This is a genomic window from Methylorubrum podarium, from assembly GCF_040270385.1.
Taxonomy (GTDB): Bacteria; Pseudomonadota; Alphaproteobacteria; order Rhizobiales; family Beijerinckiaceae; genus Methylobacterium; species Methylobacterium podarium.
The window spans coordinates 1-41,196 of the sequence record NZ_JBELQE010000025.1 but is presented as its reverse complement, the minus strand read 5'-3'; the positions used below and the strand labels follow the sequence as shown (position 1 = coordinate 41,196).

Genomic DNA, 41,196 nt, shown 5'->3' with positions numbered 1-41,196 from the left:
CCTCTCCTCCCCCTTGTGGGGAGGAGGCAGGAGGTGGGGGTGGTTCAGGATGAGGCGGTGCGGTGCCTTCTGCACCACCCCCACCCCGAGCCCCTCCCCACAAGGGGGAGGGGACAGGCCAAGCTCTGACCAAAGTGATCGACCAGCCCGGTCAGACGCCGGCCGCCTCGAGAAACCCCTCGACCATGCCGCGGTAGCCGGCGCCGAACAGGCGCCAATGCACCAGCGCCGGCCAGAGCTTGTAGATCGGCGCACGCTCCGCCGCGCCGGGCTCGGGCGCTCCGTAGGCCGCGTGGAAGGCGGGGCCGGGACGGCCGAACAGCGCCAGCATCGCCAGATCGACCTCGGCATGGCCGTAGTAGCAGGCCGGATCGATCAGCCCCGAGACCCGGTCGCCGGCGTAAAGGACGTTGCCGCCCCACAGGTCGCCGTGGAGCAGGGCGGCGCGGGGCCGCTCCGGCAGGCGGTTCCCCAAATCGTCCGCCAGCCGCTCGATCCGCCGGACCAGCGGGGCGGGGAGGTGGCCGGCATGGCAGAGCAGGCGATGTTTCGCCCAGAAGGCGGGCCAGTCGTCGCCCCACGCGTTCGCGATGACCACGGAACCGAAGGCGTAATCGGCGTGCCAGCCGTAGCGCTCGCCCTCGGCGGCGTGCAGGCGGGCGACGACCCGGCCGAGATCGGCCTCGGCGCCCGGCCCGGCGCCTGTATCGGGCAGGGATTCGAGCACGAGCACAGCCTCGTCCGCGGCGAGAACGGCGGGCGCCGGCGCGCCGGCCGCGGCGATGGCCGCGAGCATCCGGGCCTCCTCCCGCGGCGCCGGCCCGGACTTGGCCACGGCCTCGCGCCCATCCTCCAGCCGCAGACGGACGCATTGGGACAGGTCGCCGCCCGCCATCGGCCGGGCCTCGGCGAGGGGGACGCCGAGCAGGTCCGCCGCGCGCCCGGCGAGGTCGCTCATTCCGGCGCCGCGATCCGGCGGACGAGGGCGCGGGCGCCCGCGCTCACGTCGGCCCAAGTGGTGTCGAAGCCCGCCTCCGCCCCGTAATAGGGATCGGCCACGGGCTCGCCCGCACGGCCCGGCACGTGATCGAGGAGCAGGCTCAGCTCGGCCCGCGACCCGGCGGGCCGCAGGGCGCGCAGCTTGGCGAGATTGGCGAGATCCAGGGCGACGACGTGGTCGAAGCGCTCGAAATCGGCCGGCGTGACCTGACGCCCGCGATAGCCCGCGATGTCGACGCCGTTCGCCCGCGCCACCGCGATCGCGCGGGGATCGGGCGGCTCGCCCACGTGCCAGTCGCCGGTGCCGGCGGAGTCGACCATGACGGCGAGGCCGGCCCGCTCCGCCTCGCGCCGGAAGGCCGCCTCGGCCAGGGGCGAACGGCAGATGTTGCCCAGGCACACGAACAAGATGGCGGGAGGCCGGGCCACGGCGGATATCGTCCCTCAGGCCGCCGTCAGGGCAGCAGGGTCGGTCCCGCTCGCCAGATGCTCGGTCGCGTCCAGGATTTCGAGGGCGACGATCCGGCCCTCGGCAGCGAAATCGAGCACGATTCCGGGCCGCACCTCCTCGCTCTCGACGATCGTCGTCTCGGTGAAGCGGAGGTAGAGCGCGTCGGTCTCGGCATCGTAGCGGCTCTTCACGGCTTCCTCCTCCTGCCGCGATTAAGGAACATCGTCACGACGCGGGCGCCACCGGGGATCGGAACGCATACCACACGCAGCACGCGCCCGTCGCGCTCGGGCAATGCCCGGCGCCTATCCGGCGCCAAGGGGCCGCGTCGCCATCTCCAGCCACTCCCGCGTCGGTCCGTCGAGGTCGGGAGCGAGCGCCGCGCGCACCCGCGCGTGGTAGGCGTCGAGCCAAGCGGTGTCGGCCGCGCCGAGCAGGGCGGGATCGATCAGCCGCCGGTCGATGGGGGCCAGCGTCAGGGTCTCGAAGCCGAGCATCGGGCGGTCGGCACCGGGAATCGTCCGCGCCTCGACCAGGATCAGGTTCTCGATGCGGATGCCGTAGGCGCGGCTGCGGTAATAGCCCGGCTCGTTCGAGAGGATCATGCCGGGCTTGAGGGCGACCGTACCGGTCTTGGCGATGCGCTGCGGCCCCTCGTGGACCGAGAGGAATGCGCCGACGCCGTGGCCGGTGCCGTGGTCGTAATCGAGCCCCGCCTCCCACAGGCTCATCCGGGCGAAGGCGTCGATCTGCGCCCCCGTGGTCCCGTCGGGGAAGACGGCGCGGGCGATGGCGATGTGGCCCTTTAGCACGCGGGTGAAGCGGTCGCGCATCTCGTCGGTCGGCGTGCCGATTGCGACGGTGCGGGTGATGTCGGTGGTGCCGTCGGCGTATTGCGCGCCGGAATCGATCAGGAAGAGTTCGCCGGGCCGCGCGGTGCGGTCGGTGGCGCGGGTGACGCGATAGTGCACGATGGCGCCGTTCGGGCCGGAGCCGGAGATGGTCGGGAAGGAGACGTCGCGCAGCAGGCCGCCCTCGCTGCGAAAATCCTCCAGCGCCTCGACGGCGGCGATCTCGCTCACGCCCTCGGCGGCGGCGCGGTCGAGCCAGGCGAGGAAGCGCGTCACGGCCAGCCCATCGCGGTGGTGGGCGGCGCGGGTTCCGGCGATCTCGGCGGCGTTCTTGACCGCCTTCATCGCGGTGACCGGGTCGGCGCCGACATCGGCGACGCCCCCGGCCGCCTCGACGCGGTCCTTGAGCGCCGCCGCCCCCGTCGCCGCATCGAGCCGCACCCGCGCGGCCTTCGTGCACAGGCCGGCCAGATCCTCGGCGAAGGCGGCCCGCGGTCGGAGGTCGGCCAGCGGCTCCAGGGCGGCGCGCAGGTCGAAATCGACCGCCTGCGAGGTGAGGTAGAGGGCGGCCCGCCCCTCGCGGGGGACGAGCGCGTAGCCGAGCGCCAGCGGCGTGTGCGGGATGTCGGCCCCGCGCAGGTTGAACGCCCAGGCGAGGTTGTGCGGATCGGAGACGACGAGGAGGTCGATCCCGCCCTCGGCCAGGGCGGCGCGGATCCGGGCGAGCTTCTCGGGCACCGTCTCGCCGGCCAGAGCGTCGGGATGGGCCGCGACGCGGCCCGCCGGCGGCCGGGGCCGGCCGGCCCAGACCGCGTCCACGAGGTTGTCCGGCACGGCGCGGAGCGACGCCCCCGCCTTCAGGGCGGCGCGTTCCAGGCGGGCGACGCCGTCGGGCGTGTGGAGCCAGGGATCGTAGGCGAGGACCTGGCCCGGCTTCAGATGGGCGCCGAGCCACGCCTCCGGCGTCGACTCGGCGAGCGGCACCACGGTGATCGTCCCGGTCTCGACCTGCTCCGGCGCCTGGAGGGTGTAGCGGCCATCGACGAACAGGGCGGCCTCGTCGGCGAGCACGATCGCCAAGCCGGCCGAGCCGGTGAAGCCGGTGAGCCAAGCGAGCCGCTCGGCATTGGCGGGCACGTACTCGGATTGGTGCTCGTCGGCCCGCGGCACGACGAAGCCGTCGGCGCGGATCTCCCGCAGGGCGGCGCGCAGGGCCTCGATCCGCTCGGGCCCCTTGGCGTGGCTCGGATCGTCGAAGGTCTGGAAGCGGGGAGGGGAGGTCGTCATGGCGGAAACCTACCGCGTCGAACGCCCCCGCGACACCCGTCTCAGCGCGGACGCGCCGCCGCCCCGCCCCGGCGCAGCACCAGCGTCGCCCATCCCTCGATCACGCCGGAGCGGGCGAGGTGGAAGCCGCGGTGGCGGTAGGTCGAGAGCACGCCCGGCACGTCGCGCTCGATCAGGCCGGAGAGGATCAGCACGCCGTCATCGGCCACCACGGCGGTCAGCGACGGCGCGAGCCGCTTGAGCGGGCGGGCCAGGATGTTGGCGAACACCACGTCGAAACCGCGGGGACGGTTCGCCAGCGCGTGGCGCACGCCCGGCGCGTGGTAGAGGCGCAGATACGGTCCGAGCCCGTTGAGGCGGGCATTGCCGCGGGCGGTCGTCACCGCCTCCGGGTCGAGGTCGCCGGCGATCACGGGCGTATGCAGCGCCTTGGCGGCGGCGAAGCCCAAAATGCCGGTGCCGGTGCCGACATCGAGGACGCGGGCCGGGCGCCGCCGCTTCAGTTCGTCCACCAGCGCCCGCAGGCAGCCCAGCGTGGTGCCGTGGTGGCCGGTGCCGAAGGCGAGCGCCGCCTCGATCTCGATGGCGAGGTCGTTGGCCCGCACATGATGCCGGTCGTGGCCGCCATGGACGAGGAAACGGCCGGCGCGGACGGGCTTCAGCCCCTCCAGCGAGGCGCGCACCCAATCCTGCTGATCGATGGTCTCGAAGGCGGCCTCGTCGGCCTGCGCGCCGACGACCGGCCGGATCAGGTCGCGGATCATCTCCGCGTCGGGCTCCTCCGAGAAGTAGGCTTCGAGCCGCCACGCGCCGGTCTCCTCCACCTCGAAGGCGGCGACCGCCGTCTCCATCGGGTCGAACATCTCGCCCAGGAGCTCGGTCATGGTGCGAGCGGAGGGCTCGTCCGTGATCAGGCGCAGGACGTGCGTGGGTCGGTGCGGCGGCAGACCTTCGAGCATGGAGCGCCCTCTACCACCCGCGCGCCGGGAGAGCCACGGGCTTCACACGCGCCTCATCCGCAATCGCACGATGGGGACGTCGCGTTTGTTATGTCACACGCAAGGTGGAATGTGCCTAATCCACAAGCATATTGTCGAATTTGTAGACGAGACGGGCGGAACCGGATCCGAAAGGTCGCGTTCTCACGGTCCGAAGCGTTTCGTGCAGACCCCTCGCCGGGTCTCAAAACCGGCGGGGCCGCAGCCGATGGCGGCTGTGCCCGGGCGCTTCCCGGTCTCGTTCATCGTGGGCTGTTGAGTTCCCGTCGCGTCATGACACCCAGATCTGTCCGCCGTCGGTCCCCCGTCATCGTGAAGCGCGAGCCGCGGTCCGACCGCCGTCGCGCCGCGAGCGTGGATATCCTCGCCCCGGACACCCTGGAGGCGCCGCTGCCCGGCCCGCTGCTCGTGCTGTTGAGCCGGCTCCACCGCGCTGAGGTGACGCCCGCGCCGGAACCCGATACCGCCGCCTGACACCGCCGCGGCGCGGGCGGGAACTCCGACCGCTCCGGATCACTTCTGTTCCCGCCCTGTCCGGCCCGGCGGCGATCCGGGCCCGCATCGAGAAAGGATCGGTCGATGGCCGTGGTATCGAGCAAGATCTTCGAAGAGGGCAGGGCCGCGAAGGCCAAGGGTCAGCCCGACTCCACCAATCCCTACGAGGCGGGTTCGCAGGAGAGCCTCGACTGGCTCGAAGGCTACACCGCCGACGAGCCCGAGCCCTCGGCCGCCGGACCGTCCGACGACTGACGGGCGCACGCCGCCCTCGGCCGCCCCCGCCGCGTGGCCGCGGCGGTACCTTCTGCACCACCCCCGCCCCGAACCCCTCCCACAAGGGGGAGGGGACAGACCATGCTCCGACCGAAACGATCGGCCGGAAGCCGTGTCGGACCGGTCGTCAGGGCGGATGCCTCCGTCCTCGCCGGTCCGCACTTCTCAGGCGGAGAGGGCGCGCTCCAGTTCGCCCTTGGTCATCTTCGAGCGGCCGGGGATGTCCTGCTTGCGGGCCTTCTGCATCAGCTCCGCCTTGGTGGCGCCGCTCCCGCCCTTATTCGAAGTCTTGCCGGTCTTGCGGGCGGAGGCCGCCTTCTTCGCCACGTCGGCGGGCTGCTTCGAGTGCTGCCGGCCCTTGGCGGAATCGGCGCGTTTCTTGGCGGTGGAGCGGCTATACTCGGAATCGGACAGCTTCTCGCGCGCCTTCTTGGGCAGGTAGCGCTCGCCGGTCGTGCCGCTCTCCTTGCCCGACTTCGTGTCCCACTCCTCGTCGGTCCATTGCTTGAGGTGGTTGTCGTCGGACTTCTTGCCGGCGTAGCCGCCGCCTTCCTTCTTGTACTCGCTGGTGGCCATCTGCGCCTTGCGGGCGGACCACTGGCCGGGCTTGCCGCCCTTGGACGATTGCGTGACCTCCTTCTTCACCTTGTCCCACAGCTTCGGATCGGTCTTCTTCGCGGTTCCTGACATCGGTTTCGCCTCCTCAGCGACATTCGGCTGTCAACAGAAGGCGTCATCCTGAGTTCCGGCCGCGCCGAACCTGTCCACCGACCGGCGACGTCCGCGAGCGGCCTGCCGCGCAATCGCCGGAGACGTTGACAGGGGAGGACGAAGCTTCCACCTCCCCCGCCACCGGCGAATCGTGTTGCAGGACGCGCCCGGTGCGGGCGCGCGTCCGCGCCCTGTGTCAGAGCGGCCCGGATCGGGGCCGAGCGAGGATTTTGCGATGTCCGACGGCGTCAGCGCCCCGAAGGTGTTCATCGATGGCGAGGCCGGCACCACCGGCCTCGGCATCCGCGAGCGCCTGGAACGCGACGGCAGGGTGCGCCTCGTCAGCATTCCGCACGAGAGCCGGAAGGACGCGGGCGTGAAGCGGGCGATCCTGGAAGAGGTCGACCTCGTCGTCCTCTGCCTGCCCGACGACGCCTCCCGCGAGACCGCCGCCCTGGCCGACGGCCTGTCCGGGGGCGGCCCGAAGCTGCTCGATGCCAGCACCGCCCACCGCATCGCGCCGGGCTGGGTCTACGGTTTCGCCGAGATGGCGCCGGAGCAGGCCGACGCGATCCGCGGCGCGCGCCGGGTCGCCAATCCCGGCTGCTACCCGACCGGGGCGATCGCGCTGCTGCGTCCCTTGGTCGAGCGCGGCCTGATCCCGTCGGATCATCCGGTCAGCATCAACGCGGTGAGCGGCTATAGCGGCGGCGGCCGCAGCATGATCGAGAGCTACGAGCGCGGGGAGGGCGCCCCGTTCCAGCTCTACGGTCTCGGCTTCGGCCACAAGCACCTGCCGGAGATCGAAGCCTATAGCCGTCTGACCCGGCGGCCGATCTTCATCCCCTCCGTCGGCAACTTCCGGCAAGGCATGCTGGTCAGCATCCCGCTGCATCTCGGCGCCCTGCCCGGCCATCCGACGCCGGGCGACCTGGAGGAGGCGCTGGCCGATTGGTACGCGGACACCCCGCTGGTGAAGGTCGTGCGCGGCGCGGAGGAAGGCGCCCACCGCGAGCGCATCGAGCCGGAAGCCCTCAACGACACCGACCAGCTCGAATTGCGGGTCTTCGGCTCCGACAGCCACGGTCAGGCCGTTCTGGTCGGGCGCCTCGACAATCTCGGCAAGGGCGCCTCGGGGGCGGCGGTGCAGAATCTCGGCCTGATGCTAGGCCTCGACTGATCTCCGGATCAGTCCGGCCCGAGGATCGACGCGATCATCCGTTCCAGCGAAGGAGACCCGGCACGGCGCGGCTCGCGCGGTGTCGGGGCCGCATCATCATTGTGCGTTGGCAAAGCGAGGCGGGACGAGGCGACGCAAAGACCTGCGCGCTGAGCCGAGCCCGCTCAGCAACACTCCTGGGAATCTTTGCAAGACCCGGTCGTCCGTCGGCGGTACCGGTCCGAGCTATCGACGCAGGAATACTGTCTCGGGGAGATCGGAGTTCGCCGTCTCTGAACCAGAGCTCCCTGTACCAGCAAACAGATAGCGCCTTCGACGGTCGGCTCCCAATTATAGACAACCGCCCCTCGTACTTCCGGTTGATCGGAGCGCATCTTCACCGGTTCAGAAACGAAACGGCACGTTTTGATCCGGAGAAATCGTCCCGCTGATCCGATTCCGGTGGCGGCAATCCACAGAAAATACGTAGGCCTGCGGCGGGATGTCGCAATCAAACCGCGTCGTTCGCGGTGATGCCGACGCGACGAGCGGAGGCTCGGCAGGTCTCCGCCGCCGACGCTTGAAACACCGGGCGAAGCAAAATCTCAACCCGTTGGCACAGCATCATTTTCCAAAAGCCGACAGGTACGATCTTAACATTTGAAATAGTTCACGCCGCTCTTCCGGCTCAGCCGCAAGGTGGGCTCAATCGTTTTTTTCCGCAGTGTCGCATCGGCGATTTTTCCACTCGACCTGCACAGAAACGCGCGCGTCGCTCCATTTTCTTCGACCTGACTGCGCGCGAATTCAGTGGCGATGTCTTGCTCCTCCGCGGCTCTGAGCTTACCGTCTTCCAGGTAATCCTCCTGCACAGAAGATCGCGCCATGGAAACCAGTGAACAGGATGCGGAATCGGCCCGCCTCGTTACCCTCACGGCCGATGTCGTTTCTGCCTATGTCAGCAACAATCACGTCCAGAGTGCCGAGCTTCCGAAGCTTCTCGGGGAGGTGCACGAGGCAATCCGCTCCGTCACCATGAGCGGGCGCCCGTCCGCCGAGACCGGCCCGCCCAAGGCGACGCCGCAGGAGATCCGCAAGTCGATCAGCCACGACTTCCTGGTCAGCTTCGAGGACGGCAAGCCCTACAAGACGCTGCGCCGTCACCTCACCCTGCGCGGTCTCTCGCCGGAGCAGTATCGGGCGAAGTGGGGCCTGCCCAACGACTACCCCATGACCTCGGCGAGCTATTCGGAGCAGCGCTCCGAGCTGGCGCGGGCCCTCGGGCTCGGTCAGCAGCGCCGTCGGGCCGCCGAGCCGGAGGCCGCGCCCGAGCCGGTGGCCGCCGAGCCGGAGGCCGCCCCGGAGAAGAAGCGCCGCGCCCCGCGCCGCAAGAAGGAAGCGCAGGCCTGAGGCCGGGTCGGCGTCGATGATGGGGGCTCGGCAGTGCCGGGCCCACCGGACGTTTCATACCGTGTGCGGCTGATCACCCTGGGTTTGGCCCTACTCCGTCATCGCGAGGCGGAGCCGCGGCGATGACAAACAAACGACCGAAGCGATCAACCGGATGGCGTGTCACACCGTCCGCCGCGACGGGGTGAGCCGTACGCCGGGCGCCGGGCGCTCCAGGAGAACCTCCCGGCGGAAGCGCACCAGCCGGGCCGGGCGTCCGGCGTTGCCGCTGGTGAGCGCCTCGGTCTCCTCGACCAGCCCCTGCTGCGCCACGAGGCGGCGGAAGTTCTGCTTGTGCAGCCGCGTGCCCGAGAGCGCCTCGACCGTGCGCTGAAGCTGCAGCAGGGTGAAGGCCGGCGGCATCAGCTCGAATACGACCGGGCGATACTTGATCTTGCCGCGCAGGCGGCCGATCGCGGTGGCGAGCACCCGGCGGTGGTCGTGGGCCATCGGCTGGCCGGTGATCGCGAGGTCGTCGGGCACGGCGGCGCCGTGCTGTCCCTTGGCCTCCGGGATCAGGCCGGCCTCGAACAGCAACTCGTAGCGCTCCAGCACCCGCTCCTCGTTCCAGGCGCCGCCGATGCCGAAGCTGAGGCCGACCCGGTCCTCGCGCAGGCGCCGGAGCTTCGGGTCGGAGGCGGCGGCGACCCAGGTCATCAGCCGCGGCTCGATCGCGGCGAGCGCCGGGGGCCGCCCCTCGCGAAAATCTTCCCAGGGCAGGTAGCGGTACCAGTTGCGCCACGCGGCCTCGGCGAGACCCGCCGGGCGCAGCTCGCGCACCAGGGCGAGATAGGCGACCGAGAGCAGGTGCACGCCGTGCTGCCCGCCCTCCCGGTCGCGGTCGCCGAAGGTGTAGAGCTGCTCGACATAGCCGAGGCGCTGGTGGGTCTGCTGCTCCACCCAGGCGCGAAGGCCCCGCTCCAGGGTGGCGTGCTCCGGCACCAGCGGGCCGGCGGGCAGGGCGCTCTCGCGGCCCTTGGCTTGGCCGGCGACCTGCACGGTGAGCGCGCGCGGCTCCCCGTCCGTCGCCGCGACGATCACGGCGACGAGTCCCACCGAGGAAGCGCTGGCGGCGCGCCTCTCCTTGTCCGCCGCGGCGGCGGTCACACCCGGTTCGGCCGTGCTCATGTGTTCGTCGGCCTTCAGCCCCTCTCCTCGGGCATCCCCTCGGCGGCGGAAGCGGTTCCGGCCCGTACCCCTTCGCTCTTGCCGGATCGGCCCCGGCACCGTCAACGGAGGCCACGGCCTCATCCGCAAGAGGTTTCGATTGCAAGCGGTTTCCAGGGCGCGTGCCGGCACGGTCGCCGCGGCGGGCCGATCCTGCTAGACGGGCGGAGGGTTTCAGCGCGGGGAGCGGCCATGGCGCTCGGACGGGACAGGGGGTCGGCATGAGCATCGGGGCAGGGCTCGGCACAGGGCTCGGTTCGTCCCGGCCGTCGGCGGGGCGCGCGGTGGACCTGCGCCTCTACGGCATCCTCGATGTCGGCGTGCTGGGTGAGGACGCGGCGGCGCTCGCCGCGCTCGCGGCCGAGGCCGTGGCCGGAGGCGCCACCCTGCTCCAGTACCGCGACAAGGATCTCACCAGCGCCCGCGCGGCGCTGGCGCGGATCCGGGCGATCCATGCGGCGGTCGCGGGCCGGGCCCCGCTCCTCGTCAACGATCGGGTCGATCTCGCGCTCGCCGCGGGCGTCGAGGGCGTGCATCTCGGCCAATCCGATCTCCACCCGGAGGAGGCGCGCCGCCTGCTCGGGTCCCGCGCCGTCATCGGACTCACCGTGAAGACCGGTGCCCAGGCCGACGAGCTCTACCGGCTCCCGATCGACTACGCCTGCATCGGCGGCGTCTTCGCCACCACCAGCAAGGACAACCCGGACCCGCCGGTCGGCCTCGACGGGCTGCAGCGGATCGTGTTCCGCGCCCGGCTCGCCCGGGGCCAGGCCCTTCCGCTCGGCGCGATCGCCGGGATCGACGCCAGCAACGCGGCCTCCGTGATCCGGGCGGGCGCCGACGGGGTGGCGCTGATCGGCGCGCTGTTCAAGGGCGGCGCCACGGAGGCCAAGGCACGGGACCTGCTGGCGCGGGTCGATGAGGCGCTCGGGCAGCGCGGGGCTGCGGGAACAGGTTAGAAGAGGTCGATACCAGAAGAACAGACGACGGGAGACGCCCATGACTGCCATCGCCCTGACCATCGCCGGCTCGGATTCGAGCGGGGGCGCCGGCATCCAAGCCGACCTCAAGACCTTCGCGGCCCTGCACGTCTACGGCGCCAGCGTCGTCACCGCGCTCACCGCGCAGAACACCCGCGGCGTGCAGGCGATCCACGACGTGCCGGCGGACTTCGTCGCCGCGCAGATCGACTCGGTGTTCTCCGACCTCGCGGTCGGCGCGGTGAAGATCGGCATGCTCTCGCATCCCGCGACGATCCGGGCGGTGGCTGAGGGACTGCGGCGGCACGCCGCCGGCATCCCCGTGGTGCTCGATCCCGTCATGGTGGCCACCAGCGGCGACCGGCTGATCTCGCAGGAGGCCGTCGAGATCCTCCGCAGCGAGCTGATGCCGCTCGCCGTCGTCGTCACCCCCAACCTGCCGGAGGCCGCGACCCTGCTCGACGAAGGGCAGGCGGAGCACGATAACGAGGCGGTGGCGCAGGGGCGGCGGCTGCTGGCGCGCGGGGCGCGGGCGGTGCTGATCAAGGGCGGCCACGGCGAGGGCCGGGAGAGCGTCGATCACCTGATCGCCGCGGACGGGACCTTGCGCCGGTTCGCGGCGCCCCGCATCGAGACCCGCAACAGCCACGGCACGGGCTGCACCCTCTCGGCCGCCGTGGCGGCCGGGCTCGCCCGCGGCCAGGGGCTGACCGAGGCGGTGGGAACCGCGAAGACCTACGTCACGGCGGCGATCCGCGCCGCGGATTCGGTGCCCGTCGGCCACGGCCACGGCCCGCTCCACCACTTCTACGCGCTCTGGCGATAGCTCCGCGCCGGGTCGAAACCGGGCCTGCGGCCTCGTTTTGCGTTTGACAGATCAAACGCTCGTTCGGATAACGGAACGCCTTTCGGTGCCCCGCCCACGACTTCGTGACCCGATCCGCCCGCGAGGGTGTGGTCGGCGCGCGGATGGCGCGGCGGGCACTCTCACCGGACCGACGTGATGCAGGACATAGCGGCAAGCCTCGAGCGCGGACGGCCGAAGGATCTCGCCAGCGGTGCGCAGGTGCTCTCGGGCCAACTCGGCAAGACGATCCAGCGCCTGCGCAAGGCCTACAACCTCTCCCTCTCCGAACTCGCCGAGCAGTCCGGCGTGGCGAAGTCGATCATCAGCCAGATCGAGCGCAACGAGACCAACCCGACGCTGGCCACGATCTGGCGGCTGAGCCAGGCGCTCGACGTCTCGATCGAGCGGGTTCTCGCCACCTCCGACGAGGAGCCGTTCATCGAGCGCTTCTCCCGCGCCGACACGCCGCGGCTCGTCTCCGACGACGGCAAGGTGCGGCTCGCCATCATCGGCTGGATCAAGACCGTCGAGTGGCTGCAATGGTACGACGTCACCGCCGATGCCGGCGGGGTGCTCGAATCCGACGCGCATCAGCGCGGCTCGGTCGAGTCGCTGTCGGTGCTGGAGGGCAGCTTCGAGGTCGAGGTCGGCGGCGAGGTGCAGCGGGCCAATGCCGGCGAGACCCTGCGCTACCGCTGCGACCGTCCCCACAGCATCCGCTGCCTCGGCGACGAACCCGGCCGGGCGACGATGGTGGTCATCATGAAGGCCGCCGTGATGGAGTGAGGCGGCACCCTCGCCACGACGGCACCGAATAGAAAAGGCCCCCGTCGCGCGCGCGACGGGGGCCTTTTTCGTCGGAGCCCCGGTCGAGGGTTACGGCCTCACGCCTCGTCGAACCGGCCGCTGGCATGGGCGAGCATGGTGTAGACCTTACCCGTCTCCGAGGTGAGGTAGGCGTCCGCGCGCTTGGTGTCGCGGTCGTTCTTCGTCACCTCGCCGAGCAGCCGCTCGAACTCGCCGACGTATCGATCGACCGTGCGGCGGAACTCGGCATCCGCCCGGTAACGGCGCTGGATCTGCTCGAAGGTCTGGCGGCCCTGTGCCGTGTAGAGGCGGCCGTCGAACAGGTTCGCGTCGCCCCGGCGGTAGCGCTGCCAGAACTCGGCCGAGGCCTGGTGGTCCACCATCCGGGCGATGTCGGTCGAGATCGCGTCGAGCGAGATCCGCTCCACCGGCCCCTTCGCCTCGGGTGCCGGAGCCGGAGCGGGGGCCGCCTCGGCGCCGTCGTCGTCGATCGAGGCGCGGGTCAGGAGATCGGACAGCCAGCCGCGGTTGTCGCGGGTGCCGGGCCGCCCCTGGACCGCTCCTTGGGCCGTTCCTTGGACCGCTCCTTGGACCGCCCCCTGACCACCGCCCTGAGCGGCGGCCGGGCTCGTCGGACGCGCGGGGGCGGCGGACGGAGCCGACGCCTGGGGCCGCGATGCCGTCGGTGCCGCGCTACGGGCCGGCGCAGGAGCCGGCTGCGGCGCCGGGATCGAGGCCGGGATCGGAGCCGAGGCGGCGCGGCCGGCCTCGGCCGTCCGGCGCTGCTCGACCGCGCGGGCCTGCGCCGCCGGCTGGGCGACATCGACCGAGCGGTTGGAGCGGGCGACGAGTGCCGCCAGCTCGTTCAGCGCGTCGATCTGCTCGGCCACGACGCGACGCATCTCGCTCGTCGCGTCCTGCGTCTCGCGGGGCAGGTCGAGGACGCCGCGCTGCAGGTCGGCGCGGGTCGCGTCGAGCTCGCGGCGGATCTCGGTGGCCATCGCGTTCATCCGCGCGACCGAGTCGCCGAACTGGCCGGAGGCGGCCGTGAAGCTCTCCATCATCTTGGCCGACGCCGCCTCGATGGCGCTGCGGACCGCCGCCGCCGTGCGGGCGCTCTCCTCGTCGGCGCCGCTGCGCAGGCGCTCGAAATCGCCCGCCACCGCCGTGCCGGCCTCGCGGGCCGCGCGGGCCACGCTCTCGCTGAGTTCGCGGGCGCGGGCCTCGGCCGCGCGCAGCGTCTCCTCGATCACGCTGCCGAAGCGGCCGGTCTGGGCCTCGATGGCCTGGCTGCGCTCCTCGAGGCGGGACAGCACCGCCTCGACCACCGCCTGCCGGCTCGACAGGCTCTCGGCGAGGCGGCCCTCCACCGCCTCCAGGGTGCCGGCGGCCTCGGTGAGGGCGCCGACATTGGTGCCGGTGCGCTCCACCAGCGCCTTGCCGCGGGCGTCCAGGGTCTCGGCGAGATCGGAGGCCTGGGCGAGCGCCCCCTGCGAGGCTTCGCGCAGGGCCACGACCTGCGTCGAGACCCGGTCGGAGGCCTGCGCCGTGTCGGCGGCGACCCGGTCCAGGGACGCCTGGATCTGCTCGACGCGGGCCGCGAGCCCGTGCTCGACGGCGGCCAGGTTGTCGGAGGCGCCGCCGACGAGGGCCTTGAGCGCGTCGTTGGCGCTCTCGATCCGGGTCAGGAAGCCCGCGACGTCGTGGCGGACCCGCTCATTCGCCTGGGCGACGGTGCCGGCGGAGGCTTCCGCCCCTTCGTCCAGGGCCGCGCGCAGGGCCTTGGCCGACTCGACGGTGCGGACCACGATGGCGTCGGTCCGCTCGCGCAGGGCCTCGACCAGCGGCGCGCCCTTGTCGGCGATGAGCCGGTCGAGCGCCTGCTCGCGCTCGGCGAGGGCCTCGGCCAGCGCCGCGGCCGGCCCGTCGATCAGGCGGGCCAGCGCCCCGTTGCGCTGATCCATCGTCTCGGCCAGCGCCTCGGCACGGGCCTGGACCTCGGAGGCGTGACGGTGGGCGCGCTCCTCCAGCATCCGGCCCATCCGGGCGATGCCCTCTTCTACCAGCGCCGCGTAGGCGGTCTGGCGCTCGTCGAGGGTCTCGGTGAGGGCCGTCTGCCGCGCGGCCCGCTCGTCGAGCGCCGCGACCAGCCGGGCGGTGCCGCCGTCGATGAGCGCCGCGTAGGCCTCCTTCTGGCGGTCGAACGCCTCGGCCAGCACCGCGTGGCGACGCGCCCGCTCTTCCAGCGCGGAGACCATGCGGGCGGTGCCCTGCTCGATCAGCGTGGCGTAGGCGTCCCGCTGCCCGTCGAACGCCTCGGTGAGGGCGGCCTGCCGCTGGGCGCGCTCGTCCAGCGCCGCCGCGATGCGGGCGGTGCCGGCCTCGATCAGGTCGGCGATGGCCTTCTGGCGCTCCTCGACCGTCTCGAACTGGGCCCCGTGCTGGCGGGCGCGCTCGTCGAGCGCAGCGACCATGCGGGCCGTGCCCTCGTCGATCTGGGCGGCGTAGGCGTCCTGGCGCTCGTCGAAGGCGTCGGCCAGGGCGTTGGCGCGGCTCGCCACCACGGTGGCGAAGGCGCGCAGGCGCGCGTCGATGCGGGCGGTGAACGCCTCGCTGCGGCTGTCGACGGCCTGCGTCAGGGCGGCGGACTGGTTCTCCACGACCTGCGCGAAGGCGCTGCCGCGGCTCTCGACCAGCCCGTCGAGCCCGCGCATGCGCTCGTCGAACAGGGTGGCCAGCGCCTTGATCTGGGCGTCGAGGCGACCGGTCAGCGCCGCCGAGCTCTCGTCCACCAGGGAGCCGAGGGTGGCGTGGATCTCGTCGAACAGGCGGCGCAGCTCCTGCGCCCGCGTCTCGACGCTCTGGGCGACCTGCTGGCCGCGTCCGTCCACGAGCTCGCCGAGGACGCCGAGGCGCTCGTCGAACAGGGTGGCGAGGCCGCGCGTGCGGGCATCGACCTCGCCGGTCGCGCGGCCGATGCCGCCCTCCAGCGTCTCGACGAACAGGCGCGCGCCTTCGGTCAGCGCCGCCTGGAGCGGCAGGATACGGCCCTGGAAGCCCTCGTCGAGGTGGCCGGCATGGCCGTCGAGCAGCCCGCGGATCTCGGCCGTACGGTGATCGAGGATCTCCTGAACCGTGCGAGCCCGCTCCTCGAGGGTCGCGCGCAGGGTATCGTTGCGGGCGTCGAGCATGGCGCGGATCTCGCCCGCCCGGCTGTCGAGCAGGTCCTGGACCGTGCGGGCCGGTTCCTCCAGGGCGGAGCGCAGGGCGTCGAGGCCGGCATCGAACTCGCCGCGGACATGGCCGGCACTGCCGTCCACGAGCGCGCGCAGGTCGTCCGTGCGGTGGTCGAGCAGGGTGCGGAGCTCGTCCGCCCGGGTTTCGAGGGCTTGGCCGAGGCGGCCCGCACCCTCGCCCAGGAGGCCGTCGACCTGCCCCATGAGATCGCGCAGGGCGGTGAGCAGCGCGGTGCCGCGGCGGTCGAGCAGGGCGCCCAGCGACGCGCCGCCCTGTTCCAGGGCCTGGGTGATGTCGGCGAGGCGGCCGTCGAGCCCTTCCACCGCCGAGCGGTTGCGCTGGTCGAGGTCGGCGGCGAGCGCGCCGCCGCGCTCGTCGAACAGGTGGTTGAGGCTCTCGGCCCGCTCGTCGAACAGCCGGGCGATGGCCTCGACATGGCCGCCGAGCGCCTCGACCGCGAGGCCGCTGCGGCGCTCCAGCAGGGCGACGAGGTCGCGGATCCGGCCGGTCAGCTCGCCGTCGATGGTGCGGGTGCGGCTCTCGATCAGGCGCACCGCCTCGAGCGCCTGGATGCCGAAGGAATCGTCGAGGTGGCGCGTGCGCTCCTCCAGCGTGCCGTTGAGGGCATCGAGGCGCGCGACCACGCCGGAATCGAAGCGCTCGGCGCCCTCGTCGAGGCGGCGGGCGAGGTCCTGCGTCGTGTGTTCGAGCCGCTCGGCGATCTCGGCGGCGCGGGCGGCGAGCACGTCGCCGACGGAGCGGCCGCGGTCGGCGATGTCCTGCGCACTGCCTTCGATGCGCCGGTCGAGGGCATCGACGAGGATGCGGTTGCCCTCGTCCAGGGTGCGGGCGATCTCGGAGGCGCGCAGCACCAGGGTCTCGTTGAGGGCGTTGGCGCGGGCGCCGAGCCGCGTGTCGACATGGCCGACGAGGGCCGCGAAGCTCTCGCCGATCTCGGCGGCGCGCCGGGCCGAGACGGATTCCATCTCGGCGAGCCGCGCCTCGACGGTGTCGCCGGCGAGGCGGGCGCGCTCGGCCAGGGAGTCGGCCAGCGCGCTGCCCTGCACGGCGATGATCCGGTCGATCTCGGTGAGGCGGGAATCCAGGGTGTCGCCGAGCGTCCGCGCGTTCCCGGCGATCCGGTCGGCGAGGATGTCGCCGCGGGCGATGGTTTCCTGCAGGGCGGCGAGCCGGCTGCCCAGCGCCTCCTCGACCGCGCGGGCGCGGCTGTCGGCGGTTTCGACGAAGGCGGCGTGGCTGCGGTGGAGCGCGTCGCCGACCTGCGACACGTGGCCGGCGATGGCAAGCGCCACCTCGCGGCCGGCGCCTTCGAGCCGGGTCTGGGCCTCGTCGGACTGGCTGGCGATCAGGGCGGCGGCGCCGCGGCCGTGATGGCCGAAACGCTCCTCCAGGGTCGCCAGGCGGGCGTCGAGATCGGAGCCGACGCCCTCGGCGGTGCGCGACAGGATCTGCGCCGCGGACTCGCCGCGGGCGGACAGCTCCTCGCCGATCCGGGCCAGCGCGTCGCGCAGGCTCCGCAGCGATTCCTCGGTGCGCGTGCCGACCTCGCCGCCGACGCGCTCGGCGGTCCGGGTCAGCGCCTCCGTGATCTCGGCGCTGCGGCCGTCGATCTCCGCGCGGATCTGGCCGAGCAGGTCGCGCAGGCCCTGCGCCGAAAGGTCGGCACGGCTGCCGATCTCGCCGCCGGCCTGCGTCGCCGCCAGCGACAGCGCCACGCTCGCCTCGGAGCCGCGCAGGGCGATCTCGTCGGCGACCTGCCGCAGGAGATCCTGGAGCGCGTGCATCGACTGGTCGGTGCGGTCGCCGATCTCGCCGCCGGCATGGGCCGCGGCGAGCGCCAGGGCACCGGTCGCCTCGGCGCTGCGGGCGGTGAGTTCGTCGGCCATCCGCTGGATCGCGGCGTGGAGCGTCTGCGAGGCGCTCTCGCTGCGGCTGCCCAACTCCCCGCCGACGCGCTCGGCGGCGGCCTGGAACCGGCCGACCACGTCGTCCGAGCGGGTCTCGACGGCGGCGGCGGCCTCGTCGGCTGCCCGGCGCAGGGTCTCGGCGGCCTCGGCGAAGCGCGCGGCGACCAGGGCGGCCTGCGCCTGCGCGGCGCCCGACGTCTCCTCGGCGGTGTGCAGCATCCGCGCGGTCGATTCCGCGGTGCGCTCGGCGAGCAGGCCGCTCACGGTCTCGGCGGCCTCGCGCAGGCGGCGCTCCAGCGCCTCGACGCTCGCGCCGACGGAGGCGGTCGCGGCCTCGGTGTTGCGGCGGATGCCGTCCTGGGCGGCCCCGGTGCGGGCGTCGAGATCCTCGGAGAGCCGCGCCACGGAGTCGCGCAGGCTCTCGGCGGTGCCGGTCACGTTCGCGGCGAAGGCGGAGCCGAGCCCGGCCAGCGCCTGCTCGACGGTGGCGGCCGCCTGGGCCGCGCGCTCGTTCATCAGGCCGGCGACCCGCTCGCCCGCCGCGTCGAGGTTCGAGGCGAGCGCGCCGCCCTGGACGGCGATGACGTCGTCGACGCGGGTCGCCGCCGCCTCGATGCGGCCGGCGAGTTCGAGGCCGCGTCCGTCCACGGTCTCGGCCGCGCGGGTGGCGGCCGCCAGGAACACTTCGCGCACGCCGTCGATGCGGGCCGAGAAGTTGTCGGCGACGCTGCCGGCGGTGAGCGCCAGGGCGGCCTGGGCGTCGCGCCCGCGTCCCTCGATCAGTTCGGAGACGCCGGCGCCGGCGGCCTCGATCTCGGTGCGCAGCGAGGCGCCGCGGGCGGCGATGTCCTCGGCGATCGCCGCGCCGGTGGCGGCGAAGTGGCGGCTCAGGCCCTCGCCGGTCTCGGCGAAGCGGGCGGTGATCGTGCCGCCGGTCTGCGCGAAGCGCTCGGTCAGCTCGGTCCCGCGCGAGAGGAAAGCCTCCTCCAGGCCCTTGGTCGAGCGCTCGAAGGTCTCGCGCACGGCGCCGCCCTGGCGGTCGAGCGCCTCGATCAGGCCGGTGCCGGTCTCGGACAGGGACTGGGCGACGGCGCCCGCGTTGTCGGCGAGCGTGCGGGTGAGCGCCCCGCCGGTGCGCTCGAAGGCCTGCGTCACCTCGTCGGCGCGCTGCTGCAGCGCGGTGGTGAGGTTGGTGCCGATCTCCTCGAGGCCGCCGCGGACGCCCTCGCTGGTGGCGGTGAGCTGGCGGATCAGGTCGTCGCCGCGGGTCGAGACGTTGCCGACCACCCGCTCGCCGACCTCGCCGAGCGCCTCGGTGATCGCGGTGCCGCGGGCGTCGAGCGCCCCGGTCACGCGCTCGCCCGCGTCGTTGATCGCCGCGACGATGCGCTCGGCCGCGCCCTCCAGCTCGCTCGACAGGTTCTCGTGCGAGCCGGTGATCGCCCCGCGCACCCGGTCGGCGCTGCCGACGATGGACTCGCGCTGGGCGATCAGCTCGTCGACGAGGCTGCGGATGCGGATCTCGTTGTCGGAATAGGCCCGTTCCAGGGTCGAGATCTCGCCGCGCACCAGGGTCTCGAGCTCGCCCGCGCGGGCGAGCGCCCGCTCCACGCCGTCGCCGACGGCGGCGACCTCGCGGCGCACGGTCTGCGACATGGTCAGCACCGCGTCGGTCGAGAAGCTCTCGGGCTCGGCCAGCCGGATCGCCACCTCGCCGACGGCGCGGGCGACGAGGCGCATCTCGTGCGCGCGCACCGCCAGCATCGCCGTGATCAGGAACAGCACGATCGGCCCGGCGATGGCGGTGGCCACCACCGCCGCCTGGAGCGCGGTGAGCCCGGTGACGAAGGTCTTCAGGTCGCCGCCGGACTGGTTCCAGGCGAGCGCGACCAGGCCGTTGAGCCAGAGGAAGGAGGCGATGGCGGCGACGAGGTAGGGCTTGCGCGAGGGCCGCACCCGCAGCGTCTGCTGCAGGATGCCGATGTTCTGGCGGTCGTCGTTGGCCACCAGCGAGCGGTCGGGGGGCAGGAGGCCGCCCTCGCGGCGCGAGCGCCCGCGCTCCGGCAGGGGAATGTCCGAGGCGGACGGGTCGATGTCGAGGTTCGGGGTGCGGCGTCCCCCGGCCTCGGAGAAGGGATCGGCCAGCGGGTCGCCGTCGCCGACATCGGGGAGGCGGGGCTCGACGCGGGCGGTCTCGCCCGGCGCCGGAATGTCCAGATTCAAAGCCTGCTCGATCGCGGAGAGGGCCGCCTCCGCCGGATCCTTCAGCTTCTTCTCGGTGGCCATGCAACCCTCGTACGCATCGCCGTCCATGGCGGAGCTCGCGCTCTCCGCAATGGAGACGGATTTACCCGACGTCCCACGGGACCTTAGTCTCTTGGAACATGCACCCGATACCCGATCGGCCCGGCGCACCCAAGAAACCTTAACGGAATGGTTACCAAGCCGGGTCCCGTGATCCGGCATCCGCCTCAAGTTCTGACGCCTGCAGGCAGAAACGGGTACGCCCCGGCCGGCCCTGCGCTGTGGATAGCCGGCGCCACCCACAGGCGGGTCGGCGTGCCGAGCCTAATCCACAGGTCGGGGCCGGTCGAACGACCATTCGGTGCCGAAAGCCGTTTATAACGCAGTCGATGAGGACGGACGTGGACGTCGAGAACAAGCTCGCCCCTCTGCTCGATCGCGCCCATCTCGACGCGCAGACCTTCGGCGATGCCGATCTCGCCCGCGAGGTTCTGACGCTGTTCGAGGAGCAGTGCCGCCGGCTGCTGCCGGCCTTGGCGGAGGAGGGGCGCCCGGCGGGGGAGCGGGCCGACCTCGCCCACACCCTCAAGGGCGCGGCCCTGGGCGTCGGGGCGATGCGGGTCGCCGAGGCGAGCGCGGCCGTCGAGACCGGGCTTCGCGGTGACGGCACGGCCGATCTGGACGCGTTGCGGAGCGCCGCGGCGCGGACGCTGGAGACGCTCGGCGCCTTCGGCCTGGAGGCGTGAGCGGGCGGGATTTCGGCGTGCGATGCCGGTCGCACGAGACTGCCGTCGGCGGGCGACGGCGGTCCGGGCGCTCGGGCCGGCGATCGGGGATGCGCGCGCCTTCACCGCCGTCGCCGTCGGCGCGACGGAAAAGCGCCCGCTTGCCGCTTGCATTCTTGCGCCGCCGCCCGCAAGCAGGCGCCACACCGCCCCTCGAAGGATCGCAGGCGGACGCCGACACGTCCCGGAGCAAGGTATGCCCAAGATCACCTACGTCGATCACGCCGGCACGGCCCGCACGATCGATGGTGAGGTCGGCTCGACCGTCATGGAGACGGCGATCCGCAACAACGTTCCGGGGATCGATGCCGAGTGCGGCGGCGCCTGCGCCTGCGCCACCTGCCACGTCTACGTGGACGAGGCCTGGGCCGACAAGGTCGGGCCCGCCGAGCCGATGGAGCAGGACATGCTCGACTTCGCCTCGGACGTGCGCGCGACCTCGCGCCTGTGCTGCCAGATCCGCGTGACACCCGAACTCGACGGCCTCGTCGTGACGACCCCGGCCCGCCAGGGCTGAGGCGTCGGATCGGGGCGCTCTGCCGGTCGGCCTATCGCAGCAGCGCCCGCATCGCCCCGTCCAGCCCTTCGAGCGTCAGCGGAAACATCCGGTCGGAGACGATCCGGCGGACCATGCCGATCGATTGGGTGTAGGCCCAGTGCTCGGCCGGGACGGGATTGAGCCAGACCGCCTTGGGAAAGTGATCGAGCACGCGGCCGAGCCAGACCTCGCCCGCCTCCTCGTTCCAGTGCTCCACCGAGCCGCCGGGATGGGCGATCTCGTAGGGGCTCATGGAGGCGTCGCCGACGAACACCACCCGGTAGTCGGACGGGTAGGTGCGGATCACGTCGAGGAGCGGGATGCGCTCGTCGTGGTGGCGATGGTTCTGCGTCCACACCGCCTCGTAGGGGCAGTTGTGGAAGTAGTAGTGCGCGAAGTGCTTGAATTCGGAGCGCGCGGCCGAAAAAAGCTCCTCGGCCAGTTCCACGTGCCAGTCCATCGAGCCGCCGACATCGAGGAAGAGCAGCACCTTCACGGCGTTGCGCCGCTCCGGGCGCAGCCTCACGTCGATGAAGCCCTTGCGGGCGCTCTCGCGGATGGTGCCGTCGAGGTCGAGTTCCTCGGCCGCCCCCGTCCGGGCGAAGCGGCGCAGTCGGCGCAGGGCCACCCGTATGGAGCGGGTGCCAAGTTCGCGGGAATCGTCGAGATCCTTGAACTCCCGCCGGTCCCACACCTTCACCGCGCGGAATTTGCGGTTGCCGTCCTGGCCGATGCGGATGCCTTCGGGATTGTAGCCGTAGGCGCCGAAGGGCGATGTGCCCCCGGTGCCGATCCATTTCGAGCCGCCCTGGTGGCGCCCCTTCTGCTCGGCGAGGCGCTGCTTCAGGGTCTCGAACAGCTTGTCCCAGCCCAGCGCCTTCAACTCCGCCTTCTCTTCCTCGGTCAGATACTTCTCGGCGAGCTTGCGCAGCCACTCTTCCGGGATGGCGGCGGGCTCGACCGCCTCCCCCAGCGTCTCCAATCCCTTGAAGACGGCGGCGAAGACCCGGTCGAACCGGTCGAGATGGGACTCGTCCTTCACCAGCACGGTGCGGGCGAGGAAGTAGAACTCCTCCACGCGCTTGTCGGCGAGATCGCTCTCCATCGCCTGGAGCAGGGTGAGGTACTCGCGCAGGGACACCGGCACGCGGGCCTCGCGCAGGCCCGTGAAGAATCGCAGCAGCATGGCGTCTAAACGCCCGAGCCCGCCCGGCGGGTCAAGCCGGGGCCCGTCCGACGAAACCGCCGGCACCGCGAACAGCCAAGCCGAGAGTCTTCGACTCCTGTGGACAGCGCCGCTTTCCGGTGGATATCGCCCGATTCCACCTTTGAACATGAGGAACAACCGTCATCTCGGCGGAACTAAGGTGCGCTCGCACAATGCAGGATGAGTCCGTGACTTGACGATTGGATGGACGCCATGCCCGTGGTCTTGCGATCTCTGAGCGATTTCAAGAAATTTCTCCGCAAGCCCGGGGCGACCCTGCAGATCGTCCAGAACACCTTCGTCGACCGCCTGGACGAGGCCTCCCGCGACGCCTATCGCCGCAAGGGGCTGTACGAGCCGCGCACCCTCCGGGCGATGTCGAAGAAGGCCGCCGTCTTCGACGTGAAGGGCCACGACACCACCGTGTGGCTCTACTGGGATCGCGGCACCCGCAACTGGCGCTTCTCCGGCGATACCGTCACGGTCCCGCTCCACGCCACGCTCGGACCGCCCGACGCGGTGGTCTATCGCTGCACGCTGCCGGAAAGGCCGGAGAGGCGCAGGCCGCGCCGCGCCGCCGTCCAGCGCGAGGACGAAGAGATGACGATGCCGGGCATGTAACCTCGGCCGGGGCCGATAGAGTTCGGCCGCACCGACGGGAACGAACGATCTTGGACCTGCCGCATTCCATGAAAGCTGGCCGGTTCCATCGACTGAGATCAGGGATTAGCCCGGATTTGCCTCTCACGATTTGTTGAATGGCCGAATCAGACACCGCTCTTCATGTCTCGGGGCGAACCTCAGCTTGCGCGCACCACCTTGAGAAACCCCATTCTGCCCTCTGATCCGGTCTGATCGCTGACAATATCGGCCAGAGCGAGGCTTTTTCTCGATTTTGCAGTCGTTTTCCGGGAAAACAGGTAGAAACGGCCTTGAAAGTTTTCTAGATCCTTATAGCTCACAAGAACGAGGGGCAAACAGGGTCACATACAATGTCAGAAACAAGTCAGGTCTCACAACACGATCGTATCGAACTCGCTGCCGACCTCGTCTCGGCCTATGTCTCGAACAACTCCCTGCCGTCGCCCGAACTCCCGGCCCTGATTGTTCAGGTTCATGCCGCGCTCGTCGCCCTGTCGGCGCCGCAGGCGCCGAAGGAGGAAGAAGTCGAGCGGGCCACGCCGGCTCAGATCAAGAAGTCGATCACGCCGGACGCCCTGATCTCCTTCATCGACGGCAAACCCTACAAGACGCTCAAGCGCCATCTGACGACGCACGGCCTCGATATCGAGGGCTATCGCCGCCGCTACGGCCTGCCGGCCGACTATCCGACGGTCTCCTCCAACTATTCGGCCGCGCGCTCGGCGCTGGCGAAGGATCTTGGCCTCGGCCAGCAGCGTCGCAAGTCGTCCGCGAAGGCCGCCGCGCCCGTGGACGAGGTGGTGGCGGAAGCGCCGCCCGAGCCGCGCCGCAAGGGCACCGCCTCGGGCGAGGGCCGCAAGCCCGGCGGTCGGCGCAAGGCCGCCTGATCGGAATCGGACCGGCGGGAGCACCCTGCCGGCCGGTTTTCCACGACCGGGGAACGAGGTCTCCACGTGGAGTTTCCGGCCTACGCGGACGCGCTTCGCGCCGTCCACGAGTGCCACGGCCGGTCGGTCCTGCTCGGACCGGGCTGCGACGCGGCCGCCCTCGCGTCAGCGGAGGTCGAGATCGGCTGCGGTCTGCCGGCCGGGCTGAGTACCGCTTGGCGCACCTGCGACGGCAGCGGCGACGCTGCGCTGTTCATGAAGCCCGGCTTCCTGACGCCCGATCGCTTCCTGTCGCTCGCCGCGGCGCGCGAGGCGCGGGACGGGCTGAGGCGGCGGGCGCCCAGCTATCGCGGGACCGACGAGGATGCAGCCCCGCGCGACGACCGAATCCGGTCAGGCCGGTTCCAGGATGGCTGGCTTCCGTTCGCCGGCTTCGGCGGCGGACCGCTCCTGCGGATGATCGACCTCAGCCCGAGCGCGGCCGGCCGGGTCGGCCAGGTGATCGCCTTCACCCACGATCCCGACACGATCGACCACGTCGCCTCCGAGTTCGCGACGTTTTTGCGGGCGCTGCTCGCGACGATCGAACAGGATCCGGAGGCGTTTCTCGAGATATTTTGATGCGACGCCGGTTCGAGCCGAGGCCTGCGCCGCATGCGGTCCGAGTGGCCGGCTCCGCGCCTCAGGCGTCGGGCATCAGGCGTCGGGCATGGCCGACTGGATGAAGCGGTCGGAGGAGAGATCCTCCTCGTCGTAGCCGAGAAGTTCGGCGAGGCGGCCGCGGGCGCGGCTGACGCGGCTCTTCACCGTGCCGACCTTGCAGCCCATGATCGTCGCGGCCTCCTCGTAGGAGACGCCTTCCGCGCCCACGAGCACGAGGGCCTCGCGCTGGTCCGGCGGCAGCTTGGCGAGCGCCGTCTGCAGATCCTCGACGTCGAGCCGGTCGCCCTGATGCGGCGCGGTGGCGAGGCGGGCGGCGTAGGACCCGTCCTGATCCTCGACCTCGCGGACGCGCTTGCGATGGTCCGAGTAGAAGATGTTGCGCAGGATCGTGAAGAGCCACGCGTTGAGGTTGGTGCCCGGCTGGAAGCGGGCACGGTGCTGCCAGCCCTTGAGCAGGGTGTCCTGCACGAGGTCGTCGGAGCGGGCCGGGTTCGAGGTCAGCGACAGGGCGAAGGCGCGCAGGGACGGCACCGCGGCGAGCAGGCCGTTGCGGAAATCGGGATCGACCCGCTCGCCCTGCGCCTTGAGGGCCGCTTCGAGCTTGCCGATCAGCTCGGAGAAGCGGACCGGCGTGTCCTCGCCCGCGCCCAGCGTGTCGTAGACGCTGCGGAGGTGATCGCCGAGATGGCTGCGGATCGAGTCGGAGAGTTTGGGACGGCCGTCAGTCATCGCGGGACGATCCAGGGTCGCTTCGGTATCGTTGCGCATCGGGTACTTCGCGATCGGGTCATTTCGGCAATCGGCGGGGCATCGCAGCACGCGGAAACCGCCCCGGCGAGGCGTTTAACATAGTTGTAGCGCATCGGCCGCGCACCGCACACCCGCGCCGCGCGAAATACTGCCACGCTTGCACACCGGACGGTCGGCCGTCGTCCGAAGGGTGAGATGATCCGTCGATCCTGCGGCGTGAATGCGGCAGATCGGCCGTGCCGGCCGGGTCTTCCAGGGCAATCGCTCGAAAGCGATCACCCTGGTTCTTTACCGGCCTCAGTCGCCGGCGCCCGCCTCCGCGGGCTCAGGCTTTCGCTCCGCTCGACGCTTTCCGGGGCTGACGCCCCGAAAAGCCCGCTGCGCGCGGCGCTCTTGGTCGTGCCCCTTGGCGCGAAGCTGCCGAAGCAGCTTCGAGCGGTTGCCTTGCCGGGTCTCCCGGCCGGAACCGGCTGGGTCAGGCCGCGCCGCGCATCTCGGGCGCCGGCCGCGACCGGCGCCGCGTCGCGCCCTTCATCACCCGCACGGCCCCGTCGGTGAGGACCAGGGTGTCGCCGCGCTCCAGCTCGGTCCAGGTCTCGTCCCGCGTCAGCGCCCGCGTGGCGATCACGGTGACGATATCGGCCTCGGTGGTCTCCTGCGCGAAATCGACCCGCCAATCCTCGTCGATCAGCGTCGCCGTGCCGAAGGGCGCCCGGCGGGTGAGGTAGCACAGCCTCTTGCCGCAATGGGCGTAGAGCACGCGGGCGTCGGTGAGCAGCATGTTGAACACGCCGAGCTCCGACAGGGTGAGAGCGCATTCCGCGATCGCCGCCTCCAGGGCCGCGGCCCGCGGCGGCTTGGGGAACCGCTCCTGGAGCTGCGAGAGGATCCAGCAGAAGGCGTGCTCGCTGTCGGTGGTGCCGACCGGCTCGAACCGGCCGAGGGGCAGCCGCTTCACCCCCTTGAGCTGGCCGTTATGGGCGAAGGTCCAGGGCCGGCCCCAGAGCTCGCGGGAGAAGGGGTGGGTGTTCTCCAGGCTGACGCGCCCGCGATTGGCCTTGCGGACATGGGCGACGACGATGCGGCTCTTGATCGGGTAGCGGCGCAGCAGCTTGGCGAGTTCGGAGCGGGCGCTCGGCTCCGGGTCGTGGAAGGAGCGGCAGCCGCGCCCCTCGTAGAAGGTGATGCCCCAGCCGTCGGCGTGTGGCCCGGTCTCGCCGCCGCGCCGGGCCAGGGCCGCGAAGGAGAAGCGGATGTCGGTCGGCACATTCGCGCTCATTCCGAGCAGTTCGCACATGGTCGCCGGGGTCTTCCGCTTCGCGCAGGATCGAGGGGGATGAGCAAACTTAGGAAGCTTCGGGAGGGCGAACAACCGATTTGCGGCGGGCATCCCCCGCCGCCGCGCCCATGCGCCCCCTCCCGCGCTCCCGCCCCGGCCAGGCGGGGGTGACGGCGAGCCCCGGGATCAGGCGCCGGACGGCGGGCGCCAGCCCCAGAGCCAGCCCGACGAGGCCGGCGAGCGCCAGGAGGTCGGTGAGGCCGAGGCGGAAGCCGCCGCGGAAGGCCGGCGTGACGAACCAGAACAGCTCGGCCCCGTGGACCCCCACCGCGAGCGCCGCCACGAGCCGGGTCCGGTTCTCGCCGGGGCGCAGGGTCAGGACGGCGGCGAGCGCCACGACGGCGGCGGCGGTGAGCGCCAGGACGCGGCCGTAGAAGCTCGAACGCAGACCGTACCACGCGGCGGCCGCCGGGTCGGCGGCGGCGCCGAGCATCAGGAACTGCACGGCGTGCAGGCCGGCCCAGACGAGGAGCAGCACGGCGAGCGGGGTCAGGCGGTCGTGGCGGCGCCGGGCCGGCCCGACATCGGGCGGCGCGAGGAGGATCGCCGCGGCCAGCGCGAGGCTCGACCACGCCGCGAGCACCAGCAGGCCGAAGGCGCTGGCGTGGAAGCGCAGGCCGGGATCGGTGCCGGCCGCCATGACGAGATCGCCGGCCGCCAGCGTGCCGACCACGGTGTGGAGGCCGAGGCCGAGCACGGCGCGCCCGTCGTCGATCCGTCCGGCCTTGGCCCAGGGCTCGCCGCCGCGGCGGGCGAAGAGGAGGGCGAGCCCGGTCCAGAGCGCGAAGTAGAGGCCGAGGCGGCCGGCGAGGAACAGGGGCGTGTTGCCGAGGAGGACGAGCGGCCCGTCCGGCCCGGCGCTGCCCGGGGCCGGGTAGAGCAGGGCGGCGGCGAACGGGATCGGCAGGGCGAGGATCGCGGCCACCGGCATCAGCACCAGCAGGCCGCGCAGGGTCTCCAGCAGGGCGGTCTCGGGCTGCGGGCGCCACGCATCCGCCCGCTCGATCATGATGGCGACGGGCAGCGCCCCCGCGGGCAGGGCCAGGAGGCAGGTCCAGGCGGCGAGATACGAGGGCGCGAGCCGCGGCAGCCCGGCATGGTGGAGCGCCAGCAGCAGGCAGAGGAGTCCCGCGGCGAAAGCCGCCGCCGGGCGGCGGGCCGGATCGAGGAAGTAGCCGGCGGCGGATTTCGCGCCCGCCGCCTTGCGCGCGGCCCCGCCCTTCTCCTCGGCACTCACCGCGGCTGCCCCGACGCGGCGGGGTCGTAGAGCGCCAGGGGACGCCCGGCCGCCGCCGGCAGGGCGTTGAGCCGCCGGGCGAGGGCGGCCGGGTTGAACGATGCCCCCGAGGGTCCGGTCGCCGGCTCGATCGCGAGGACGAAGCGTCCGGCGAGGGGGGAGGGCGGGACGCGGCCGCTCCGCCCGATCCTCAGGGCCGCGACGAGGGCGATCCCGAGCCCGAAGACGCCGCCCATCGCCGCGGCGGAGAGGGCGGGCACCGCCGCCATGGCCCAGGCGAGCGGCCAGGAGGGCAGCCAAGCGGTCGGCCAAGTCGCCGGCCAAGTCGCCGGCCAAGTCGCCGGCCATGCGGCTGGCCAGGAGGGCGGCCAAGATGGCGGCCAGGAGGCCGAGGAGGCGAGGGCCGCGACGTCGGCGAGCCCCCCCGGCATCGCGTCGGCGAAGCCCATGGCTCGGACAGCGAGGAAGGCCGCGGCACCGAGGAAGGCGCCGGACAGCGCGAAGCGGTTCAGGCTCGGCTCCCGCGCGTGCAGGGCGGCCGAGGCCTCCGGCATCGGCACCGGGCCGAAGGCATCGAGTCGCGACGGCGCGTCGGGCCCCCAGAGCCCCCGCACCGCCTCGGTCAGTTCGGCCTCCGAGGCGAAGACCGCCAGAAGGCCCGGCCGAGGCTCCCGACCCGGCGACGGCTCGTCCCGGACATCGAGCCCGGCCCGCGGTGCCCGCAACGCCGCGCCGGGGTTGTGGGCGAGGGCGAGTTGCCGCGTCTCGGCGATCGAGACCGGCGGCACCAGACGGAAGAGGAGGAGCAGGCCGAGGGCGAACAGCCCGGCGGAGCCGATGGCCCCGGCCGCCGCGGTTGAGAGGCCCGCGAGGTCGGTCCCCGCCGTTCCGATCGGCGCGGCGAGCACGTGGTCGGCGCCGAGGCCGGCGGTGACGAGGGCACCGATCAGGCCCAGCGCGAGGGCGCTGCGGCGGACGGGGGCGATCCAGAACAGCTGCGTGGAAAGAAGGCCGGCGAGCATGAGCGTCCAGAAGGCGGGGGCCTCGTCGCCGAGGAGCCTGCGGGTCAGGCGGGCCCGCTCGGCCGCATCGCCGTAGAGGAGCGCGGTGACGATCTCGGTGACGTGGCAATAGAGGGCGGCGAGGCCGAAGGCGAGGATCAGCCGTCCCAGGATGTCGAGGTGGCGGCCGGTGATGAGGCCGTCGAGCCGGAGGCTCCGGCGCAGGGCCACGGCGAGCGCGGCGGTCAGCCCCGCCCCCGAGAGCACCGCCTCGACCAGCAGGGCGACCGGGAGCAGGGTGTCGTGCCGATCGGTGCGAAGCGACGCGGCCAGGGCGAGATCGAACAGAGCCGCCACCGCCGCCAGGATGGCGAGCAGGGCGAACCCTCGGCAGGCCCGGTCCCAGGCACGCCATTGCAGCGCCGAGCCGCACCAGCCGGACGACAGCGCGCGGTAGAGGCGGGCGCGGCGGCGATCCGGCCCCGTCGCGAGCCCTGTCGCGAACCCCGTGGCGAGGCGGTCGCGCAGAACCGCCACATCCGGCAGCAGCGCCGCCGCCCAGAGCCCGCCTCCCGCCGCGAACAGGGCCGCCAGGCTCACCCAATGGAGCGGCAGCGGGTGGAGCGCGGCGAGACCGGCGCAGAGCAGGGCGGCGGTCTGGGCCAGCCGGCCGATCGCGCAGCGCCACGCGACCCCCGCGAGCAGCAGCAGCCCCGAGATCAGCAGGCATCCCGCGGCGAGCCCGATCCACCAGCCGGCCGCGGCCGCGGCGAGGGCGGCGGGCACGGCCGGGCGCAGGACGGCCCAGAGGACGACGAGAAGGAGCGCCCCGGCGAAGGCGAGCCGGCGACGGCCGAGGGGCGCGACCACCGCCTCCGTCAGCGCCGCACCGATCGAGAAGACCGTCTCGCCGGCCCCGATCACCGGCGCCCCGTAGAGGGAGGCGGCCTCGGATCCGGGCGCAGATCCGGCCTGGGAGGCGGGCTGGAGGACGCGTTCGCTCATCGGCTCACCCGCCCGCCATCGGGCGCCCGCGGCCTTCGCAGGGAAGGGGCGGGGCAGGCGCTGGAATGTCTCGCACGACCATCCGGCATCGTCCGGTGAGAGGGAGGGTTTAGGCCCGCCGAACGGAATGGCCGGGAACCCGCGCGAAAGGCAGGCCCTTCGCGAGGAAGACGCCGGCACGCCCCACCCGCCATGTGCTCTCCCGCACCAAAGAGCAACGCGCCCGCGGGAATGCAATGCGACACGCGGGCCGGCCGGGCTTGCACCGCGGCATTTCCGTGCGAAGAGGACGGTCCGTGACGGCCTCCTCACGCGCCTGCCCGCCGGACTTGCCCCTCACAGCGCAGAAGCCTTCGCCCGATGCCGCTTCCCACCGCCGCGAACCCGCCCGGCAAGGCTCCTCCCGGCAAGGCTCCTCCCGGTGCCCGGAATGCCGATGGAGCGTAACCCCGTCCGGTTCGCCTTCGCCTCGTCGCCGCGCCGGCACGCGGCGGCGCTCGGGCTGGCGGTGGGTCTGGGGTTGCCGCTGGCGCTGTTCGTGCTGCTGTGCCTGCGCGACCTCATCGCGGTCCTCACCCGCAGCAGCCCGGAGCTTCTGCCGTTCCTGCGGATCGCCCTGCCGCTGCCGGGACAGCACGGCAGCGAGGCGGCGATCCTGTTCCAGGGCTGGAGCCTGTCGCCGGCCGAGCTGCCGCTGATCGCCCTGAGTTCGCTCGCCGCCGCCGCCCTGCTCCTGGCCGCCCTCGGCGCGGCGGTCGCCTTTCTCTGCTTCTCCGTCCAGGCACGGGCCACGGCCCGGCTGCGGGCCCGGGCCACCGAGGCGATCCTCGCCTCGCCGCCGGGCGCGCGCGAGGATCTGCGGGCGCTGCCCGGCCTCGTCGGCCAGGCCCTGACGCGGATGGGCTCGCTCGCCGCCGTCGGCATCGTCGTGCCGGGCCTGACGCTCGCCGCGATCCTGCTCGCCCTGACCATGGCGGAACTCGCCGCCCCGCGCCTCGTGCCGGTGATCGCGCTGCTCCTCGCCGCCGTGGGGCTGGCCCGCGCCCTGCTCGCCAGCCGCACCGCCGCCCGTCGCGGCCTGCGGCGCGCCGACACCGCCGCGACGGAGGCGGGCCTGCGCGACCTGATCCGGCGGATGCCGGCGGTGCGCGCCCACGGGGCGGCGGCGTTCGAGCGGCGGCGCCTCGGCCTCCGGGCGCGGGCGGCGCGCAACGCCCTGGTGCGGGCCGAGGCCCGGCTCGCCTACGCGCGGGCCCCGGCGCTCGCCCTGATCGTGATCCTCCCCGCGCTCCTCATCGCCACCGCCCTGTGGCAGGGCGAGGCCGCCACCGAGGCCGACAACGTCCTGCCCGGAGCCCTGGTCGCCGCGGCCGGCGCCTTCGTGCTGGCGGCGGCCCTCGTCGCCATCAGCCTCCGGCTGTGGAACCAGTACCGGGCGGTCTCCCCCCTGTTCCGCACCATCGCCGAGACCCTGGACGCCCTCGATCCGCGCCTGCCGGGCGACCGCTCCCGCGCGGCCGCCCCGTTCCCGGAGGCGGGCGCCCTCGTCGCCCGCGGCGTCGGCGCCTACGATCCGGGAAGCGGCGAGCGGCTGACCGGGGTCGATCTCGCTCTGCCGATGCCGGCGCATGTGGCGATCGTCGGCCATCGCGGCAGCGGATCGCGGGCGCTCGCCGCCCTGCTCGCCGGGCAGATCGAGCCCACCGCCGGGTCCGTCACCTACGGCGGCATCGACCTGCGCGCCCTCGATTCCGCCGAGCGCGCCCGGCGGATCGCGCTGGCCGGCTCCGAGGCGATCCTGATCGAGGGGACGCTGCGCCAGAACCTGCTCTACGGCGCCCGCAGCGGCGACCGGGAGGCCTCGGGCCTGGCCGAGCGCATCGCCATCCTCAAGCTCACCGGCCTCGACGCCTTCGTCTACGAGCGGGGCCTGGAAGCCTCCGTCGATCCGGAGGACGATCCCGCGACCGCGGCGGCGATCGTCGCTGCCCGCCGGGCTGTGCGCGAGGCGCTGGCCCGCGAGGGCATGGCCCGCCTCGTCGAGCCGTTCGACCCGGCCCGCTACAACCACCAGGCGGATATCGGCGAGAACATCCTGTTCGGCGAGGCCGTCAGCCCGGCCTTCGCGCAAGGGCGGCTCGCGGCGCATCCCTACTTGCGCGCCGTGCTCGAAGCGGAGGATCTGACCCGGACGCTGGTCGATGTCGGGCTTCAGGTCGCCCGCTCCACCGTCGAGATTTTTTCCGACCTGCCCGACGATCACCCGCTGTTCGAGACCTTCTCGCTCTTCCCGGCGGCGGAGCGGGGCTATTTCGAGGATCTGGTCGCGCGACAGCCCGAGGCCCGCGGCTTCCGGCGCGGCCCCGCGGGCCACCGCGACCGCGAGCGGCTGATCGGGCTGGCCCTACGCTACAGCGAGACGCGCCACCGCTTCGGCCTGATCGACGCCGCGCTCGAGGAGCGTCTGGTGGCCGCCCGCCACTCCTTCGCGGCGATGCTGCCGCCGCGCTACCGCGAGAAGGTCGAGTTCTACGATCCCTCCCGGCTCACCGCGGCCGCGAGCCTGGAGGAGAACCTGCTGTTCGGCCGCATCACGCAAGGGGAGGCGGGGGCCGAGGGGCGGGTGCGCTCCCTGGTCCGCCGGGTGCTCGCCGAGCAGGGGCTGGAGCCCACCGTCTACCGACTCGGCCTCGCGGCACGGATCGAGGCGGGCGTCGCGGTGGCGGGCCAGGGCCAGCGCGCGGTCCTGGGGGAGGGCGCCATCGGCCCGCGCGAGCGGGTGGCGATCGAGTTCGTGCGCTGCCTCGTGCGCCGCCCCGACATCCTCGTGGTCGGCCTCTCCCTCGACGACCGCAAGCCCGACGAGATCACCGCCCGCATCGAGCGCCTGCGGGCGCTCCGCGCGGGGGCGGCCCTCATCGTCTGCCTGCCCGACGAGGCCACCCTGAACCGGCAGGCGCCGTTCGACGCCGTGCTGCGGGTGGAGCGCAACACCGTGGTGACGGGCGATCCTCAGGAAACCGCCATGGTCAGCGCCTGACGGCTTTACCTCTCCCGCAAAACCGCCCCAAAGCTTGGGCACGAACCGGTTTTCGTCGCCCGTGGGCGCCGCCGGTCGATTCCGGCCTCGATCGAGACGGTGCATGCTCTCCCCGAACGGACCCATCGCATCGTTCCGAAAGGTGGTTGCCGGCTTTCGGGATCCAGGACGATGCGCGAGTCGCTTCGCCAGGTCTCGCCTGCGCTCCTTCGCGCCGGCCCTGATCGGGCTGCTGGTCGCCGCCTGGAGCGCGGCCGCCCTGGCCGACAAGGCGAGCGCGCCGATCCCCGCCGCGACCCTGGCGCTGATGGCGGCGCGCGGGACCGACGCCGCCGCGCCGATCGTGCTGCGGGCTTACAAGCGGGAATCCGAGATCGAGGTCTGGAAGCGCAACGCCGCCGGCCGCTACGTGCCGATCAAGACCTATCCGATCTGCCGCTGGTCCGGGCAGCTCGGGCCGAAGACCAAGACCGGCGACCGGCAGACGCCGGAGGGGTTCTACACCGTGGCCAAGAGCCAGATGAACCCGAACTCGCGCTACTATCTCTCCTTCGACATCGGCTATCCCAACGCCTTCGACCGGGCGCACGGCTCCACGGGCTCGGCGGTGATGGTTCACGGCGTCTGCTCGTCCATGGGTTGCTTCGCCATGACGGACGCGGTGGCGGGAGAACTGTTTTCCATTGCTCGCGAAGCGTTCTCCGGGGGGCAGCGCGCGTTTCAGTTCCAGTCCTTCCCGTTCCGCATGACCGCCGCGAACATGGCCCGGCACCGCACCGACCCGAACATCGCCTTCTGGCGCCAGCTGAAAGAGGGCTCCGACCGCTTCGAGGCGACCGGCGAGGAGCCGGTCGTGAGCGTCGCGGGCGGGCGCTACGTGTTCGCGCCCTCGTCCGACCCGGCCAAGGAGGCGGCCTTCGTCGCCCTGCACAAGGACGAGACCGACCGCATCGCCGGCCTGGTCGAGGAGGGCGCGGCGGCCGTGCGCACGACCTATTCCGACGGCGGGCAGCACGCCTTCTGGGCCGCGCGGATCCGCCAGGGCTTTCCGGTGGGCGACATCAGCCGGCCGGAGGCCCTCGCCTATGCCGGCCAGGAGATCGTGCTGATCCCCGCCCGCCGCAGGATCGCCCCGCCGCCCGTGCCCGAGGCGGTCTGGGCCGCCTGGATCGGCATGGAAAGCCCGTCCCTCGCCGTGCGCGTCGCGGATTTCGTGCCGTCCTACGAGGCCGGAGTCTCCCGCCTCCCGGCGCCCGTCACGCGCTACGCGCAGACATGGCCGAGCCTCGCGCGTGCCGCCATCGAGGCGGTGATCCCGCCGCCGGACTTCGACCGGACACAACCCTCGATTGAGAAGGTGGCGCAGCGCTGACCTGGATTCGCTCAAATCGGCGTGTGCGAGCACGCACATGGACCCGAATGGCGGGCACCCATCTCACCACTGTACACTCCGTGCCCGAAGAGGGGCCGAAGGACAGCCGCGAAAACGTGCGCGGATGCGCACGGCGGCGCCGCTGCTACCCGAGAAAGCCCGGCATGAGGCCGGGCATTGGTGCCGATCGATGACCCTGCCATATCCAGCCAAGGACGACGCCCTCGTCCTGCGTTTCTGGGGCGTACGCGGCTCCACGCCGGTCAGCGGCCCGGAGACCGCCGAGTTCGGCGGCAACACGCCGTGCCTGGAGATCCGCTGCGGGGATCGTCTGTTCGTGATCGATGCCGGCTCCGGCCTCGGCGCCTTCGGGCGCAGCTGCCGCGATGCGCTTCCCCAGAACATCGACCTGCTGTTCAGCCACCTTCATCTCGACCACACGGCCGGCCTGCCCTTCTTCAAGCCGGCGGTGATGAACTGCGGATACACGATCCACACCTATTGCGGGAATCTCGACGGCGCCAGCGCGCAGGACGCGCTCGACCGGCTGTTCTCGCCGCCGCTCTTTCCCGTGACGCTCGACGTGCTGCCCTGCACCTTCAAGCATCACGGCTTCAAGGCGGGCGAGTCCTTGACCTTCGCCGACGGCATCCAGGTCGACACGATCCTGCTCGACCACCCGCAGGGCTCGACCGGCTACCGCTTCGATTACGGCGGCAAGCGCCTCTGCGTGATCAGCGACATTGAGCACGGCGTGAACTGGCCCGATCCGGAGCTGTGCCGCTTCGTCGAGGGGGCCGACCTGCTCGTCTACGACGGCATGTTCACCGAGGGCGAGTATCCCTGCTGCAAGGGCTGGGGTCATTCGACCTGGCAGAAGGGCGTCGAGCTGGCCCGCGGCGCGGGTGCCAAGGCGCTCGCCATCATCCACCTCCACCCGGCCCATTCGGACGTGCAGCTGCGCAAGGTCGAGGCCGAGATGCAGGCCGAGATGCCGACCGCCTTCATCGCCCGCGAACGCCAAGCGATCGAGGTGGGCCGCCCGCTCGTCGGACTCGCCGAGCCGCCGATGCTGGCGCTGGCCCGCCGGGCTTGAGGGCTCGAAGGCCACGGCATTTCGGCCCGAGATCCGGGCCGCGACGCCACTTCAGAATTGACTGAGGTAAGACGGATTCCGTCCGTTCTTCCCGGTTTCGCCTCTGTCCTTGCGAGGCGCAAGCTGTGCCGATCCAGTCCGCGACCTCTCCGGATCGGTCGCGCGCTGGATCGCTTCGGCTCCGCCTTGCGATGACGCAACCGAATGACAGGACAAGCGACCGCTCGCGGTGATGCGAGCGGCCGGTCCTGGCACGGATCACATCGCCGTCGTCGCGCGCGCCCCTTCCTCGCGGCCGATGCGGCTGTGCTTGCGGCTCCAGGCGAAGTAGATCACGAGGCCGATCGCCAGCCAGATGATCAGGCGCAGCCAAGTCTCGCCGTCGAGCGAGAGCATCATGCCGAGGCAGAACAGCGCGCCGAGGATCGGCACGAACGGCACCAGCGGGGTGCGGTAGGCGCGCGGCGCGTCGGGCTGGGTGCGGCGCAGGATGACCACGCCGGCGCAGACGAGGATGAAGGCGAGCAGCGTGCCGATGCTGGTCATGTGGCCGAGCTGCGAGATCGGCAGGAAGCCGCCCAGCGCGCTGGTGAACACCATGAAGAACAGGTTCGAGCGGTAGGGCGTCTTCCACTTCGGATGGATCGCCGAGAAGAAGCCCGGCAGCAGCCGGTCCTTCGACATGGAATAGAACACCCGGCTCTGGCCCAGCAGCAGCACCAGGATCACGGTCGAGAAGCCGCAGATCACGCCGAAGGTGACGAGGCTCTTCAGCCACGGATAGGGGGTCGCGGCGATCGCGGTGTTCACCGGGGCGGCGTCGCCCCGCATGGCGTCGTAGTGGACGAGACCGGTCAGCACGAACGCGAAGGCGATGTAGAGCGCCGTGCAGATCGCGAGCGAGCCGAGGATGCCGATCATCATGTTGCGCTGGGGATTCTTGGCCTCCTGCGCCGCGGTCGAGACCGCGTCGAAGCCGACATAGGCGAAGAACACCACGCCGGCCGCCCGCATCACGCCGCTCCAGCCGTACTCGCCGAAGGTGCCGGTATTGGCCGGCAGGAAGGGGTCGTAGTTCTGCGCCTTGATGTAGAACAGGCCGACCCCGATCACGGTCAGCACCACGGCGAGCTTGATCAGGACCACGATGCCGTTGACCCGGGCCGACGAGCGGATGCCGATGATGAGCAGGGCCGAGGTCAGGACCACGATCAGGATCGCCGGCAGGTTGACGAGGCCGTGCGCCACCGTGCCGTCGGCGAGCTGATAGGTCTCGAACGGCGAGTGCACGAGCGAGCCCGGCAGGTTGATGCCGAGGGTGTCGCGCATGAAGCGGGTGACGTAGCGCGACCAGCTCACCGAGACGGTGGCCGCGCCGACCGCGTATTCGAGCACGAGATCCCAGCCGATGATCCAGGCGATGAACTCGCCCATCGTGGCGTAGGTGTAGGTGTAGGCCGAGCCCGCCACCGGGATCATGCCGGCGAGCTCGCTGTAGCACATGCCCGCGAGCGCGCAGCCGATCGCCGCGATCGCGAAGGAGAGCGTCACCGCCGGGCCCGCATTCTCCGCCGCGGCGATGCCGGTGAGCGAGAACAGGCCGGCGCCGATCACCGCGCCGATGCCGAGGCCGACCAGGCTCCAGGGGCCGAGATGGCGTTCCAGCTTGTTCTCGCCGGTTTCCGCGTCGGCATTGAGCCGTTCCAGCGTCTTGATCCGAAAGAGATCGCTCGCCAAGCCTGACGCCATATCCGTCCTAACCCCCCGGTTCGGCGACCCCGCCCCTCGCGAGAGGGTCTGCACGACGTCGCGCCTCATAGATCAATCGCGAAACCGGCGCGCGCGCAACGGCCGGCTGTGACAATACCGTGCAAGGAAACGGCCAGGATGTACCGGTCCGGTGCCGGATTCGTGTCACAGCGGCCAGGAAACGTCGCGGTAGGCCCCGTCCCAGAACAGGTATTCGAGGCGGGTGGCGTGGGCGTAGGCCGCGTGCATGCGGGCGCGCAGGGCGGGCGCGGCGTCTGTCGCCGCCTCGTCGGCGGCGGCGATCATCGCGGCCACCGCCTCGCCGAACTCCTCGCCGGCATAGGTGTCGATCCAGGCGCGGTAGGGATTGTCCGGGGCGGCGCGGGCGAAGATGTCGCGGCCGACCTCGGCGTAGATCCAGAAACAGGGCAGGAGCGCCCCGAGCACGACCTCGTAGGGCTCGGCATAGGCCGCGGCCGTCAGCCACGCCACGTAGTGGTCGCAAGCCGGCGAGAGCGGCGTCGCCGCGAAGGTCCCGGCATCGATGCCGTAGGTTTGAAAGAAGCCGCCGTGCAGGGCGCGCTCGACCACGATGGCGGTCTCGGCGCCGCGGGCGAACTGCACGATCCGATCGGGATGCGGCGCCTTGGCGGCGGCGAGCGCCAGCGCCCGGCCGAAGCCGATGAGGTAGTGGGCGTCCTGCACGATGTAGCGGCGGAAGCGTTCCGGGCTCAGGGAGCCGTCCGCCAGTTCGGCGTTGAACGGCATCGTCCGGATGGTCTCGTAGGCCGCGCGGTTGCGCTGCCACGCCTCCTGTGAGAAGCGCCCGGCGGAGACGGTATCGGCCAACATTGAACTCCGTCGTTCCGGGAAAGGATCAGCCCTGCCGCTGCGCCTGGGTCACCGCCACGTGGATCAGCTCGGCGAGCGTGCGCACCCGCAGCTTCTGGCGCATCTGCGAGCAGGCGTTGGTGACGGTCTTGTAGCTGACCGAGAGGTCGGCGGCGATGGCGCCGTAGGACTTGCCCTGCGCGAGGCGGGCGAGGATCTGCTGCTCGCGCGGCGTCAGCTGGGTCTCCGGGGTGCGGCGCGGGTCGGCGCGCAGCATGGCGACCTCGGTGGCGAGCCGCCGGTCGAGATAGACCTCGCCCGCGCGCACCCGCTCGAACGCCTGGAACAGCTCGTTCGAGGCGTGGTCCTTGAGCACGTAGCCGAGGGCGCCCGCCTCCAGCGCCCGCGAGACGATGACCGGATCGTTGTGCATCGAGAAGACGAGGACGCGGGTCTCGGGCTCGACGGCGCGCATGCGCCGGATCAGGGCGAGGCCGGCGAGCCCGCTGCCCTGGAAGGTCAGGTCGCAGATCACCACCGGCGGGCGCAGGCGGTGGAAGGCGCGGTAGCCGGAGACGACGCCGGTCGCCTCCACCACGGTCTCGATCCCCGCATCCTCCAGCACGCGGCGACAGCCCTGCAGGACGATGGGGTGATCGTCGATGACCAGGACGGGGACGGGGCCGCCCTTGCCCGACGCCGCTTTCATCACGGGACTGCTGACCGGCGCGTTCATCTTACACGCATCACTTGAGTTGCGGCGCGGCGGGCGGAGGCGGAACCTCGCTGCCGTCGCGCTCGGGTTCGATCGGAAGGGTGATCCGGACAACGGTTCCGGAGGTGTCGTTGTCAAGGGACGCCGCGGCGAGGCCGAGATGGCCGCCGAGCGCCTCGACCCGCTCGCGCATCCCCGACAGGCCGAGGCCGACGCGGTGGCCCGGTGCGATGCCGGTGCCGTCGTCCTCGACGCTCAGCCGCAGGATCGTCACGCCGGCCGCGTCGGTCTCCTCGGCCACGCGGGCCCGCACGTGGCGGGCGCCGCCGTGGCGCACGGCGTTGGTGCTGCTCTCCTGGATGCAGCGGAAGACGGTGAGATCGACGATGTCGCCGTAGCCGCGGGCGAGCCCCTCGAACGCGCCCTCGAAGACGGTCTCGGGATGACGCCGCTGGAAATCGCGCAGGAGCAGGCTGAGGCAGTCGGCGAGCGGCACCTCGCCGAGCCCGTGCGGGCGCAGGCGGTTGAGGAGGTCGCGGTTGAGGACCTGGACCTGGCCGACGATGCTGCCGATGTCGCCGGCGCGCGCGGCGAGCCGGCCGCGGTCGATCTCGCCGGGGCTGGCGGCGAGCCGCGCCACGGAGGCCGCGTTCGCCTCCAGGGCGAACAGGCAGGGGCCGAACTCGTCGTGCAGTTCGAGGGCGATGCGGGCGCGCTCGTCGTCCTGGGCCGTGAGGAGTTGGCGGTTGAGGCGGCCGTTGGCGGCCCGCGCCTCGGCGAGGGCCCCGGCCACGCGGTTGAAGCGCTCGGCGATCACCGACAATTCGCGGGAGGCGGGCGGATCGAGATGGGCGGTATAGTCGTGCCGTTCCAGCCGCGTCAGCCCCTCGGCGAGGCGGCCGAGCGGCCGCAGGATGCGCCCGAGCGCGAGGTAGAGCGCGGCCAGGACCGCGAGGTTCAGGATCAGGCTGGCCAGCGACAGCGAGCGGGCATAGCCCCAGACCTCCTCGATCTCGTCGAGGGGCTGGGTCGTGATCGCGGCGGTGCCGATCCGCTCGCCCCGCACGAGGATGGGCAGATCGTGCTGACGCGGCTCGGGGGCGATCAGCCGGACGAACCAGCGCGGCGCCCTGCGCTGTTCGCGCCCCTGCTCGGAGGGGCCGAAGCCGACGCGCCGACCGTCCGCGTCGAGGATGGCCACGCGCACGTGGCGCAGGGCCTGGAAGCGCAGGTCGAGGGTGTGGAGCACGCTCTCCGGGCTCGGGCTGCGCAGGGAGCGGATGGTGTCGGCCACCAACGGCTCGACGGTCGCGAGGCTGGCCGCCATCTCGACCTGCACGGCTTGGCGCGCGGTCAGCACGATCACGCCGCAGGAGACCAGGGCGGCGAAGAGATCGATGGCGAGAACGACCAGGATCAGGCGCGTGCGGGTCGACCAGCCGGCCCAGAACGGCACGGCCGCGCCGCCGGCCCGATCCTGCGCCTCGTCGGAGTTGGGATCGGCCGTCGGGTGCGCCGTCATCGGCGACAGATCGGGTTGCGTCGCGGCGGGTATCGGCACGGGCCCTCGCGGTCGGTCAGACCACCGTCCGCCGAGGGCGCCGCGGACCCGTCAGGCCCGGGACAATTCGGCAAGCCGACATCGGATAAAAGTCTCAGATCTCTACTCTTTCGGCACGGACGGCACCGTGGCCGATCCCCGGACGAATGTCCATGCCGGGTCCAGGCCGCAGCGCCGCACGGCCCACTGATGTTTCTCTTATGATCGGTGGCCTCCGATCTCCGGCCGCGGAAAACTGCGCGCGGCGCCGACCCGGCTACACGCTCCGTTAAACCGCCTTCGTTAAGATCGTCCGCGAGAACAGATCGGGGCGAGACTTGTCCGCGGCAGGCGCCTTCCGGTCAGGTTCGGCCGCCCCGCAGATTCCGCTAGAATCATGTGGATGGGCGGCGCCTGAATTCTGTTCAGGCCCCGCCGGACATCTTGCCGCCGCATTGCCGAGGCCGTGTTGTTGCAGGGGTACAACGTGCAAGAGGCCGACCGCATGTCGGTGGCGATTCATCCGTCCGAAACCCGCCCGTCCGAGGCGAGGGCTCAGGCCCGCTTCCGGCTGCCCGTCGTCGCGGGCGTCGCGGGCGGGGGCGTCGCCCTTCTCGCCTTCGCCGTCGGGGCGTTCTCGTTCTTCTCCGATCTCGCCGATCCCCGGACCCGCCCGGCCCGGATCGCACCCGTCGCCTCGCAATGGCCCGATCTGAAGGACGGCGTCCCCGCGCTGGCCCCGGCCACGGCCGGAGCGCTGCCGGAACCGCGCCGGGCGAGCCTTCCGGCCGTCCCGGCCGCCGAGCCCGCGCCGCCGGCTCCGTCCCCGGCACCGGTCGCGGCCAAGGAACAGGCCGTAGCGCCGGTGCAGGTCGCGGCGTCGCCGCCGCCCCCCGCCCGCTCGCCCCTGCCG

At 72.1% G+C, this 41,196-nt stretch carries 32 protein-coding genes and 1 pseudogene; 16 read left to right on the top strand and 17 right to left on the bottom strand.

The features are described 5' to 3' along the window. Positions 1-151: 151 nt before the first annotated feature. The 5 genes from ABS772_RS03705 to ABS772_RS03685 all read right to left on the bottom strand — a co-directional run bounded on the left by ABS772_RS03705 (position 152) and on the right by ABS772_RS03685 (position 4,547). Positions 152-958 carry a fructosamine kinase family protein gene (locus ABS772_RS03705; RefSeq protein WP_350392266.1) on the bottom strand — a complete coding sequence of 269 codons (807 nt, stop codon included), beginning with the start codon at positions 956-958 and terminating at the stop codon, positions 152-154. Beyond that, on the bottom strand, positions 955-1,428 hold the full coding sequence (locus ABS772_RS03700) for a low molecular weight protein-tyrosine-phosphatase (protein ID WP_350392265.1): 474 nt from the start codon (positions 1,426-1,428) through the stop codon (positions 955-957). Before ABS772_RS03700 ends, ABS772_RS03705 begins: the two co-directional genes overlap by 4 nt. A gap of 15 nt (positions 1,429-1,443) precedes the next feature. Further along, a complete protein-coding gene (locus ABS772_RS03695; protein WP_350392263.1) occupies positions 1,444-1,641 on the bottom strand; it encodes a DUF2283 domain-containing protein in 198 nt (65 codons plus the stop codon). Between the two features lie 114 nt (positions 1,642-1,755). After that, on the bottom strand, positions 1,756-3,588 hold the full coding sequence (locus ABS772_RS03690) for an aminopeptidase P family protein (protein ID WP_350392261.1): 1,833 nt from the start codon (positions 3,586-3,588) through the stop codon (positions 1,756-1,758). A gap of 41 nt (positions 3,589-3,629) precedes the next feature. Beyond that, positions 3,630-4,547 (bottom strand): 50S ribosomal protein L11 methyltransferase, encoded by a 918-nt coding sequence (locus ABS772_RS03685; protein WP_350392259.1) that lies wholly within the window; start codon positions 4,545-4,547, stop codon positions 3,630-3,632. Between the two features lie 312 nt (positions 4,548-4,859). On the opposite strand from ABS772_RS03685, the gene ABS772_RS03680 reads away from it, so the two are divergent. Next, on the top strand, positions 4,860-5,060 hold the full coding sequence (locus ABS772_RS03680; RefSeq protein WP_350392257.1) for a hypothetical protein: 201 nt from the start codon (positions 4,860-4,862) through the stop codon (positions 5,058-5,060). A gap of 105 nt (positions 5,061-5,165) precedes the next feature. Next, positions 5,166-5,336, top strand: coding sequence for a hypothetical protein (locus tag ABS772_RS03675; protein WP_350392255.1), 171 nt, complete (start codon positions 5,166-5,168; stop codon positions 5,334-5,336). Between the two features lie 186 nt (positions 5,337-5,522). Here the strand turns inward: ABS772_RS03675 and ABS772_RS03670 are convergent, their stop codons facing one another. Further along, positions 5,523-6,047, bottom strand: a complete 525-nt coding sequence (locus tag ABS772_RS03670; RefSeq protein ID WP_350392254.1) for a hypothetical protein — start codon at positions 6,045-6,047, stop codon at positions 5,523-5,525. 256 nt (positions 6,048-6,303) lie between these two features. On the opposite strand from ABS772_RS03670, the gene argC reads away from it, so the two are divergent. Continuing rightward, a complete protein-coding gene (argC, locus tag ABS772_RS03665; protein ID WP_350392252.1) occupies positions 6,304-7,248 on the top strand; it encodes an N-acetyl-gamma-glutamyl-phosphate reductase in 945 nt (314 codons plus the stop codon). A gap of 864 nt (positions 7,249-8,112) precedes the next feature. Further along, positions 8,113-8,637 (top strand): MucR family transcriptional regulator, encoded by a 525-nt coding sequence (locus ABS772_RS03660; protein WP_238257436.1) that lies wholly within the window; start codon positions 8,113-8,115, stop codon positions 8,635-8,637. Positions 8,638-8,799: 162 nt separating this feature from the next. Here ABS772_RS03660 and ABS772_RS03655 read toward each other — a convergent pair whose 3' ends face one another. After that, positions 8,800-9,909: an NUDIX hydrolase gene (locus tag ABS772_RS03655; protein WP_350392268.1), complete on the bottom strand. Its 1,110-nt coding sequence runs from the start codon at positions 9,907-9,909 to the stop codon at positions 8,800-8,802. 155 nt (positions 9,910-10,064) lie between these two features. Here ABS772_RS03655 and thiE point away from each other — a divergent pair, with 155 nt between their 5' ends. The 3 genes from thiE to ABS772_RS03640 all read left to right on the top strand — a co-directional run bounded on the left by thiE (position 10,065) and on the right by ABS772_RS03640 (position 12,456). Continuing rightward, a complete protein-coding gene (gene thiE, locus ABS772_RS03650) occupies positions 10,065-10,802 on the top strand; it encodes a thiamine phosphate synthase (protein ID WP_350392249.1) in 738 nt (245 codons plus the stop codon). Positions 10,803-10,842: 40 nt separating this feature from the next. Next, positions 10,843-11,649 (top strand): bifunctional hydroxymethylpyrimidine kinase/phosphomethylpyrimidine kinase, encoded by an 807-nt coding sequence (thiD, locus tag ABS772_RS03645; RefSeq protein WP_350392248.1) that lies wholly within the window; start codon positions 10,843-10,845, stop codon positions 11,647-11,649. 177 nt (positions 11,650-11,826) lie between these two features. Then, on the top strand, positions 11,827-12,456 hold the full coding sequence (locus tag ABS772_RS03640) for a helix-turn-helix domain-containing protein (RefSeq protein ID WP_350392246.1): 630 nt from the start codon (positions 11,827-11,829) through the stop codon (positions 12,454-12,456). A 98-nt stretch (positions 12,457-12,554) separates the two neighbouring features. Here ABS772_RS03640 and ABS772_RS03635 read toward each other — a convergent pair whose 3' ends face one another. Next, a complete protein-coding gene (locus ABS772_RS03635) occupies positions 12,555-19,928 on the bottom strand; it encodes an apolipoprotein A-IV repeat region-like domain-containing protein (RefSeq protein ID WP_350392244.1) in 7,374 nt (2,457 codons plus the stop codon). 359 nt (positions 19,929-20,287) lie between these two features. Here ABS772_RS03635 and ABS772_RS03630 point away from each other — a divergent pair, with 359 nt between their 5' ends. Further along, positions 20,288-20,632: an Hpt domain-containing protein gene (locus ABS772_RS03630; RefSeq protein ID WP_350392243.1), complete on the top strand. Its 345-nt coding sequence runs from the start codon at positions 20,288-20,290 to the stop codon at positions 20,630-20,632. A gap of 235 nt (positions 20,633-20,867) precedes the next feature. After that, complete coding sequence (locus tag ABS772_RS03625) at positions 20,868-21,188, top strand: 2Fe-2S iron-sulfur cluster-binding protein (RefSeq protein ID WP_108942160.1); 321 nt, start codon at positions 20,868-20,870, stop codon at positions 21,186-21,188. Between the two features lie 31 nt (positions 21,189-21,219). Here ABS772_RS03625 and ABS772_RS03620 read toward each other — a convergent pair whose 3' ends face one another. Next, a complete protein-coding gene (locus ABS772_RS03620) occupies positions 21,220-22,395 on the bottom strand; it encodes a vWA domain-containing protein (protein ID WP_350392241.1) in 1,176 nt (391 codons plus the stop codon). A 234-nt stretch (positions 22,396-22,629) separates the two neighbouring features. On the opposite strand from ABS772_RS03620, the gene ABS772_RS03615 reads away from it, so the two are divergent. The 3 genes from ABS772_RS03615 (at position 22,630) to ABS772_RS03605 (ending at position 24,566) form a co-directional block, all read left to right on the top strand. Continuing rightward, positions 22,630-23,037: a hypothetical protein gene (locus tag ABS772_RS03615; RefSeq protein WP_350392240.1), complete on the top strand. Its 408-nt coding sequence runs from the start codon at positions 22,630-22,632 to the stop codon at positions 23,035-23,037. Positions 23,038-23,408: 371 nt separating this feature from the next. Then, positions 23,409-23,945 (top strand): MucR family transcriptional regulator, encoded by a 537-nt coding sequence (locus ABS772_RS03610; RefSeq protein ID WP_350392238.1) that lies wholly within the window; start codon positions 23,409-23,411, stop codon positions 23,943-23,945. A gap of 66 nt (positions 23,946-24,011) precedes the next feature. Continuing rightward, positions 24,012-24,566, top strand: coding sequence for an SMI1/KNR4 family protein (locus ABS772_RS03605; protein WP_350392236.1), 555 nt, complete (start codon positions 24,012-24,014; stop codon positions 24,564-24,566). A 75-nt stretch (positions 24,567-24,641) separates the two neighbouring features. Here ABS772_RS03605 and ABS772_RS03600 read toward each other — a convergent pair whose 3' ends face one another. From ABS772_RS03600 to ABS772_RS03585, 4 genes are all read right to left on the bottom strand, one after another. After that, the gene (locus ABS772_RS03600; protein WP_026105399.1) at positions 24,642-25,376 is read right to left on the bottom strand and encodes a sigma-70 family RNA polymerase sigma factor; all 735 of its coding nucleotides are present in this window, start codon (positions 25,374-25,376) and stop codon (positions 24,642-24,644) included. Between the two features lie 457 nt (positions 25,377-25,833). Beyond that, positions 25,834-26,655: a class II glutamine amidotransferase gene (locus ABS772_RS03595; protein ID WP_238257733.1), complete on the bottom strand. Its 822-nt coding sequence runs from the start codon at positions 26,653-26,655 to the stop codon at positions 25,834-25,836. A gap of 49 nt (positions 26,656-26,704) precedes the next feature. Beyond that, positions 26,705-27,934: a hypothetical protein gene (locus ABS772_RS03590; protein ID WP_238257731.1), complete on the bottom strand. Its 1,230-nt coding sequence runs from the start codon at positions 27,932-27,934 to the stop codon at positions 26,705-26,707. Beyond that, a complete protein-coding gene (locus ABS772_RS03585) occupies positions 27,931-29,940 on the bottom strand; it encodes a DUF3341 domain-containing protein (RefSeq protein ID WP_350392233.1) in 2,010 nt (669 codons plus the stop codon). The genes ABS772_RS03590 and ABS772_RS03585 overlap by 4 nt, the downstream gene beginning before the upstream one ends. A gap of 436 nt (positions 29,941-30,376) precedes the next feature. On the opposite strand from ABS772_RS03585, the gene ABS772_RS03580 reads away from it, so the two are divergent. The 3 genes from ABS772_RS03580 (at position 30,377) to ABS772_RS03570 (ending at position 35,448) form a co-directional block, all read left to right on the top strand. Beyond that, a complete protein-coding gene (locus ABS772_RS03580) occupies positions 30,377-32,980 on the top strand; it encodes an ABC transporter ATP-binding protein (RefSeq protein WP_350392231.1) in 2,604 nt (867 codons plus the stop codon). A gap of 103 nt (positions 32,981-33,083) precedes the next feature. Next, entirely contained in the window at positions 33,084-34,352 is a 1,269-nt protein-coding gene (locus tag ABS772_RS03575) for a murein L,D-transpeptidase family protein (protein ID WP_350392229.1), read from the top strand. A 190-nt stretch (positions 34,353-34,542) separates the two neighbouring features. Next, a complete protein-coding gene (locus ABS772_RS03570) occupies positions 34,543-35,448 on the top strand; it encodes an MBL fold metallo-hydrolase (protein ID WP_350392227.1) in 906 nt (301 codons plus the stop codon). A gap of 258 nt (positions 35,449-35,706) precedes the next feature. Here the strand turns inward: ABS772_RS03570 and ABS772_RS03565 are convergent, their stop codons facing one another. From ABS772_RS03565 to ABS772_RS03550, 4 genes are all read right to left on the bottom strand, one after another. Continuing rightward, a complete protein-coding gene (locus tag ABS772_RS03565) occupies positions 35,707-37,197 on the bottom strand; it encodes an amino acid permease (protein ID WP_350392226.1) in 1,491 nt (496 codons plus the stop codon). Between the two features lie 165 nt (positions 37,198-37,362). Then, positions 37,363-38,046: a TenA family protein gene (locus tag ABS772_RS03560; RefSeq protein ID WP_350392224.1), complete on the bottom strand. Its 684-nt coding sequence runs from the start codon at positions 38,044-38,046 to the stop codon at positions 37,363-37,365. 28 nt (positions 38,047-38,074) lie between these two features. Further along, on the bottom strand, positions 38,075-38,764 hold the full coding sequence (locus tag ABS772_RS03555) for a response regulator transcription factor (protein WP_238256541.1): 690 nt from the start codon (positions 38,762-38,764) through the stop codon (positions 38,075-38,077). 10 nt (positions 38,765-38,774) lie between these two features. Continuing rightward, positions 38,775-40,304 carry an ATP-binding protein gene (locus tag ABS772_RS03550; protein WP_350392222.1) on the bottom strand — a complete coding sequence of 510 codons (1,530 nt, stop codon included), beginning with the start codon at positions 40,302-40,304 and terminating at the stop codon, positions 38,775-38,777. Positions 40,305-40,788: 484 nt separating this feature from the next. Here ABS772_RS03550 and ABS772_RS03545 point away from each other — a divergent pair. Then, positions 40,789-41,196 (top strand): annotated as a pseudogene (locus tag ABS772_RS03545) (hypothetical protein); the annotation flags it as partial.

Excerpts from the sequence above, each read along its gene's own strand:
- ABS772_RS03615 (WP_350392240.1), top strand. The coding sequence starts at position 22,630 with ATGCCCGTGGTCTTGCGATCTCTGAGCGATTTCAAGAAATTTCTCCGC.
- ABS772_RS03610 (WP_350392238.1), top strand. The coding sequence starts at position 23,409 with ATGTCAGAAACAAGTCAGGTCTCACAACACGATCGTATCGAACTCGCT.
- thiD (WP_350392248.1), top strand. The coding sequence starts at position 10,843 with ATGACTGCCATCGCCCTGACCATCGCCGGCTCGGATTCGAGCGGGGGC.
- ABS772_RS03600 (WP_026105399.1), bottom strand. The coding sequence starts at position 25,376 with ATGCGCAACGATACCGAAGCGACCCTGGATCGTCCCGCGATGACTGAC.
- thiE (WP_350392249.1), top strand. The coding sequence starts at position 10,065 with ATGAGCATCGGGGCAGGGCTCGGCACAGGGCTCGGTTCGTCCCGGCCG.
- ABS772_RS03675 (WP_350392255.1), top strand. The coding sequence starts at position 5,166 with ATGGCCGTGGTATCGAGCAAGATCTTCGAAGAGGGCAGGGCCGCGAAG.
- ABS772_RS03565 (WP_350392226.1), bottom strand. The coding sequence starts at position 37,197 with ATGGCGTCAGGCTTGGCGAGCGATCTCTTTCGGATCAAGACGCTGGAA.
- ABS772_RS03705 (WP_350392266.1), bottom strand. The coding sequence starts at position 958 with ATGAGCGACCTCGCCGGGCGCGCGGCGGACCTGCTCGGCGTCCCCCTC.
- ABS772_RS03635 (WP_350392244.1), bottom strand. The coding sequence starts at position 19,928 with ATGGCCACCGAGAAGAAGCTGAAGGATCCGGCGGAGGCGGCCCTCTCC.
- argC (WP_350392252.1), top strand. The coding sequence starts at position 6,304 with ATGTCCGACGGCGTCAGCGCCCCGAAGGTGTTCATCGATGGCGAGGCC.
- ABS772_RS03595 (WP_238257733.1), bottom strand. The coding sequence starts at position 26,655 with ATGTGCGAACTGCTCGGAATGAGCGCGAATGTGCCGACCGACATCCGC.
- ABS772_RS03585 (WP_350392233.1), bottom strand. The coding sequence starts at position 29,940 with ATGAGCGAACGCGTCCTCCAGCCCGCCTCCCAGGCCGGATCTGCGCCC.
- ABS772_RS03690 (WP_350392261.1), bottom strand. The coding sequence starts at position 3,588 with ATGACGACCTCCCCTCCCCGCTTCCAGACCTTCGACGATCCGAGCCAC.
- ABS772_RS03640 (WP_350392246.1), top strand. The coding sequence starts at position 11,827 with ATGCAGGACATAGCGGCAAGCCTCGAGCGCGGACGGCCGAAGGATCTC.
- ABS772_RS03685 (WP_350392259.1), bottom strand. The coding sequence starts at position 4,547 with ATGCTCGAAGGTCTGCCGCCGCACCGACCCACGCACGTCCTGCGCCTG.
- ABS772_RS03660 (WP_238257436.1), top strand. The coding sequence starts at position 8,113 with ATGGAAACCAGTGAACAGGATGCGGAATCGGCCCGCCTCGTTACCCTC.
- ABS772_RS03555 (WP_238256541.1), bottom strand. The coding sequence starts at position 38,764 with ATGAACGCGCCGGTCAGCAGTCCCGTGATGAAAGCGGCGTCGGGCAAG.
- ABS772_RS03680 (WP_350392257.1), top strand. The coding sequence starts at position 4,860 with ATGACACCCAGATCTGTCCGCCGTCGGTCCCCCGTCATCGTGAAGCGC.
- ABS772_RS03625 (WP_108942160.1), top strand. The coding sequence starts at position 20,868 with ATGCCCAAGATCACCTACGTCGATCACGCCGGCACGGCCCGCACGATC.
- ABS772_RS03620 (WP_350392241.1), bottom strand. The coding sequence starts at position 22,395 with ATGCTGCTGCGATTCTTCACGGGCCTGCGCGAGGCCCGCGTGCCGGTG.
- ABS772_RS03570 (WP_350392227.1), top strand. The coding sequence starts at position 34,543 with ATGACCCTGCCATATCCAGCCAAGGACGACGCCCTCGTCCTGCGTTTC.
- ABS772_RS03575 (WP_350392229.1), top strand. The coding sequence starts at position 33,084 with ATGCTCTCCCCGAACGGACCCATCGCATCGTTCCGAAAGGTGGTTGCC.
- ABS772_RS03580 (WP_350392231.1), top strand. The coding sequence starts at position 30,377 with ATGGAGCGTAACCCCGTCCGGTTCGCCTTCGCCTCGTCGCCGCGCCGG.
- ABS772_RS03670 (WP_350392254.1), bottom strand. The coding sequence starts at position 6,047 with ATGTCAGGAACCGCGAAGAAGACCGATCCGAAGCTGTGGGACAAGGTG.